The organism is Methylobacterium sp. E-046 (assembly GCF_022829625.1).
In the GTDB taxonomy this organism is placed as follows: domain Bacteria; phylum Pseudomonadota; class Alphaproteobacteria; order Rhizobiales; family Beijerinckiaceae; genus Methylobacterium; species Methylobacterium longum.
This window is the reverse complement of the sequence record NZ_JAKSYP010000130.1, coordinates 1-55076: the sequence shown is the minus strand read 5'-3', so window position 1 is coordinate 55076 and position 55076 is coordinate 1. Positions and strand designations below refer to the sequence as shown.

Here is a 55076-nt window from a genome sequence, read left to right as displayed (position 1 = left end):
GGAACAACGGGACACGCTTCCGTGTAGGGCGATCAGTGTTGGGAGGATGCCTATGAAAGCCGAGATCCTCGAGATTCGCTTCATCCACGAGGGCTGGAGCCGGTTCGGCATTGCGCGGGTGCGCCTCGCCAACGGCGCCGTCGTCGAACGGGAGATCGAGGACCACGGCAACGCGGTGGGGATCCTGCCCTACGATCCCGTGCGCAAGGTCGCCGCGCTCGTGCGCGAGCTTCGGGTACCGCCCCTGTTCGCGGCCGGCGAGCAGGTCCAGCTCGAGGCCCCGGCAGGCCTGATCGATGATGGGAGCCCGGAGCAGAATGCCCGCCGGGAGGTGCTGGAGGAGGTCGGCCTCCGCCTGACCGATCTCGAATCCGTCGGTGCCACCTATTCCTGCGCAGGCGTGACCACCGAGAAGCTGCACCTCTACCTCGGCTCCTACGGCCAGGCGGACCGGATCGAGGACGGCGGCGGCGCTGCGGGCGAGCACGAGAACATCCGCGTTGTCGAGATGCCGCTTGCGGAACTCGCCGCCCGGGCCGACGAGGCGGCGATCACCGACCTGAAGACGCTCACCCTCGTCCTTGCACTGCGGGCGCGCCATCCGGAGCTGTTCCGCGCGTGAGAATCCGCTATCGCGTACTCGCTCGGGGGTTGCTGACCGCCGTAGTGCTGGCCGGGGTCGCGTGGATCGCCTTCCACCTGCGCTGACCGCATGTGGCGCAGACGTTTCAGGGATCGATGTCATGAGCGAAGACGCCGGACACGGGGAGCCGCACGGGCTCGACCGGGGCCTGACCAATTACGGCGACCGCGACTTCGCGCGCTACCTACGCCGTTCCTTCGCCCGCTCGATGGGCATCTCGCCGGGCCTGCTGGACAAGCCGGTGGTCGGCATCGCCATGACGCCGTCCGGCTTCAACAACTGCCACCGCGGCATGCCCGAGCTGGTGGAGGCGGTCTCCCGCGGCGTACTGGCGGCCGGCGCCCTGCCGCGGCCCTTCCCGACCGTGTCGCTGGGTGAGGTTTTCCTCAATCCGACCAGCATGATGTATCGCAACCTCATGGCCATGGACACGGAGGAGATGATCCAGGCCCAGCCGATGGACGCCGTCGTGCTGATCGGTGGATGCGACAAGACCGTGCCGGCCCAGCTCATGGGGGCGGCCTCCGCCGACCTGCCGGCGATCCAGCTGGTCACCGGCCCGATGTCCACCGGCCGTCACCGGGGCCAGCGGCTCGGCGCCTGCACCGACTGCCGCGGCTTCTGGGCGAAGTACCGGGCCGGCACGGTCGACGCGGAGGAGATCGCCGAGGTGGAGGGACGGCTCTCCGTCACCGCCGGCACCTGCGCGGTGATGGGCACGGCCTCGACCATGGCGTGCATCGCGGAGGCGCTCGGCCTGTCGCTGCCCGGCACGGCGGCGATCCCGGCGGTGCATTCCGACCGGCTGGTGGCCGCCGAAGAGACCGGGCGGGCCGCAGTGCGGCTGATCCAGTCGAAGATCCGGCCCTCTCAGGTCATCACGGAGAAGTCGGTCGAGAACGCCATTCGCGTGTTGATGGCCGTATCGGGCTCGACCAACGCCATCGTGCACCTCACGGCGGTGGCGGGGCGGCTCGGCATCCGCATCCCCTACGCGCGCTTCAACCAGATCTCCGACGAGACCCCCGTCCTGGTCGACCTCAAGCCCGTGGGCGAGGGCTACATGGAGGATTTCCACGCGGCCGGCGGCATGGGCGCTCTGCTGCGCGAGCTGCGGCCGCTGCTGCATCTCGACACCGTGGATGTGGAGGGACGTACTCTCGCCGAGCGGCTGGACGAACCCGCCGGCTGGGTCGATCGCGCGGTGATCCGCGCGTTCGAGAATCCGGTCTCGCCGGTCGGAGGGCTGGTCGCCCTCACCGGAAACCTCGCGCCCGAGGGCGCGATCTTCAAGCGCGCGGCGGCGACCCCGGCGCTGTTCGAGTCCGAGGGGCGGGCGGTTGTGTTCACCGGCCTCGAAGACCTGAGCCGGCGGATCGACGATCCCGACCTCGACGTCGCGCCGGGCGACGTGCTGGTCCTGCAGAATGCCGGGCCGCACGCCGCCGGCATGCCGGAGGCCGGCTACCTGCCCATCCCGAAGAAGCTCGCCCGGGCAGGGGTGAAGGACATGGTGCGCATCTCGGACGCGCGGATGTCCGGGACGGCCTTCGGATCGATCGTGCTTCACATCGCCCCCGAATCCGCCATCGGCGGGCCGCTGGCCGCGGTGCGCGACGGCGACCGGATCCGTCTGTCGATCCGCGACAAGCGGATCGACCTGCTGGTCGACGACGCGGAGATCGCCCGACGGATGGAGGGCTTCCAGCCGCCGCCGGCGCCGAAGCGCGGCTACAAGGCGCTCTACCGCCGCACCGTCACGCAGGCGCCGGAAGGCTGCGACTTCGACTTCCTGATGGGGGAGAGCGATCGCGACGGGTGACCGGACCGCGCCGGATCGGCCGCGCGAGCGCGCCGCCGCAATCGGCGCGCGCTACGATTCGCCGGGTGCGGATGCCGGATCGTGCGCCGACGCCCCGGCGCAGGCCGACCTCCGGGTCAGCGGTCCCAGATCGTCCTGCGCCCGTCCTAAGACGTGGACCGGCTCCGCTCCGGCCTCTGCGGCCCGGCGGCGCCGGACCAGGATGCCGGCGCAGTCTCGGGTCCCGTCGGGCCCGAGGCGCGGAGCGACGTGCGGAGCCGGCGCGACGGCGGGTCCCGGCCGACACGCTGGCCGACACAGGGGCCGCCACGCTGGCCCCCGGACAGGCTTGCGCGCGGGAGCGGCGTCGCAGGCCTTCGCGTCCGACGCCGCTTGATCGCGGACGGCGGCGGGCCCATCGTCACGACGCGACTAGGGAGAGGACCGGATGACGCGCGCCTGCATCGTGGGCTGGGCCCACACGCCCTTCGGCAAGCTTGAGGAACCGGATGTCGAGGGGCTGATCGCCCGCGTCTCCGGCGAGGCGCTGGCCCATGCCGGCGTCGAGGACTCCCAGGTCGACGGCATCTACGTGGGCTCGATGAACACCGGCTTCTCGAAGCAGGGCTTCGAGGGCTCGCTCGTGGCGGTGAACCGGCCGGGCCTCGCCCACGCGCCCGCCACGCACGTGGAGAACGCCTGCGCCACCGGCTCGGCGGCCCTCTACGCCGCCCTCGACTTCGTCGACAGCGGCCGGGGCCGGATCGCCCTGGTGGTCGGCGCCGAGAAGATGACGGCCAAGTCCGTGGCCGAGACCGGCGACATCCTCCTCGGCGCCTCCTACCGCAAGGAGGAGGCCGACATCGAGGGCGGTTTCGCCGGCGTGTTCGGCCGGATCGCGGCGGGCTACTTCCAGCGCTTCGGCGACCGCAGCGAGGAGCTGGCCCGGATCGCCGCCAAGAACCACCGCAACGGCGTCGCCAACCCCTACGCGCAACTGCGCAAGGACCTCGGCTTCGAGTTCTGCAACCGGGTCTCGGAAAAGAACCCCTATGTCGCGGCGCCCCTGCGGCGCACGGACTGCTCGTTGATCTCGGACGGCGCGGCCGCGCTGGTCGTGGCCGATGCCGAGACCGCCGAAACCCTGGAGCGGGCGGTCGGCTTCCGCGCCCGGGCCCATGTCAACGACATCCTGCCCCTGTCGCGCCGCGATCCGGCCGCGTTCGAGGGGGCCCGCCTCGCCTGGGAGAAGGCGCGGGCTCAGGCGGGGATCGGCAACGACGACCTCTCCTTCGTGGAGACCCACGACTGCTTCACCATCGCGGAATTGATCGAGTACGAGGCGATGGGCCTCGCCGCCCCGGGCGAGGGCTACCGCGTGGTGCGCGAGGGGCTGGCCGAGAAGGGGGGCCGGCTCCCGATCAACCCGTCCGGCGGCCTGAAGGCCAAGGGTCATCCGGTGGGCGCGACCGGCGTATCCATGCACGTGATGGCCTGCCTTCAGCTCATGAGCGAGGCGGGCGAGATGCAGGTGCCGGGAGCGGAGCTCGCCGGGATCTTCAACATGGGCGGGGCGGCGGTTGCCAATTACGTCTCGATTCTGGAGCGGCGGCGGTGAGACAGGCCGGTCGGGTCATGGGAGCGCGGCACGTCCCGCGCCCCGTCCGGTCCCGAACGTGCCCGCTCCCCTCCGCGCCTGCAGCCTGAGGTGCGGGCGCACAGCCTCGGGGGAGACCTCCGGGGATCGCGCGCCGGCGGGAGGGTTCGTTCGAGGCCGCCCCATGCCTCACCGCCATCGGGTTCGGGCGCGAGAAGCGATCGGCGGACCGTCACCGGCCGGAGATCGGCATGCGCGCCGCCGCCGGCGGCGATCCGGCGGCCTCACCGACGGGCCGATCCTCAGCCCAGGCTGTCCAGCGCCTGCCGGAGGTCGGCGATCAGGTCGGCCTCGTTCTCCAGGCCGATCGACAGCCGGACGGTCTCGGGCCCGACCTGCGCGGCGGCCTTCTCGTGCTCCGGCAACTGCCGGTGCGTGGTCGAGGACGGGTGGATCACCAGCGACTTGATCTCGCCGATGTTCACGAGGTGCGAGATCAGCTCCAGGGCGGCGATGCATCGGAGCGCCGCCGCCTCGCCGCCCTTCAGCGCGACAGTGAAGATCGAGCCCGGCCCGGCCGGCGTGTAGCGCCGGGCGAGCTCTTCCCCGGGCTGGCCCGGCAGAAGCGGGTAGCTCACCCGGGCCACCGCGGGATGATCCTTCAGGAAGGCCGCCACCGCCCGGGCGTTGGCGCAGTGCCGCTCCATGCGCAGCGGCAGGGTCTCGATGCCCGTGAGCGTCAGGAACGCGTTCATCGGCGACAGGCCGGGCCCGAGGTCGCGCAGGCCGAAGAACCGGCAGGCCGCCGCGAACGGGGTCTCCGGAAAAGCCTGGGTCAGAACCAGCCCGTCGTAATCCGGCCAGGGCTCGGTGATCAGGTTGTAGCCCCCCGTCCTCGCCCAGTCGAAGCGGCCGGCATCGCAGATCACGCCCCCGATGGTCTGGCCGGAGCCGCCCAGGAACTTCGATGTCGAGTGCACGACGATGTCGGCGCCGTGCTCGATCGGCCGGATCAGGGCCGGGGACGCGAGGGTGTTGTCCACCACCAGCGGCAGCCCGTGGCGGCGGGCGACAGCGGCGATCCCCGCGAGGTCCATCACGGACGCGCAGGGATTCACGATCGATTCGCAGACGATCGCCCGGCATTCCGGCGTGATCGCCGCCTCGAACTCCTCCGGCGTCATGCCGGCGGCGAAGCGGGGCTTCAAGTCGTAGCGCCCGTCGAGGCGGCGCATCAGGCCGAGCGACCCGCCGAACAGGCGCGGGGAGGCGACGTAGGCGTCGCCGCTCCTCATCAGGGTCATCAGGACGAGCAGCATGGCCGACTGCCCCGAGGAGACCGCCACCGCGGCCTTCGCACCCTCGAGATCGGCGATGCGGCGCTCCAGTGCGGCGACCGTCGGGTTCGAGCCGCGGGAATACGAGAAGCCGGTGCGGCGACCGGCGAAGATGTCGGCCGCCTGCTCGGTTGAGTCGAAGACGAAGCCGTTGGTGAAGTAGATCGGCTGGACCCGCGCGCCGGTGGCGGGATCCGGCGCCGCGCCGGCATGGATCGCCCGGGTCGCGAAACGGTGCGGTCGGTTCTCGTCCGTCATGATCCCCGGTCGGGTGTTCGGTGCCGGGACCGCGGGTGAACCCGCGCCGATCGGCGCGTCAAGCCGCGCGGCTGATGAAGGCCTGAAGGGTCCGGACCAGGGTCGTCGGCTCGTAGGGCTTCGGGATGAAGCGCGCGCCCTCCGGCATGTCGTTGGGACCCGGCGTGCCCATGCCGGACACCACCAGGACCGGAATCGACGGCCAGCGGTGCGCGACGAGGCGGGCGAGGGCGAACCCGTCCATCGAGCCCTGCGGCATGTCGACATCCGTCATCAGGACGCCGACATCGTCGCGGTTCTCGAGGACCTTCAGCGCCTTGTCGGCGTGGCTGGCCTCCACGACGGTGAAGCCGGCATCCGCCAGCGTGTCCGAGGCCTCCATCAGCAGGAGGCCGTCGTCTTCCACGAGGAGCACGACGGGTTGGTCGGACGGGCTATCTGACATCAGACCTGCGGAGGTGTGTCTCAATTCCGAAACCCGCGCCGTATTCCTCTGGGGCTCCCCGCGTCAAGGCGCGGGGGCCGGCTGCGTCAGGCTGCCTCTTCGCGCTTGCCGAGGCGCTTGTCGAGGTACGTGTCCACCGTCTGGGTGAGTTCGTCGACGCGCCCGTCGAAGAAATGGTTCGCGCCCTCGACCATCTGATGCTCGATGATGACTCCCTTCTGGGTCTTCACCTTCTCGATCACCGGCATGACCTCGCGCGCCGGCGCCACCCGGTCCTCGGAGCCGTGGACGAACAGGCCGGACGACGGGCAGGGGGCCAGGAAGGTGAAGTCGTAGCGGTTCGCCATCGCGGCGATGGAGATGAAGCCCTCGATCTCGGGGCGGCGCATCAGCAGCTGCATGCCGATCCACGAGCCGAACGACACGCCGGCGATCCAGCAGGACTTCGCTTCGGGATTGACCGACTGCACCCAGTCGAGCGCGGCCGCCGCGTCGGACAGCTCACCCGAGCCGTGGTCGAAGGCGCCCTGGCTGCGGCCGACGCCGCGGAAGTTGAAGCGCAGGGCCGCGAAGCCGCGATTGGCGAACGTGTAGAAGAGGTTATACACGATCTGGTTGTTCATCGTGCCCCCGAATTGCGGATGCGGGTGCAGGATGATGGCGATCGGCGCGCCGCGCTTCTTGGGGGCTTGGTATCGACCTTCCAGGCGGCCGGCAGGGCCGGTGAAGATGACTTCGGGCATCGCTCGTCTCTCACGCTCGGGATCGTCCAACAGCGACCGGCGCGACAGCCTTGACTCATCGCGCCCGCACCATAAAAGCGGTCTTAGAACAGTTCTAGTCGATTAGAACAGTTCTAAAGAAGCAGCTCGATGCATCGTGTCGGCTGTCGCGCCGGCCACTCTCGGTCGGCAGGATCTCATTCTCTCGGCGCGCCTTAGCACGGCGAGCGGGTGCGCGGGCAAGGAATTGTGACGCGCCGCAGCAGAGGCTTCGACGGAACACGGATGAGCCGGGCACGCGCCTATCTCGACTACAACGCAACCGCCCCGGTTCGTCCGGCCGTCGCGGCGGCGGTCGCGCGCGCGCTCACGCTCCCCGGAAATCCCTCCTCGATCCACGCGGAGGGTCGCGCCGCCAGGGCCGCGCTGGAGGAAGCCCGTGCGCGGGTGGCCGAGCTCGTGAACGTCCGCCCCGAGCAGGTGATCTTCACCAGCGGGGGGACCGAAGCGGCGAATGCCGTCCTGTCGGGCGATCTGCGGCGGCGCGGTCTGCCGCCCCCCGCGCGGCTCCTCCACACGGCGACGGAGCACCCCTGCGTCGCGGCGGGCCATCGGTTCCCGGACGGGGCCGTGGAGGAGGTGCCAGTCACCGCGGACGGCGTGATCGACTGCGCCTCGCTGGAGACGCGCCTCGCGGCACTGGCGGACCAGCCCCTCCTCCTCTCGGTCCACGCCGCCAACAACGAGACCGGCGCGGTTCAGCCGCTGGCCGACGTGGCCGCCCTGGCGCGGGCGCACGGCCGGACGCTGATCCACAGCGACGCCGTGCAGGCGGCCGGCAAAATCCCCCTCGACATGCCGGCGCTCGGCCTCGACGCGCTGACCCTGTCGGGGCACAAGTTCGCGGCGCCGAAGGGCGTCGGCGCCCTGGTGCTCGCGGAGGGCGTCACCCTGGAGACCGCCTTCCTGCGCGGCGGCGGCCAGGAGCGCCGGCAGCGCTGCGGCACCGAGTGCCTGCCGGCGATCGTCGGCATGGGCGAGGCGGCCCGGATCGCCCGCGCGACCCTCGATCGGGAGGCCGCCCGCCTGTCGGACCTGCGCGACCGGATCGAGGCCGGCGTGCGGGCCCTCGCGCCCGACGCCGTGGTGTTCGCCGCCGGCGCCCCGCGCCTGCCCAACACGCTCAGCGTCGCGGTCCCGGGGCTGGACGGCCCCGCGGCCCTGATCGTTCTGGACCTCGCCGGCGTGGCGGTGTCGTCGGGCTCGGCCTGCTCGTCCGGCAAGGTCGCGCGGTCGGCCACGCTCGCCGCGATGGGCGTCGCGGCGGACCTCGCAGGAGGAGCACTGCGCGTCAGCCTCGGCTGGAACACGGTGGACGCGGATGCGGCATGCTTCCTCGACGCCTTCGAACGGGCCTTGCAGCCCCTATATAAACGGCGAGGACAGGCGGCCTGAGGGCCGCTACCCCCGCTTTCCGAGAGACGCTTCCCGGTCCTTGACGCCGGAGATGCCTAGGAGACGCTGATGCCTGCTGTGCAGGAAACCATTGACCGGGTCCGCTCGATCGACCTCGACCAGTACAAGTACGGGTTCGAGACCACCATCGAGATGGAGAAGTCCGAGAAGGGCATCTCCGAGGACGTCGTCCGCTTCATCTCGGCCAAGAAGAACGAGCCCGCTTGGCTGCTGGAGTGGCGCCTCGACGCCTATCGGCGTTGGCTGACCATGCAGGAGCCGGAATGGGCGCGCGTCTCCTACGACAAGGTCAACTACAACGACATCTACTACTATGCGGCGCCCAAGCGCCCGGCGGCGATGTCCCTCGATGAGATCGACCCCGAGATCCTGAAGACCTACGAGAAGCTGGGCATTCCCCTGCGCGAGGTCGAGGTGCTGGAAGGCATCGCGCCGGAGCGCCGGGTCGCGGTCGACGCAGTGTTCGATTCGGTCTCGGTGGCCACCACCTTCAAGAAGGAACTGTCGAAGGCCGGCGTGATCTTCATGCCGATCTCCGAGGCCGTGCAGGAATATCCCGAGCTCGTGCAGAAGTATCTCGGCTCCGTCGTGCCGGCGACCGACAACTTCTTCGCGACGCTGAACTCGGCCGTGTTCTCGGACGGTTCGTTCGTCTACATCCCGCCGGGCGTCCGCTGCCCGATGGAATTGTCGACCTATTTCCGCATCAACGAGCGCGACACCGGCCAGTTCGAGCGCACGCTGATCATCGCCGACAAGGGCTCCTACGTCTCGTACCTGGAGGGCTGCACCGCCCCGAAGCGCGACGACAACCAGCTCCACGCCGCGGTGGTCGAGCTGGTCGCCCTGGATGACGCCGAGATCAAGTACTCGACCGTCCAGAACTGGTACCCGGGCGACAACGACGGCAAGGGTGGCATCTACAACTTCGTGACCAAGCGCGGCGATTGCCGCGGGGCCCGCTCGAAGATCTCGTGGACGCAGGTCGAGACCGGCTCGGCGATCACGTGGAAGTATCCGTCCTGCATCCTGCGCGGTGACGATTCCCGCGGCGAGTTCTACTCGATCGCGGTGTCGAACGGCATGCAGCAGGTGGATTCCGGCACCAAGATGATCCATCTCGGCAAGAACACGACGAGCCGGATCATCTCGAAGGGTATCTCGGCCGGCCGCTCGCAGAACACCTATCGCGGCCTCGTCTCGGCCCACCGGAAGGCCTCCAACGCCCGCAACTTCACGAACTGCGATTCCCTGCTGATCGGCGACCAGTGCGGGGCGCACACCGTGCCCTACATCGAGTCGAAGAACGCTTCGGCGGTGTTCGAGCACGAGGCGACCACCTCGAAAATCTCCGAGGACCAGAAGTTCTACTGCCAGCAGCGCGGCCTCTCCGAGGAGGAGGCGACCGCGCTCATCGTCAACGGCTTCGTCCGGGACGTGCTGCAGCAGTTGCCGATGGAGTTCGCCGTGGAGGCCCAGAAGCTGATCTCGATCAGCCTGGAAGGCTCGGTGGGCTGACCGCCTGGGCCGATACGACGACGACCTGCTGCGCGCGGCCCATCGGCACGGCGCGCGGCACGCCGACGAGGTCGGGAGCAGCGTCCTGTGCGGATGCTTCTTCTGCCTCGCGGTCTTCGCGCCGGACGAGATCGCGGGCTGGATCGCCGATGACGGCACCGCCCTCTGTCCCCGGTGCGGCATCGACGCGGTGATCGGCGACCTCTCCGGCTATCCGGTCGGGACCGCCGCGCTCCTGCGGGCGATGCGGGACGAATGGTTTTGAAGGACTTGGACTGACATGCTGGAAATCAAGAACCTCGTCGTGCAGATCGAGGACAACCGCATCCTGAACGGCCTGAACCTGACCGTGAACGACGGCGAGGTCGCCGCCATCATGGGGCCGAACGGCTCGGGCAAGTCGACCCTCTCCTACGTGATCGCCGGCAAGGAGGACTACGAGGTCCTCGACGGCGAGATCCTGCTCGACGGGCAGAACGTGCTGGAGATGGCCGCCGACGAGCGCGCCGCGGCCGGCATCTTCCTCGCCTTCCAGTACCCGCTGGAGATCCCCGGCGTCGGCACCATGACGTTCCTGAAGGCTTGCCTCAACGCTCAGCGCAAGGCGCGCGGCGAGGCGGAGCTGTCGACCCCGGACTTCATCCGCGCGGTGAACGGCGCGGCCGACAAGCTTGAGATCAACAAGGAGATGCTCAAGCGCGCCCTCAACGTCGGCTTCTCCGGCGGCGAGAAGAAGCGCATGGAGATCCTTCAGATGGCGCTGCTCCAGCCGAAGTTCTGCGTGCTCGACGAGACCGATTCCGGCCTCGACATCGACGCCCTGCGCATCGTCTCGGAGGGGGTGAATGCGCTCCGGGACCAGGGCCGTTCCTTCCTGGTCATCACCCACTACCAGCGGCTGCTCAACCACATCGTGCCCGACACCGTGCACGTCATGTCGAAGGGCCAGATCGTGAAGACCGGCGGCAAGGATCTCGCCCTCGAGCTTGAGGCGTCCGGCTACGCCGAGTACCGCACCGGCGAGGCGGCCTGAGCCATGGCCGACGTCACAAACCTCCGCTCCCCCGCCGAGGCCGGCCTGTCGAAGCTGTTCGAGACGGCGCGCCGGAGCTTCGCCAGCGACACGACGATCGCCCGCGAGGAGGCGTTCCGCTTCTTCGAGGCGACCGGCCTGCCGAGCCGCCGGGTGGAGGCGTTCAAGTACACCGATCTGCGCGCCGCGATCACCGACGTCGCCCCGCCCGCCGAGGCACCGAGCCTCGACGCCGCCAGGGCCGCCGTGGCGCGGGCCGTGGGGTTCGACGGGATCGAGGCCGCGCGCCTGACCTTCGTCAACGGTCATCTGGTCCGCGAACTGTCCGACCTCGCCGCGATACCCGACGGGGTCCGCGTGACGCCGCTGAACGAGGCGCTGACCAACGGTGACGTGGTCCTGGCGCAGCTCGCGCCCGTGCCGCAGGCCCGGGAGAACCCGGTCTATCAGCTGAACACGGCGTTCCTGGCGGATGGCGCGGTCATCTCGGTGGCCGCCGGCGCGAAGCCCGCGCGGCCGATCCATCTCCGCTTCGTCGGCTCGGGCGATGCGCCGTTCTCCACGGCGACCCGCGTGCTCGTCCAGCTCGGCGAAGGCGCGGAGTTCAGCCTGCTGGAGAGCCACGAGGGTCCGGACCAGCTCACCTGCCAGCCGAACGACGCCCTCGACGTCGTGGTCGGCCCGCAGGCGGTCTTCCGCCACACCCGCCTGAACAAGGAGGGCGATGCCACCATCGCCCTGTCGACCCTGTCGCTGAAGGTCGACACCGAAGCGCAGGTCGAGACCGTGAACCTCGTCACCGGGGCGGTGCTGTCGCGCCACCAGATCTACGTCCACGTCGCGGGCGACGACACCAACGTGGTGGTGAACGGCGCGGCCATGCTGCGCAACGGCCAGCTCGCCGACTCGACGCTGCTCGCCGACCACGCCGCGGTCGGCGGCGTCGGCCGCGAACAGTTCAAGTGGATCATCGACGGGGATGCCACCGGGGTGTTCCAGGGCAAGATCATCGTCCGTCAGGTCGCGCAGAAGACCGACGGCAAGATGAAGTCCGACTGCCTCCTCCTCACCGACGAGGGGCAGATGATGAACAAGCCGGAGTTGGAGATCTTCGCCGACGACGTCGCCTGCGGCCACGGAGCCACCTGCGGCGCGCCGGATCCTGACCTCCTGTTCTACCTGATGGCCCGCGGCCTGCCGCGCGCGATCGCCGAGAGCCTGCTGGTCCAGGCCTTCGTGGGCGAGGCTGTCGAGTCGGTCACGCACGAGGGCGCCCGCGCGGCGCTGATCGGCGAGATCGAGGCTTGGCTGCGGGCGCGCGGCTGACGACCCGGCCGGCCTCGCCAGGGACCGGCCGACACGCCGAACCCCACCCGTATCCTCGGATGCCCGCGCCTGCGGGCCTCGCAGGAGGGCCGGGGGATCGCAGCGCCAGTCAAAGGCCTCTTCGAGGCCCCCGCCTCACCCCGGCCCCTCGGGATGAGGCGGTCTTACGGGATCGGCGAACTCATCTGAAGGTCGCGACCATGAACGCACCCGTCCTCACCCCGGCCTACGACGTCGAGGCGATCCGCAGGGATTTCCCGATTTTGTCGCAGCAGGTCTACGGCAAGAAGCTGGTCTATCTCGACAACGCCGCCTCCGCGCAGAAGCCGAGGCAGGTGATCGACGCGATGGTCTCCTGCATGGAGACCGGCTACGCCAACGTCCATCGCGGCCTGCACTACATGGCGAATGCCGCGACCGAAGGGTTCGAGGGCGCGCGCGAGACCACCCGCCAGTTCCTCAACGCGGCCTCGACCGACGAGATCATCTTCACCCGCAACGCCACCGAGGCGTACAATCTCGTCGCCTCCACGATGGGTTGGGCCGGGCTGATCGGGGAGGGGGACGAGATCATCCTCTCGATCATGGAGCACCACTCCAACATCGTGCCCTGGCACTTCCTGCGCGAGCGCCGCGGCGCGGTGATCAAGTGGGCCCCGGTGGACGATGACGGCAACTTCCTGATCGAGGAATACGAGAAGCTGTTCTCGCCCCGCACCAAGATGGTGGCGATCACCCACATGTCGAACGTGCTGGGCACGGTGACGCCGGCCGCCGAGATCGTGCGCATCGCCCACGACCACGGCGTTCCGGTCCTGCTCGACGGGGCGCAGAGCTCCGTCCACCAGCCCGTCGACGTGCGGGCGCTGGACTGCGATTTCTTCGTCTTCACCGGTCACAAGGTCTACGGCCCGACCGGGATCGGCGTGCTGTACGGCAAGAAGAAATGGCTGGAGCGCCTGCCACCCTACCAGGGCGGCGGCGAGATGATCCGGACGGTGAGCGAGGACGCGATCACCTACAACGATCCGCCGCACCGGTTCGAGGCCGGAACACCGGCGATCATCGAGGCGGTGGGTCTCGGCGCCGCCCTCGAGTACATGATGTCGGTGGGGCGCGAGGCCATCGCGGCCCACGAGGCCAAGCTCACCGCGTACGCGCAGGAGCGGCTCGGGGCGATGAACGCGTTGCGGCTGATCGGGACCGCGCCCGGTAAGGGCGGCGTCATCGCCTTCGAGATGAAGGGGGCTCACGCCCACGACATCGCCACGGTGATCGACCGGCAGGGCGTCGCCGTGCGCGCCGGCACGCATTGCGCCATGCCCCTGCTGAACCGCTTCGGCGTGACCTCCACCTGCCGGGCCTCGTTCGGCCTCTACAACACGACGGCGGAGATCGACACCCTTGCCGAGGCCCTCGGCAAGGCAGAAATGCTGTTCACCTGATAGTCTGGTTGAAGCTGGTCCCGCCCGCGCGGGACCGGGGAGAGTGAAGCGATGACCACCGACGCCACCATCACGGGCGGCATGAACGCCCCCGCCGTCGCGGGCACCTCCGCGATCCCGCAGGCGGAGATGGACCGCCTGACGGACGACATCGTCGCGGCGCTCAAGAGCGTCTACGATCCCGAGATACCGGCCGACATCTACGAGCTCGGCCTCATCTACAAGGTCGACATCGACGACGACCGGAAGGTCGCCATCGACATGACGCTCACGGCCCCCGGCTGCCCGGTGGCGGGCGAGATGCCGGGCTGGGTCGAGAACGCCGTCGGCGCGGTGGCGGGCGTGCAGGCCTGCACGGTGACGATGGTGTTCGATCCGCCGTGGGATCAGAGCCGCATGTCCGACGAGGCCCGCGTCGCCCTCGACATGTGGTGAGCGGCATCGGCTGAGCGTGCGGCCGGCCCGTTCCGCGGGCGGCGGCGTCGACGCCATTGGGGCGAGCCGCGCAGGGGTCTCGAACCGGTCGATGACGGCCGTCGCCGGCTCGCCGGTTCAAGCCTGGCACGCCTCGTCCACGTGGAGGAGGGCACCAGGGTTTCGCGTCGCCGTCGGGATCGGGCGCGGGGCGGGTTGATGGCGGTCGTGATGCCGCTTGTGCTGCCGATCGATGCCGCTGGTCGAGGGTGCTTGGACGTCGACCGCGCCCATGCATCGGGTCCCATTCGCGCCGTCGCCCGAAGAATTCGTCCAGCGCGGTGCCGCGCATCGCGGGTTCGACCGCGGTGACTCGCCCGGGTACATCGGGATCTCGGGGCTGAGGCTGGAAAGACTTGACCGACGTCTCTGAAGACAAAGGATCGATGCGGCCTATAACAGCGTGGCTCAAAGGGTGCTGTCTTGAGGATGCAGCGATTGCGAGCTGCGGCTCTCTACGTAGCCGTTAAGGCCGCGCTAACCATGACGGCGCAGATCAGGTCTTGCCGCAGCGCTGCGGCGCCCTCCTGACGCAGTTGGTGAATTCGCATGGCTTCGGGCTACGTGCTGGCGGCGTTCCTCGAAACGACTGGGCTGATCGGTCTCGTGATCGCCACCCTCAAGATCCGCGCGGAGCGGCGGGCGAAGGCCGCCGAGCTCCGGTACTTCCTGCGCTCCGGTCAGATGCCGTCAGCGAGCGCCGCATCGATCGGATCGCATCGGGCACCCGGACGGCGCATCGCCGCGGTGACCGTCGCCCCGGTCCGGAGCCGGAACGCCGAGGCGCGTCAATCGAGCGCGCGCTCTGCCCTCAGCCGCGCCATCGCGCAGAGCGGGACAGCGTTGCGGACCGAATTCGGCACGCGTGTCAGCGCAGGATGACGTCGAGCCCACTGCCGAACAGCACCACGGCGCTGAGCGTGAGCATGAACTTCAGATCTTCGAGACGAGCGCTCACGATCAGATCCTCGTATTGGGCAGCGAGATCGCCGCTCCGATCACCCAAGAACATCGCATTAACGGAATTTCCGCGAGTCCTTTCAGCTTCTGTTAGGGATTTACCGACCGTTTCCGTTTGTTAAGGTTGCCGAAGGGTTAAGGACGCCGCAACGGCCTCCACCTCCGTCGAGAGAGTTCCAGACCATGGATCAAGGGCGGACCGGAACGATCCGACGCGGCTTCGACTGGATCTTCCGTGACAGGACCACGGGCGTCATCACCATCGCCCAATGGCCGAACCTGCCGCTCTGGCTGTTCGGCGGCCTCACCGTGGCCGCCTGGTTGGCCCGGGAAGCCGGGTCGCTCGCAACGTGGCTGACCATCGGAGCCGACCTGGCCCTGGCGTGGTGGGCACTCGACGAGGTGCTGCGCGGCGTGAATCCCTGGCGCCGGTTCCTCGGCGCTGCGACGCTCGCCGGACTGATCGCGCTCGTCGCTCTCCGTCGGTCAGCATAAAACGGGCGACGCGGATCGCACTACCCGCGATTGCATATTCCCGGACCAGAACGTCCGAGTACGGGCGCCATCCACCTCAAGACTGCTTTCGGACGGGCGCCTGGGCTTGATCCCGGATGTGCAGACTACTGGCGCGCCCCTGCGGCGCCGGGTCGAAACATAACGGTAGGTTGCACCATCCAAGAATTTGTGAATGGTCGCGCTTGGCATTGCGCTCGGCATCGGGCTGCGCGAAGCCGGCCAGCCGGACGCGCATGCGGGCGCCCGGCCGAAGGACTGGTGTTGAAGGCATCATGACCGACGTGGGAGGACCCGAGCCGAACACCGCCGCGGACGAGCGGGAGCGGCTGCTCGGACAGATCGCCGACGCGCTGAACATTCCCGTCGTGGCGTTCCGGAGCCGCGTATCCTGGGCGGACGGCGCATCGGGGCCGAGCGCTTCGGAATGCGCGGCGCTGCTCGCGGCGTTCTCCCGGATCGCCGACCCGGATCGCCGCAAGGCGTGCTTGGCGCTGGTGGAGCAGTTCGGAGACGGGTGACATCCAGGCGCTCGGCGGTGCGCTCGCACACACGGGACCCCTGAGCACCGCAGCGCGACATGCTATAGGGCCGCTCGCGACCGACGCGGCATGCGCCGTCCGAGCGACGGCGGCCCAGGCCGCGCTTGCCACCGCTGATCCCAGGCCCTGATGCCGATCATCTCCATCTCGAAGCTGTCGAAGACCTACACGTCGGGCTTCACCGCCCTGCGGGATATCGACCTCGCCATCGAGCGTGGCGAGATCTTCGCGTTGCTGGGTCCGAACGGCGCCGGCAAGTCGACCCTGATCAACATCGTCTGCGGCATCGTCACGCCGAGTTCCGGAACGGTGCTGGTCGACGGCCACGACATTGCGAGCGCGTACCGCGCGGCGCGGCGAGCCATCGGTCTCGTGCCGCAGGAACTGACCACCGACGCCTTCGAGACGGTGGTGAACACGGTCAGTTTCTCCCGCGGGCTGTTCGGGCTGACCCCGAACCCCGCCCATATCGAGCGGATCCTGCGGGCGCTGTCCCTCTGGGACAAGCGCAACAGCCGGCTGATGACCCTGTCGGGCGGCATGAAGCGCCGCGTGCTGATCGCCAAGGCGCTCTCCCACGAGCCGCGGGTGCTGTTCCTCGACGAGCCGACCGCGGGCGTCGACGTCGAGTTGCGCCAGGACATGTGGCGCCTCGTGCGCGACCTGCGCCAGCAGGGCGTCACCGTGATCCTCACCACCCACTACATCGAAGAAGCCGAGGAGATGGCCGACCGCATCGGCGTCATCCGCCGGGGCGAGATCATCCTGGTGGAGGAGAAGGCCGCGCTGATGCGCAAGCTCGGGCGCAAGCAGCTGACGCTGCATCTCCAGAAGCCGATCACGGCCGTCCCGCCGGATCTGTCGGATTACGAACTGGCGGTCGCCGGCGACGGCAGCGAGCTGGTCTACACCTACGACACGCGTGCCGAGCGCACCGGCATCACCGGCCTGCTCACCGGGCTGGCCGCGGCCGGCATCCGTTTCAACGATCTCCACACCGAGCAGAGTTCGCTGGAGGACATCTTCGTCGGCTTGGTCCGCGAGGAGAGGGCACAGGCATGAGTGCGGGCTTCAGCATGAACTGGCCCGCGGTCCGGGCCATCTACCTGTTCGAGATGGGCCGCTTCTGGCGGACGGCCGGGCAGAGCATCCTCGCGCCGGTGATCTCCACCACCCTGTACTTCGTGGTGTTCGGCGCGGCGATCGGCTCGCGGGTCTCGGCGGTCGACGGCGTGCCCTATGGGCTGTTCATCGTGCCCGGCCTGATCATGCTCTCGCTGCTCACCCAGAGCATCTCGAACGCCTCGTTCGGCATCTACTTCCCGCGGTTCGCGGGGACGATCTACGAGATCCTGTCGGCCCCGATCTCGCCGCTGGAGGTGGTGCTGGGCTTCGTCGGCGCGGCGGCCTCCAAGTCGATCCTGATCGGCCTGATCATCCTGGCGACGTCGGCCCTGTTCGTGCCGCTGCGGATCGACCACCCGCTGTGGATGATCGGCTTCCTGCTGCTCACCGCGGTGACCTTCAGCCTGTTCGGCTTCGTCATCGGCCTCTGGGCGGACGGCTTCGAGAAGCTGCAATTGGTGCCGCTCCTCGTCGTGACGCCCCTGACGTTCCTGGGCGGCAGCTTCTACGCCATCGGCATGCTGCCGCCGTTCTGGCACGCGGTCAGCCTGCTCAACCCGGTCGTGTACCTGATCAGCGGCTTCCGGTGGGCCTTCTTCGGCACCGCCGACGTCAGCATCGCGGTCAGCCTGGGCATGACCGCGCTGTTCCTGGTGATCTGCCTCGGCCTCGTCACCTACATCTTCCGAACGGGCTACCGGCTGAAGAGCTGACCGCTCAGGGCTGCGCGGCGAGGAAGGCCAGGACTCCGTCCCGGTGGGGCTTGGCGCCGACCGCCGTGGAGTGGTCCTTGCCCTCGATCTCCAGGGCACGCGCGTCCGGGATCAGGGCGGCGAGCGCCGGACCGGAACCCGCCACGGTGTCGAGGGTCCCGACCGAGACGAGGACCGGCACCTCGATCTGCCCGAGTTCGGCGCGGCTCAGGGTCTGGCGCGAGCCGCGCATGCAGGCCGCCAGCGCCCGCAGGTCGCTGCGGGTCTGCTCGGCGAACATGCGGAAGGCGGCGGCCGTGGGGTTCGGGGCCGGGGTCCCGGCGGGCGCCTCCAGGGCCTCGGCGATGCCGGAGGGCAGACCCTTTCCCTCGACGAGGTGCATCCCGAGACCGCCGATCAGGGCCGAGCGGACCCGGTCGGCGTGGTCCAGGGCGATGTGGGCGGTGATCCGGCCCCCCATGGAATAGCCCATGACATGGGCGCGCGCGATGCCGAGATGGTCGAGCAGCCGCACCGCGTCGCCCGCCATCGCCTCGGAGCTGTAGGCGGCCGGATCGTAGAGCTTCTCGCTCTCCCCGTGACCACGATTGTCCAGGGCGATCGCCCGGTATCCGGCCTGGGTCAGGGCCCGCACCCACTGCGTATTGACCCAGTTGACCGCGTGGTTCGACGCGAAGCCGTGGATCAGCAGGATCGGCGTGCCGGTTCCGTCCGTCGGCGGGACATCGATATAGGCGATCCGCACGCCGTCGGACTTGAAGGTCTCCATGCCGCGCAATCCATGCTCCGTAAGCTCGGTCACCCGCTTAGACCACGCGGACGCGCCGGGGCAACGCGGATCGATCCGCTTGCAGGGCGGGGCGCCGGCTGGCACACCGCGCCGGTCATGACGGACACGCAGCCCTACGGCACCTACGAACCGGCCGGCCTCGTGGCGGCGATCACCCGCCGCACGAACCGGATCCCGGCCGAATCCTGGTACGGGCGGCGCCTCGCGCTGTTCCTGCGCCGAATCGCGATCGCACGGCTCGGCGGCAAGCCCCTCGACGTGACCCGCTACGGCGCGCGGATGCGGCTGCATCCGTACAACAACAACTGCGAGAAGAAGGTGCTGTTCACCCCGCAGTTCTTCGATCCGGAGGAGCGCGCCCTTCTCGAAGCGCGCCTGCCGAAGGACTGCGTCTTCCTAGACATCGGCGCGAATATCGGCGCCTACGCCCTGTGCGTGGCCGCGTTCTCGGGCCCCGAGGCCCGGATCGTCGCCGTCGAGCCGCAGCCGGACGTGTTCGACCGCCTGACCTACAACATAGCCCAGAACCCGTTCCACACGGTCAAGGCGGTTGCCTGCGCGGTGGCCGACAAGGCGGGCGAGCTGACCCTGTTCATCGATCCCCGCAACCGCGGCGAGTCGAGCCTGCGCATCGTCGGCACCAACGAGGGCGCCCGGATCACCGTGCCCGCGGTGACGCTCCTCGACCTTCTCCACCGGGAAGGGCTCACCCGCGTCGATGCCGTCAAGCTCGACGTGGAGGGGGCCGAGGACCTGATCCTAGAGCCGTTCCTCCGGGAGGCGCCGGCCACGCTGCTGCCGCGCATCCTGTTGATCGAGAACGGCACCGGCCAGTGGCAGCTCGATCTGCCGCAGCACCTCGAAGGCTTCGGATACCGCGAGATCTCGCGCTCCCGGCTGAACCTGATGTTCGAGCGTGCGGCCGTCAGGCCGGCGTGATCACCGGGATCTCGTCCGCGACGGCGACCCCCTCCGGCCCGACGGCGCAGCGATAGGCGCGGACCTCCACGCCGGCCGCGCGGGCGTCTCGGAACGCCCGGTCGAAGACCGGGTCGATGTCGCGGGCGACGTCGAAGGCCTCCGCGCGCATCTGAACGACGATGACCACGAGCGCGCGGCCACCCTCGGCCACGACCTGGGCCAGATCCCGCATGTGACGGGCGCTGCGGGCGGCCTTGCAGTCCGGAAACTCCGCGAGGCCCGGCCGCCGCATCAGGTGGCAATTCTTGACCTCGACGTGGCAGGGGCCGGACGCGGCGCCGCTCGCCAGGAAATCGACCCGGCTCGCCTGCGCGTAGCGGACCTCCGGCCTCAGCGCGTCGTGACCGGCGAGCGCCGCGATGGCGCCGGCGTGGAAGGCTTCGGCCACCAGCGCGTTCGGGCGCAGGGTGTTGATGCCGACCCATTGCGGGCCACCCGGCAGCTCGGCCTGCACCAGCTCCCAGGTCATCGGCAGCTTGCGCGCCGGATTGGTCGCGCGGGACAGGAGCACCCGCGCGCCGGGCTCCTTCAGACCCAGCATCGCCCCGGGATTGGGGCAATGCGCGGTCACGCGGCCGTCATCGGTGTCGATGTCGGCCAGGAAGCGCTTGTAGCGCTGCACGAGCCGTCCCGGCACCAGAGGCGCGGCGAACTGCATCGGATCCTCGGGGTTCACGTAGTCGCGGGCTACGGTCGCGCTATCTGCCTGCCCGACCCGCCCGACACCAGAGTCCCATGAGCCAGCCCTCCGATTCCGTCACCGCCGCCATCCTCGTCATCGGCGATGAGATCCTCTCGGGTCGCACCAAGGACAAGAACATCGGTACGATCGCCGACTTCCTGACGGCCGCCGGGATCGACCTGCGCGAGGTGCGGATCGTGCCGGACGAAGCCGCCATGATCGTCGAGGCGGTCAACGTCCTGCGCGCCCGCTACACTCACCTGTTCACGACGGGCGGCATCGGCCCGACCCACGACGACATCACCGCCGATTGCGTGGCCCAGGCTTTCGGTGTCGGCGTCGACGTCGACGAGCGGGCGCGGGCCATGCTGCTGGAACGGCACAAGCCCGAGGACCTGAACGCGGCGCGCCTGCGCATGGCCCGGATCCCGTTCGGGGCCGACCTGATCGCCAACCCGGTCTCGAAGGCACCGGGCTTCCGCATCGGCAACGTTCACGTCATGGCCGGCGTGCCGAGCATCATGCAGGCGATGCTCGACTCGATCGCCCCGACCCTGAAGGGCGGTACCGCGATGATGTCCGAGACGATCGAAGCGGCGGGCCTGCCGGAGGGCAACTACGCCGGCGGTCTCGGCGAGATCGCCAAGGCGCGGCCCGCGGTCTCCATCGGCTCGTACCCGGCGATGACGCCGGAGGGGTTCCGCAACCGGATCGTCGTGCGCAGCCGGGATCCGCAGGCGCTCGCCGAGGCGTGCGACGCGGTCCGGGCCTTGCTGGCGCGCCTCTCCGCCTGAGGTTCGGACGTTGGGTCGCGGAGCGGAGTCAATGGTTCGGGACAAGGACAAGCGCGCCGACCCCATGGCTCGGCGCGATGCGCGCCTGAAGGAAGTGTCGGACGTCGGCCGGCCGGACGCCTACGTGCTCCACGAGGTCATCCGCCTGGGGGGCGACGAGGAACTGCGTCGACACGGTCTGGCTCTGTTCCTCTCGGCCTTCGCGGCCGGCCTCAGCATCGCCCTCTCGCTGATCGTGCCGGGGGTCCTCAGGAGTCACTTGCCCGAGGCCGAGTGGGCGAAGATCGTGAGTTCGATGGGCTACGCGGTCGGGTTCCTCGTGGTGGTGCTCGGACGCCAGCAACTCTTCACCGAGAACACCATCACGCCGGTCCTGCCGCTGCTGCACGACCGCTCGGTCAAGACCGCCCTGCGCGTCGTGCGACTGTGGGGGATCGTGCTGGCCGGAAACATCCTGGGGACGCTGGCCATCGCGGCGCTGCTGGCCCATTCCGGCGCCTTCGAGCCGCCGGTCCTCAAGGCCTTCGCGGATATCAGCCACGACGCCATCGCGCATGAATTCTGGGCGACGCTCATCAAGGCGGTCTTCGCCGGCTGGATGATCGCCCTCATGGTCTGGTTCCTGCCCGCCACGGCCAGCGCGGCGCCGTTCGTGATCCTGCTGATGACGTGGCTGGTCTCGCTCTGCAGCCTCGCCCACGTCGTGGCCGGCTCGGTGGAAGCCTTCTACCTGGTGGTCACCGGCGCGGCCTCGCTGCACGATTACGCGTGGAAGTTCTTCCTGCCGACCCTCCTGGGCAACACCTTCGGCGGCGTCGCACTGGTGGCGGTGCTCAATTACGGTCAAGTCGCCCCCGAGGTGGAGGAGACCAAGGCCGTGGAGGGTGATCGCACCGACTGACGCCGCGACCCCTCGCCAGAACCGGCCGCGCCGGTGCCGCGCGCCGCCGTCGATGCGGCAGGCCGGAAGGCGTCGCCTCAGTCGAGCCGCACCGCCGGACTGATCAGGTGATCGAGGTCGTCGAGCACCCACGTCATCGTCCCGCGCAGCGGACCGTACAGGCCGAGCTGGTGCTGCCGGTAGAGGAGGTCATGGGTGAGGCGGGCCGACAGGCCGTTGAGGCGCCCGCCGCCGAAGGTGTAGCGGCCGAGCGTGCCCCAGCCGTTGAAATCCGCGAGGGAGACGATGGCGCCCTTCTCGACATAGCGGAACGGCGGCAGCGTCGATCCGACGGCGTCGCCGCGGGCGAGGGCGCGGCCGAGGTGGCGCGCGAGGTGCTGGGCCATCTGTCGGGCCGCCTGAGCCGTGGCCGGAACGGACCGCCCGGTTTCCGGCTCCGTCAGGCTGGCACAATCGCCGAGGGCGACGATGGCCGGATCGCGGGTGGTGCGCAGGTCACGGCCGACCACGAGTTGCCCGGTCCGCGAGCGATCCAGACCGTCGAGGTCGGCGAGCACGTCGGGCGCCTTCACGCCGGCCGCCCAGACCTTGAGTCCGGCCGAGATGTGGCTGCCGTCCTTCAGCGCGAAGCCACCGGCATCCGCGCCGGTCACCATCGCGTCCGTCCGGACCTCGACCGCGAGGTCGGACAGGGTGCGGCCGGCAGCCCGCGACACCCTCTCGGGAAAGGCGGGCAGAAGGCGCGGACCGCTCTCGATCAGGGTCAGGCGCAGGCGCTGCGGCAGATCCGGCGATCCGTAGGCCGACAGCAGGTTGATGGCGTGCTTCAGCTCGGCGGCCAGCTCGACGCCCGTTGCGCCACCGCCCACGATGGCGATCTCCAGCACCCCCCCGTGGTCGAGCCGCGCCAGCAGATGACAGCGGAGCTGACAGTGGAAATGCTCGGCCTCGGTCAGGTCATCGATGGTGAGGCAATGTTCGGCCACGCCCGGCGTGCCGAAATCGTTGGCGCGGCTGCCGATGGCGAGGACGAGCAGGTCGTACGGGAGATCGACGACCGGCCGTCCCTCCGCCGCCTCGACGGCGAGGCGGACGCGCTTCGCCCGCCGGTCGATCCCGACCAGGGCGCCGGGCTGGAAGCGGAAACCGTTGCGGCGCGCCTGCGCGAAGAAATCCACCTTCTGCCGGTCGGCCCGGGCGGTACCGGCCGCGAAGGTGTGAAGCATCGGCTTCCAGACATGGGACAGGCTGCGATCCGCGAGGATCACGTCGGCCCGGCCCCCGCGTCCCAGGCTGGTGGCCACCTCGATCCCGGCGACGCCGCCGCCGACGATCACGATCCGCGCCCTGTCCGCCGTATCCGCCATGCCGTCTCCGCATCCCCACGGGTCGGGAACGCCGCTCGGGGCACCGATGTTCGCCCGGGCGATCACGGAGCGGCTCCGGCATGGCGCGGGGAGCCGAAAAGGACATCCCGTCATGAAAAAAGCCGCCCGGGGGCGGCTTTCTCGAACCTCGCGGCGTCGCCAGGAGAAATCAGGACCGCAGGCGGGTCCGGACCTCACCGAGGCTGGCGCGGATCAGGCCTTGGGCGGCGTCACCCTGCATCCGCTCGCGCAGGATCGTCTCCGACACCTTCACGGCCGCCTCCGCGGCAGCGGCACGGACCTGCGCCTCGGCCTGGGCCTCGGCCTGGGCGATCTTGGTCTCGGCGGCTTTGGTGCGCCGGGCCAGGAAATCGTCGAGCTTGCGATGACCCTCCTCGGCGGCCCGATGGGCCTCCTCGCGGGCGCTGGCGACGATCGACTCGGCCTCCTTCTCGGCCTCGGCGCGGCGGCGCTTGTAATCGGCCAGCACGGCGGCCGCTTCCTCGCGCAGGCGCTTCGCCTCGTCGAGTTCGTGGCGGACGCGCTTGGCGCGCCCGTCCAGACCATTGGTCATCGCCGAGAAGCCGCCGACCTTCCAGGCGATGCCCATGAAGATGACGAACGCGACGGCGACCCAGAATTCGGCTTCGAGCAGCATCGGGGTTCCCGTCTAGTGTGCGGTGGCGTCGAGGGCGCGATCGAGGCTGGCCCGGTCAGGAGCCTGACCGGTGAGCCGCTCGACGATCGCCGTGGCGGCCTCGCCCGCGATGGAGCGGACGTTGCCCATGGCGCTCTCCGTGCGCGTGCGGATCGTCGCCTCGGAAGCGGAGAGCTTGGCGTTCAGCTCCTCCTCGAGCGCCTTGCGCTTGACCTCGGCCTCGGCGGCCAGCTCGTTGCGGGTGGTCTGCGCGATGTCGCGCGCCTTGCCCTGGGCTGTCCGGAGGGCGGTCTCGAAGGCAACGCCGGCGGCATCCGCCTCGGCCTTCATCGCCTGCGCCTGATCCAGGTCGGCACGCAGGCGCTCGGCGCGGGCATGCAGGATCGACTGGATCCGCGGCAGCGCGATCTTGTCCATCAGGTAGTAGAGGAGCCCGAAGGCCAGCGCGAGCCAGATCAGCTGCGCGAGAAAGCCCGAAGTCTCGAAGGGCGGAAAGGCGCCGGAATGCGCTTCCGCGTGCTCGGTATGGCCCGGCACGATCTTCGTGTCGGCGCCCGAGGGCGGCGTGGTGAGGGGATTGGGCTGCGCCATGAGACCGCTACACTGACACCGTTCGCTGAGGTCACCGCCGGCGCGGCGACCGAAGAAGGCGGACGCTCCTCGCGGGAGCGCCCACCCGTTCGTCGGGCGAAGGCCCGGGGAGACCGCGGGTCCGCGGTCTCCGACGCCGATCAGACGGCGAAGAGCAGCAGCAGCGCGATCAGCAGCGAGAAGATGCCGAGCGCCTCGGTGAGGGCGAAGCCCAGGAGGAGGGTGGCGCGCTGGCCGTCGGCCGCGGACGGGTTGCGAAGGGCGCCGGCGAGGAACTGACCGAACAGGTTGCCGAGGCCGATGCCCGCACCCGCCATGCCGAGGCAAGCGAGGCCGGCGCCGATGTACTTCGCAGCGACGGGATCCATGATAACTCCTGAGGTCTCTTCAGATCGAAACGTGCGGTGACGTTTGCGGCGGGTGGAGCCGGCCGGGATTAATGGCCGGGGTGAAGGGCATCGTTGAGGTAGATCGCCGTCAGCGTCGCGAAGACGTAGGCCTGAAGCGCCGCGACGAGGAACTCGAGAGCGGTCAGCGCGATCGTCAGGAACAGCGGAAGCGGCGATAGCACGCTCCAGGCACCCGCGAGAAGAAGCTGAACCACGAAGAACGCGAAGATCTTCATCGCGATATGGCCGGCCAGCATGTTGGCGAACAGACGGACCGACAGGCTGATCGGGCGCGAGATGAAGGAGATGACCTCGATCGGCACCAGGATCGCGAGCAGCGGCTTCGGCACGCCTGACGGCACGAACAGGCCGAAGAAGTGGATGCCGTGCTTCATCACGCCGAAGATCACCACCGTGGAGATCACCAGGGCCGCGAGGCCGAAGGTGACGATCAGGTGGCTGGTCACCGCGAAGGCGTAGGGGATCATCCCGAACAGGTTCAGGACGAGCACGAACATGAACAGCGAGAAGACCAGCGGCAGGAACCGCCTGCCGCCGTCGCCGGTGGCCTGGTGCACGGTGTCGGCGATGAATTCGTAGAAGATCTCGGCCAGCGACTGCATGCGGCCCGGCACCACGGAGCGGGACGCGGTCGCCACGATGGTGATCAGCGCGATCACCCCGACGGCCGCGAACATGTAGAGGGCCGACTGCGTGAACGCGAGCTGCTGATGGCCGATATGGCCGAGCGACACGAGCGGCTTCAGCTCGAATTGATGGATCGGGTCGATCGTGACCGCCATTCCCGCTTCCGCCCTTCTTGTTCGGCGCACCGGCATCGCCGGCCGCCCAGATCCCTCTGGACCGGCGTGCCTTACGGCTCCTGCCGGTCGCGTCGTTCCGGACGCGCGCCGGAGAAACCCGACACCCGCATCACGTTGTAGACCCCCGCGACGAACCCCAGCATGAGGAGGACGATCAGGCCCCAGGGCTTCGTCCCGAAGACATGGTCGACGATCCAGCCGAGTATGCCCCCCGCGATCACGCCCGCGACGAACTCCGTGGAGAGCGTCATGGCCTGGCCCAGCGAGGATGGCCCGCCGTTCCGAGCGCGCGTGGAAGGATCGGGAGCGGCCTGCGGCCGCTTCCGTTCGATCTGCGTCTCGAGACGTCTGAGCCTCGCGGAGAGTTCGCTGTCCGTCGGCGTCTGCTCGGTCCCTTTCCCGTCCCTTGGGTCGTCGCCGTTCACGGCTCAAAACTCATCGGGCAGGAGGATCTGGAACCGGCTGGACACCCCCAGCAAGCGCGGCGCACCATAGTTTCGCCTATCTTGAGTGTCAAGGCGAACTCCATACACGATAAGTCTTTGATTTTGAGTTGGTATTTCAGGTTGGAGCGCCACGCTGGACCGGTGCTCCGCGCATGTCTCCGAACAGTCGCTCAGGCGCCCAGAATGGGCTTGATCACCTTCTCCATGCCCTCGACCGTCATCTCGCCGGTGTAACGCTCACCGTTGATGAAGAAGGTCGGGGTGGAGTCGACCTTGAACACGTCGAGCCCGCGCTGCTTCACGGCGTTGACCGCGCTGTAGACCTTCTGGTCCTTCAGGCACGCCTCGAAGGTCTGCTTGTTGTAGCCGGCCTGACGGAGCATCTGCTCCAGCGCGTCCACAGGCTTCGGGGTGAAGGCCCAGGCCGGCTGCTGGTCGAACAGCAGGTCGGTGATCGGATAATACTTGGACTCGCCCTCGCAGCGCGCCAGCATGAAGGCCGCGGTCGCCAGCGGGTCGAGGGGGAATTCGCGCAGGGTGAACCGCACCTTTCCCGTATCGATGTAGCGCTCCTTCAGGGTCGGCCACGTGTTCTTGTGGAAGGCCGCGCAGTGCGAGCAGGTCATCGAGGCGTACTCGATGATGGTGCATTTGGCATCCGCCGGTCCGAGCCAGACGTCACCGAGGGGACCCGGCTGGAGCAGCGCGGCGGTGTCGATGCCCTCGGCGCGGGCGCCGCGAACGAGGGCCGGCAGGGCGATGCCGGCGCCGATGGCAAGGCCGGAGAACTTGAGAGCGTCGCGTCGCGTCGTCATCGGGCAGGCTCCGCCGGAATGGACCGTCATGGCGTTTCGATGCCGGTACTCGGGCGCGGGCTTCCTGGCAAGGTGACCGAATCGTCCCGTTCACCGGTCCGGGCGCGAGGCCACGGCCGCGGTGCCGAGGCGGTCGAGGGCGGCGCGCAGATTGTCGTCAGCGATGCCCGCCACGGCGCGCTGGACCTCGACGGCGCGCGCCGGATCGATCCGGGCGGGCGCGGCAGCACGGCCGCCCCGCCCGACCCGGTCCTGCTGCAGCACGATGCGGGACACGCAGGCCCAGCCGTAATGGGCGTTGATCCGCTGGATCACCACCGGTGCGAGGTGCTGCAGCTCGATGGCGAAGACGCCTTCGACCCGCACCACCAGGGTGCCGGATTCGGGGGTGCCGGCGTCCTTCCGCCGTCGCTTCGGCCATTCGAGCTTCGACGGACGGCAGTAGCGGGCGAGCCGCTCGCCGACGATCTCCGGCCAAGCGGCCAGGATGTCGGTCGAGGCGAAGCCCTGCGCCGCGAAGGCCGGCCCGATGCAACCCTCGATCAGTTCGGCCAGCGGTTTGACGCGCGCCATGATGGTTCCGGCCCAGTGGATCCGCGGAGGTTAGCGCAGGATGGTTGACGAAGGGAGGACGCGCCGGCGGTTTCGTCGCCCTATGATCGCCGCCGCCCTCCGGCTATGCAGCGGCAGCCCGGTCGACCAGCCCATGCCGCCCCTCACAGCCACGGATTCCAAGCCCGGTCCCGGACCGTGCGCCGACGACCTGCTCGCCTGGTACGACCGGCATCGGCGGGTGCTGCCCTGGCGGGCGCTGGCCGGAGAGGTGCCCGACCCCTACCGGGTCTGGCTCTCCGAGGTGATGCTGCAGCAGACCACGATCGCCGCGGTGCGCCCGTATTTCGAGCGCTTCCTGACGCGTTTCCCCGACGTGTTCACCCTCGCCGCAGCCCCCGAGGAGGCGGTGATGTCGGCTTGGGCCGGACTCGGCTACTATTCCCGCGCCCGCAATCTCCACGCCTGCGCGCGGGCCGTCGCGGCTTCGGGCGGTCGCTTCCCCGACACCGCCGACGGCCTGCGCAAGCTGCCGGGGATCGGCGCCTACACGGCCGGGGCCATCGCGGCGATCGCCTTCGAGCGACCGGAGGCCGCCGTCGACGGCAACGTCGAGCGGGTGCTGAGCCGGGCCTACGCGGTCGATGCCCCCCTGCCGGGCAGTCGCCCGGAGATCCGCAGGCTGACGCAGGCCCTCGTCCCGGAAAGCCGACCGGGCGACTTCGCGCAGGCGCTGATGGACCTCGGCGCGACGATCTGCACGCCGAAGCGCCCCGCCTGCGCGCTCTGCCCGTGGATGCGGCCGTGCCGCGCCCGGTCGCTCGGCACGCAGGAGACGTTCCCGCGCAAGATCCGGGTGGCGAAGGGCGCGCTGCGCCGCGGTGCCGCCTTCGTGGCGATCCGCAGCGGCGACGAGGCGGTGCTGCTGCGGACGCGCCCACCGGAGGGACTACTCGGCAACATGGCGGAGCCGCCGGGCAGCGCCTGGGAGCCGGATTATGACGTCGCCGCAGCCCTGCTGGACGCGCCGCTCGACGCGCGCTGGAAGCGCCTGCCGGGCATGGTCCGCCACGGCTTCACGCATTTCCCCCTGGAACTGACCGTGTTTGCGGCGCGGGTGGCGCTCTCGACGCCCGCACCGGCCGGCATGCGCTTCACGCCCCGCTCCGGCCTCGCCGAGGAGCCGCTGCCCGGCCTGATGCGGAAGGTTCTGGCCCACGCCTTCGATCCCAAGGTGGAGCCCGAGAAGAAGCCGCGCGGTCGCCCGAAGAAGGAGCCGCCGCCGATGCCGCTGCTGGCGGCCCTGGAGGCGCAGGTGTCGATACCGGATCCCGATCCGCGGCCGAGCGTGCGGGCCGTCCCGAAGCCTCGGCCGAGGCCGGCGCCGGCGCCGCCGCCGGAGGTGGACGATGTGCTGGATGAGGAGGCCGCCCCCCCCATGACGGCACGGCCGGGACCGCCTGTGCGCCGATCCGGGGCGGCGCGGAAACGGTAGAGCCGTCCCGCACCGCACGCACGCTGGCTGCAGACGGAGGACGTCGTCGCCCTCGCAGCAAGATCGTGATCGGTGTTCCGGAGCGCGGCGGAGGCCGCGGCTGGCACTCCCGTGGGATCTGCCGGCGTCGGCGCCTCGGGACGGATTCAGGGTGAACCGATGGCGTCCGGGACCCTGGGGCCCGGAGCGCGGCGACGGATCGCGGGCTCAGCCGTTCGCCATCGCCTGCCGCAGGCCGGCCCGGTAGGAGTCGATCACCACCGGCTTGCCGCCGCGTTCCACGTGCCAGAACGTCCAGCCGTTGCAGGCCGGCAGGCCCTGAACCAGGGCACCGATCTTGTGGATCGAGCCGATGACGAGGCCGTTGTCGAGCTGTCCGTCCGGACGCACCGTGGCGCGGTACCGGCGGCGCTCGTCGGTCACGGTCTCGCCGGGCCGGATGTGCCCCGCCTCGATGACCGACAGGAACGGCACCCGCGGCTCGGCGCGCTTGGTCGGCGCCACCATGAGGGCCGCCTTCGACAGGGTCTCCACCGCCGCGATCCGCTCGCGCGCAGCTTCCGCGTAGAGCGTCTCCCGCTCGATGCCGATGAAGCGGCGGCCGAGGCGCTTGGCCACGGCTCCGGTCGTGCCGGTACCGAAGAAAGGATCGAGGACGACGTCGCCGGGATTGGTCGCGGCCAGCAGGGTCCGGGCGAGCAGCGCCTCGGGCTTCTGGGTCGGGTGAACCTTCCGGCCTGCGGCATCCTTCAGCCGCTCTTCGCCGGTGCAGAGGGGGATGAACCAGTCGGAGCGCATCTGGAGGTCCTCGTTGCCTCCTTTCAGCGCCTCGTAATGGAAGGTGTAACCCTTCGACTCCGCCGAGCGCGAAGCCCAGATCAGGGTTTCATGGGCATTGGTAAACCGCTTGCCGCGGAAATTCGGCATCGGGTTGGCCTTGCGCCAGACGATGTCGTTCAGGATCCAGTAACCGAGATCCTGCAACGCGCTCCCGACCCGGAAGATGTTGTGGTAAGACCCGATCACCCAGAGGGTCGCGTTCGGCTTCATCACGCGGCGGCAGGCCGCGAGCCAGTCCCGCGTGAAGGTGTCGTAGGCTTCGAAGGTCGCGAATTTGTCCCAGTCGTCGTCGACGGCGTCGACGCGGCTCTGGTCGGGACGCAGCAGGCCGGCTTCGCCGAGCTGAAGGTTGTACGGCGGGTCGGCGAACACACAGTCGACGCTCGACGCCGGAAGGGCGTTCATGGCGGCGATGCAATCCCCGACCAGCACTTGGTCGAGGGGCAGGGAACGCTGGGCGGGTACGAGACCCATCCGTGGCGCCGACGCGGGCCGCCCGGCACGCGAGACCTGATTCCGGGCGACGGCGTCGGCAGCCACGGTACGCGGGGAAGCCATGGCAAACACCGGTTACGCGACTGACCGGCAGACCATGCCCCCGGTACGGTAAAGGTCGCGTTGTCGGATTTCAGCGCCGGGCGTCCCGTTCTGGGGCTGCAGTTTTTGCCGGGCCGGGAACCGATGATCCACCCATCGATTAATCGACCCTGTCGCCGAGCCGGGTGAGTGGCGGCGCGGGTCGATGCGGCGGGCCACCCCGCAGCGCCGCGAGACGCCAAGGCGGCCGACCCGCAACGAATGCCGGAAACCAATCCCCGATCCCCGCAATCCGAGCGTTCCGCGTCCACCTGAGCGGGAAGCAGGGTCACACCCAGCGCAAGGCTTGGGAATTTCAGCCTATAACCTGTCTTCCTCGGCTGAGACGCCGAAAAGCTTTGAAATGACGCGCCTCGACTTGCAGGCAAGTATTTACGAGATCTGACAGAAATTTTCCGCAACAATTGCGCATGTAATCAGCACGCGTCGAAAAATCGCGCCTTTAATGCGACCTCGACCGTACGCCAAGACCGGCCTTATTCCGGCCGATTTCGGAAACGACTGGCGCCGTCCCGAAAAAACAAGGGAATGCGTTCAGAATGTCGTTTGGTTTCGGAAAGCTCGTCGTTTCGCTCGGAATGCTGACCACCGTCCTCGGGACCTCCCTCCCAGCCTTCGCACAGAGCGGGGCGGCCTCCTGGTACGGCAGCGGCCACCGCACCGCGAACGGCGAACATTTCAACCCCAACGGAATGACCGCCGCCCATCGGAGCCTGCCCTTCGGCACCCGGGTCCGCGTCGAGAACCAGCGGACCGGCCGCTCCGTGATCGTGCGCATCAACGACCGGGGTCCGTTCGTGCGCGGCCGCATCATCGACCTGTCCCGCGGCTCGGCTCGCGCCCTCGGCATGGGCGGCACGACCTACGTTTCCCTGCACGTCCTGAACTGACGCCACGGCACGCGGACGGCCCTGCTCCCGACGGACAGGGCCGTCACGAGGCGTTGTCTGCGGCATCCGGAGGCACCATCTGCTGCCAGGTTCAGCCCGGATCAACCGCATGCCCAAGCCTCTCATCGTCGACATCCCGCACGACCTCGGCCGCGACGAGGCCAAGCGGCGCCTCGAGCACGGGACCGATCAGGCGCGGGCCTTCCTGGCCAAGAGCGGGATCACGGTGGACCAGCTCGCCTGGACGGGCGATCGCCTCGATTTCGGCGTGTCGGCGGTGGCCCAGAAGATCGCCGGCACGATCGACGTGGGAGCCGAGAGCGTTCGCCTGGAGGTGAAGCTGCCGTTCCTGCTCGCCCTGTTCGCCGAGAAGATCCAGAAAGTGGCGAGCAAGGAGGGCAACCTCCTGCTGACCAAGAAGTAGCGGTTCGGAACCGGAACGCGGGGACCTTGTTTCCGCCGGACCGGTGCGGCCGCGCACCGTCGGTCTCGCGGAGGATAACGGTGTTCCAGTTCACGCTCGCCGATCCGGGGCAGGTCCCCGAGGTGCCGCCGCAGCCGGTCCCGGCACCGGACCGGCCCTACGAACCCCCGCAGGCGCCGACGCAGCCCCCGGGACCCGAGATCCCCGGGAACACCCCCTCCGAGTCCCCCGGCATCCAACCGCCGGAGATCCCGGTGAACGACCCGGGTGCGCCGGAGATCAGCCCCCCGACCGGGCCGGCCAACCCGATCGCCTGAGCCGGTACGACCTGACCGGGGCGGTGCCGTTTGAACAGCCCGCCCCGCACTGCCATAAGCCGGCCCATGGCCGCTCCCCCGATCCTCACCCTTCAGGACGTCTTACTCACCTTCGGCGGCACGCCGCTCATCACCGGCGCCGACCTCGCCATCGCTCCGGGCGAGCGCACGTGCTTGGTCGGTCGCAACGGCTCGGGCAAGTCCACGCTGATGAAGATCGCCGCGGGCCTGGTCGAGCTCGACAAGGGGCGCCGGTTCATCCAGCCCGGCACCACGATCCGCTACCTCGCCCAGGAGCCCGACTTCTCGGGCTTCGCCACCACGCTCGACTTCGTCGAGGCCGGCCTGCCGCCGGGCGAGTCCACCCACCGCGCCCATTATCTGCTGGAGAGCCTCGGCCTCACCGGCGCGGAGGACCCGCAGACGCTCTCGGGCGGCGAGGGGCGGCGCACCGCGCTGGCGCAGGCGCTTGCCCCGGAGCCCGACGTCCTGCTCCTCGACGAACCCACCAACCACCTCGACCTTCCGGCGATCGAGTGGCTCGAATCGGAGTTGAAGGGCACCCGCGCGGCGCTCGTCCTGATCAGCCACGACCGGCGCTTCCTCTCGGCGCTGTCCCGGGCCACGATCTGGCTGGACCGCGGCGAGACCCGGCGGATCGACCAGGGCTTCTCCAGCTTCGAGGCCTGGCGCGACGCCTTCTTCGAGGAGGAGGAACGCGATCAGCACAAGCTCGACCGGAAGATCGCCGCGGAAGAGCATTGGCTGCGCTACGGCGTCACCGCCCGGCGCAAGCGCAACGTCCGCCGTCTCGGTAACCTGCACGAGCTGCGCAAGGACCGCCGCGAGGTCCGTCGCCCCGTGGGCAGCGTCAGCATGCAGGCGTCCGACGCGGAATCCTCCGGCAGCCTCGTGGTCGAGGCGCGCGACATCGCGAAATCCTACGGCGAGCGGACGATCGTCGCGGGCCTGTCGCTCCGGGTGATGCGGGGCGACCGGCTCGGCATCGTCGGGGCCAACGGCGCGGGCAAGAGCACCCTGATCAACCTGCTGATGGGGCGCCTCGCGCCGGATTCCGGCCAGGTCGTGCTGGGCACCAACCTGCTGCCGGTGGTCCTCGATCAGGCCCGGGCCGTGCTGGAGCCCGGCATGACCGTCACCGACGTGCTCACCGGCGGGCGCGGCGACAGCGTGACCGTGAACGGCCAGAGCCGCCACGTGATCGGCTACCTCAAGGACTTCCTGTTCACCCCCGAGCAGGCCCGGACGCCGGTCTCGGTGCTCTCCGGCGGCGAGCGCAACCGGCTGCTGATCGCCCGTGCCCTGGCCCAACCCGCCAACCTTCTCGTCCTCGACGAGCCGACGAACGACCTCGACCTCGAGACCCTCGACCTCCTCCAGGAGATGCTCGGCGACTACCAGGGCACGCTGATCCTGGTGAGCCACGACCGCGACTTCCTCGACCGCGTGGCCGGCAGCGTCCTCGTCTCCGAGGGGGCGGGCCGCTGGGTCGAGTATGCCGGCGGCTACAGCGACATGCTGGTCCAACGCGGGCAGGGCGTCGAGGCCCGGGCCGCCGCGCCGAAAGCCAGGGAGCCGCGGGAGCGGTCTGCCGCGCCGACGCCTCAGCCGGCGGGCAAGCCCAAGCTCGGCTTCAAGGACCAGCACGAGTTGAAGACGCTGCCGGCCCGCATCGGGAAGCTGGAAGCGGCGATCGGGCAGCTCAAGACGATCCTGGCCGATCCCGATCTGTATGCCCGCGACCCGGCCCGCTTCGACAAAGCCTCGTCCATGCTGGCGCAGGCCGAGACCGAGCTGTCGCAGGCGGAGGATCGCTGGCTGGAGCTAGAGATGCTGCAGGCCGGCTAGGAACGGCCGGCATCTCCGATGCGACGAGATCCCATCTGCAGGGCGTTCGGCCGGTCGTTCACGGCCACGCCTTGCCGAGATAACTCGCGACGTCCCTCGTCTGAACACCGACGCGTCTGACGGCGTCCACGATCTGCTCCCGCGTCACACCGAATCTCCGCGCCCAGTAGCGAAGCTCCCATTCCTCGTGAACGTTGATCTTGAATTTGTCCTCCGGCTCCCGCCGATCGAGATCGTCAGCCATCTTGGGTTTACTCCAGGTGAAAAACAAACCTAAGCGATATTTTTAGGGCGGCAAGGGGCGGTGGTGGGCGTAGTCCACAGATTGCTGCTACGAACCCGATCACCCTGCGGCACGCATCGGTGCGACGATCGTGCGTGAGACGCCGAAGGCGCGGGCAAACGTTATTTTCCCCGTTCCGTCAGTCACATCGAAGAAGGCTTGCCCGGCATGACCGCCTACCAGACCCTGGAGCAGCGCTTCGCCCGTCTAGCGGCCCTTGAGGGCGCGGCCGGGATCCTCGGCTGGGACGCGCAGACGCTGATGCCCGACGGCGCTGCCGAGGCACGGGGCGATCAGCTCGCGATCCTTCGCGGGCTCGCCCACGAGATGCTGACCGCCCCCGGGGCCGCCGAGGATCTGCTCGCCGCCGAGCAGGCGGGACACCCCGATCCCTGGCCCGCGGCCAACCTGCGCGAGATGCGCCGCGCTCAGGCGCACGCCACGGCCGTCCCGCGCGACCTCGTGGAAGCGAGTTCCCGCGCGGTTTCCCGGTCGGAGATGGTCTGGCGCGAGGCGCGACGCGACGCGGACTTCGCCCGGCTGGAGCCACACCTCGCCGAGGTGCTTCGGCTTCAGCGCGAGATCGGTGAGGCCAAGGGTGATGCCCTCGGGCTCGATCCCTACGACGCGCTGCTCGACAGCTACGATCCCGGCATGCGCCGCGCGACGATCGATCCGCTCTTCGCGGACCTCACGAGCTGGCTGCCAGCGCTCATCGCGCGCGCCCGGGAGATCCAGGCGTCCCGAGCGGCGCCGCTGCCGCTCGCCGGCCCGTTCGACGTGGACGTGCAGCGCGCGCTCGGCCTCAAGCTCATGGCGGCGGTCGGCTTCGACTTCACCCGCGGCCGGCTCGACATCAGCCTGCATCCGTTCTGCGGGGGCGCCACGGACGACGTGCGCATCACCACCCGGTACGACGTGGCCGATTTCGGCCGCGCCCTGATGGGCGTGCTGCACGAGACCGGCCACGCCCTCTACGAGCAGGGCCGTCCGGCGGCGTGGCGGCACCAGCCAGTGGGCGCGGCGCGAGGCATGAGCCTTCACGAGAGCCAGTCGCTCATTGTCGAGATGCAGGCCTGCCGGAGCCGGGCGTTCTTCACGTTCCTGGCGCCGTTGCTGCGGGAGGCATTCGGGCGGTCCGGGCCGGAATGGTCACCGGAGAACCTGCACGCGCTGAACACCCGCGTCGCGCCGGGCTTCATCCGCGTCGACGCCGACGAGGCGACCTATCCGGCCCACATCCTCCTGCGCTACCGGCTGGAGACCGCGATGATCGCGGGCGACCTCGCGGTGCGCGACCTGCCGGGGGCCTTCAATGACGGATTGCGGGAGCTTCTGGGGCTGGCCGTACCGGACGACCGGGTCGGATGCCTTCAGGACATCCACTGGCCGAGCGGCGCCTTCGGCTATTTCCCGACCTACACGCTGGGTGCGCTGGCGGCGGCGCAGCTGTTCCGGGCCGCCCGGTCGGCCGAGCCCGCGCTTCCGGATTGCCTGGCGCAGGGGGATTTCGGGCCGCTGAGAGACTGGCTGCGCGCCAAGGTCCACGCGGTGGGGAGCCTGCATGGCACCGACGAACTCCTCGCCCGCGCGACCGGCGCGCCGCTCGGCACGGAGGCGTTCCGGGCGCACTTGGAGGCGCGGTATCTCGCCGGCGCGAGCTGACCGGCGGGCGACCCGATCCGGGAGGCTGTCCCGCGTCAGCGGCCGCAGGGAGACGGGGCAAGCGATCGCCGGTGAGGTCGGTCGGCTCGCAGCGTCGGCGCGCGGGGGGCAACGGGTGCCGCGGCAACGTGGCGTCGCCGATCGGGGCGCCCACTGGATCGCCGCCCGGCAGGCGCGGCTCTGAGACCGGCGGCGGAAAGCCCGGCGAACCCCCGCGCGCGACGCGGGCGGATGGCAGGACCTACAGCGCCACCACGTCCACCGCCGCGCCCAGACGCTCGCGAGCCAAGTCGGCGACGTGGCGGTGGTGGGTGAATAGGATCGGCTGGACGCGCGCGCCGATCTCCGCCAGCGCGTCGAGGCCGTAGCCGGTCCGGGTCTCGTCGAAGGTCGAGAAGAGGTCGTCGCCGATGAACGGCGCCGGCTCGGCCCGGCCGGCATAATCCTCCAGGTAGGCGAGCCGCAGGGCGAGGTAGAGCTGGTCGCGAGTGCCCTCGCTCATGCCCTCGATCGCCACCGTACCGCCGCCCGCGCGCTGGCCGGCGAGCCGCGGCGTGTCGGCATCGTCATAGGTCTGGGCGAGGCCCGAGAAGGCTCCGCCGGTGAGCGCCCGGAACAGCGCACCGGCCCGCGCGACCAGGGGATCCTGCTGCCCCGCCCGGTGCCGGGCCATCGCCTGACCCAGCATCAGCCCCGCGAAGCGCAGGACCGCCCAGGACCGGGCCGTCGACTGAAGATCGGCCTCGGCGGCCTTGCGCTCCGCGAGTGCCGGTTCGGCCCCGGTCCCGCCCTCCAGCTCCGCCCGGCGGCGCTCGGCCCGGTCCCGGTCGGCAAACACGATCTGGCCGCGTTCCCCCAGAGCTTCGGCCTCCAGGGCGAGCCGGGCCAGCTCCGCCTCGATCGCCTCCGGCGGCAGCGCGGCGAGATCACCGCGCAGGTCGGCCTCCGGCAATCCGTCGCCGGCGCCGGCGAGGCTGCCGCGGAGCCGCAGCAGCTCGGCCCTCAGCCGCTCCCGGGCACTCAGCCGGTCGAACAGGATCTCGACTTCCACCATCGATGCCGTCTCGAGGTTCGGCAAGGCCTCGGCGACCTGCCGGCTCAGAGCCGCGAGCGCGGCGTCCCGGCGTTCACCGGCGGCCCGGTCGGCGCCCTCCGCCTCCTCACGGCGACGATCGAGTTCGGCGCGCCGGGCCTCGCGCGCCTGCGCGGCGACGAGGCGCGCGTGCAGCGTCCGGACGGCGCCGGTCGGCGGCGTGCCAGCGAGGTCGGGGGCCAACGCCTCGATCAGGGCGGCCGCGCCGCATCGGAACGCCTCCATGTCGCGCCGGAGGCCGGCCGACCGGCGATCGAGGGCGGCGCGCTCCGCCAGCCGGTCGGGGACCGTGCGCCAAGCCTCCAGGGCACCTTCGGCCTCTTCGGGCCGCGCCGTCCCGCCGAGCGCGAGAGGCTGAAGCGCCTCGATCCACTCGGTCCGCCAGGCGGCCCGTTTGGCCTCCAGGCCGGTCCGGGCCGCGTCGAGCCGTTCGGCGGCGGCCCGCGCGGCGCGCAGCGCGCCGCCGGTCTGCAGGTTCGCCTCCCAGCGGCTCGCCAGGGTCGCGACCCGGGCTTCGAGACGTTCGAGGGCCTCACCGATCTCGAGGGCCGGCGCCGGCTCGAGGCCGGCACGGGCTCCGAGATCCGCGATCGGCGATCGGGCCGCTTCGATCCCGGCCCAAACCCGGCCGCGCCCGATCCGCTGATCCGCGAGCCGTTGCTCGGCCTCGATCAGGCCCTCGACCTCGGTCAGCCACGCCGCCATCTCGGCCGGCGAGGCGGGAACGATCCCGGCGGGCCGCCACGCCTCGCGCCAGGCGGCCTCGCCCTCGGCGATTTCGGCGCAGATCCCGGCAAGATCCTCCTCGGCGGCGGCCAGATCCGCCTCCTCGGCGGCGAGGCGTTCGAGGTCGGCCGCGTGGGCCGCGACCCGGGCGGCATCATCCCCGCGCGCGTCGGCCAGCCGGTCCGCGTCGCGGCGCGCCGCCTCGTAGGCCGCGATCTGGGCGGCCGCGACGGCTCGCCCCGACGCCAAGGCGTCGCGCAGCGGTGCGAAGGTCGCGTCACGGGTATCCCGGAGCGCCTCCAAGCGCTCGCGGGTGGCCACGGGCCGTCCGGCCTCGCGCTCCCGGACGCGGTCGCGGGTGACGGCGACTTGGCGGCGGGCCACGTCGCGCTGGTCGGCCGACCGCTCCCGCTCGCGGATCTTTCCGTCCAGCAAGCCGCGAAAGCGCGCCACCGTCTCCTGGGCAGGCAGGGGCATCCGGACGAGGGCGGCGAGATCGGGGATCGGAGGCGACAGCCGGGCAGCCCCGTTCCGCAGCAGGGCCGCCTCCCGCTGTATGGTCGCGTCCAGCGTCTCGAGAGCGGCGACCCGCTCGTGCAGGCGTGCGAGCGGCCTGAGGGCTTCGCGCAGCGGGGTCGGATCGTGGGTCGCGCCCGCCGCCTCGACCTCACGGGCAAGCCGATCGCGCTCGGCGCAGGTTGCGGCGAGGTCGTGGGCAAGCTGCTCTTCGGCCGCGCTCAGCGCCCGGTGATCCCGGATCAGCCGCTCGATCCGGGCGCGGGCGGCGTCGGTCGGCTGATCGGCTTCCAGCGCCGCCACGTCCGGCGCGCCGATGCGGGCGCGCAGCCGCTCCAGCTCCAAGCCGACCTTGTGGGCGTCCCCCTCGATCCGGGGCAGGTCGGCGCCACCCTTCTCGTACGCGTTGGTGCCGCTGAAGGCCGCCAGAATCTCGTCGGCCCGGAGCGTCAGTCCCGGCTCAACCGGCACCGCCTCGGCTTCGGCGCGGGCGCGGGCGAGGGCGGAGCCGGTGCCCTCCACCGCGGACTCCGCGCCGCGGCAACGCTCCAGGGCTGCGCCGAGGCGCTCGATCCAGGTGGGTTCAGCCTCGACCAGCCCGTTCTCGGCGGACATGCGCGCGTCCAGCGCATCGATCTCGGCGAGGATCGGTCGGACCCGCTTGAGCCGCTCCAGCCGGGCGCGCGCGACCGCCATGGCCTTCTGCTCCTCCCTGACGCCGTCGAGCTGCCCCGCCGCGGCGGCGATCTCGTCGTTCAGCGCCCGCCAGTCCCCGGTCCGCACGCCCTTGTCGCGAATCGCCTTGCGGGCGGTCTCGTGGCGCTCCAGGGCCTGGTAGAAGGTCCGGTGCTTGGCTTGCCGCGGCGCGAAGATGCCGTCGGCCTCCTGATCGAGGGCGGCCTGCAGGTCCGTGAGGCCGCGCAGGCCCGAGCCCGCCGCGAACAGGCTCGCGCCGACCTCGCCCTCGACATCGACCATCTCGCGACCGCCGGCCCGCAGGCTCGACGCGTCCAGGCCGAAGGCACGGCAGAACACCGTTCGGGAGATCCCGCCCAGGAACGGCGCCAGGACGTCGTCGGGAAGCGGCGCCTCGGCGGCGTCGATCAGGGTCCGGCTGTTGCCCTTCCGGCGGCGGAACGTGAGCCGACGCCCGTCGACGGCGGCGATGTCGGCGCCGAGTCGAAGCTGCGGCATGTCGTGCAGGAAGGCGTAGCGGGTGGATTTCTCGAAGCCGAACAGCAGATCCGTGACCGCGGCCAGTGCGGTGCTCTTGCCGGCCTCGTTGGCGCCGAGCACCACGTGCAGCCGCGCGTCCGGCCGGAATTCCACGACCCGGTCGGTGAAGGCGCCGTAGCGCTCGAGGGCGAGGCGGATCAGGCGCATCGTGTGTCCTTGCGCTGCCGGCTCAGCAATGCCGGCCGCCGAGGCGTCCGAGGATCAGCGCCTCGGCCTCGGCACAGAGGGCGTCGAACTCGGCCTCCAGATCGGCTTCCGCGGCGACCGCGGCGGGCATCCGGCTGCCGATCTCCGCGAGGATGGCGCGTGCCCGGGCCCGGAATTCCGGATCGCGGTCGAGGTCGGCCAGAAGCGCCGCCGGATCGATGGCCGGACCGGAGGGTTCCAGGGCGACGCGGGGCCGGTGGGTCTCGATCTTCAGCCGCTCCAGCCAGATGTCCTCGTGCAGGCGGTGGGCGGCGGCTTGGATCTCGGCCGTGACCGCGTCGCGGTCCGACGACAGCGCGTCGTGAGCCGGCGTCACGCCGGTGAGGTGGACGCGGACCAGGACGAGACGGGTCGCCGCCAGGGCGGCGAGCGGCCGCAGCGCGCCCTCGACGGCCTCCAACGCGGCGCGGAGGTCCGCCGCGTCGGCGAGATCCACCGAGATCTGTTCGAACCGGGCGCGGTCGAGGGCGAGCCGGGTGACCCCGGTCACCCGGCCGTCGGCGACCTCGACCACCACGGCGCCCTTCTCACCGCATTCGCGCACGCTGCGGCCCTGGAGGTTGCCCGGAAACACGATCCAGGGATCCCGGGACAGTTCGGCGTACTCGTGGATGTGGCCGAGGGCCCAGTAATCGTAGCCGCGGGCCGTGAGATCGGAGACCGAGCAGGGCGCGTAGGTCTCGTGGGCGGCATGGCCGGTGCAGGAGGTGTGGAGGATCCCGAGGTTGAACCAGCCCGGCAGGGCAGCCGGGTAGGTGAGGGACAGGTTCTCCTCGACGGCACGGCTCTGGAAGCTCCGGCCGTGCAGGGCGACCCGCAGACCGTCGAGCCGCAGGGTGCCGGCGCGGTTCGACGGGAAGATGTGGACCGACGGCGGCAACGTGATCGCCCGGCTGATCACGCTCTCGGCGTCGTGGTTGCCGCGGACCAGCACGGTGGAGATGCCGGCACGGTCGAGGCGCGCCACCTGCCGGGCGAAGAACAGGCCGATCGTCGTGTCGGTCCAATCGCCGTCGTAGACGTCGCCGGCCACCACCACGAAGGCGACCGCGCGCTCGATCGCCCGGCTCACCAGATCCTCGAAGGCCTGCCGCCCGGCCGAGGCCAGTCGACGGGCGAGGTCCGCGTCCCGGGCCGCGAGGCCGGATAGGGGGCTGCCGAGGTGCAGGTCCGCCGCGTGGATGAAGCTGAACGCCGTCATCGGCCTCCGGAAGGACTGGGTGAAGCGTCGAAGGGCGGTGCGATCGCACCGGCGACGGCGCCGTGATCGCGCTCTTAGGCTGTCCGCGGGGTGGGCCTCAAGCGGTGTCGGTGGACGGCGGTCCGACGGTGCCGAAGAATCCGGAAAGCACGCGCCCGCGGTGTGTCCTCCACTCGGCGTCGGGTCGCAAGCCGCTCTCGCCGCATGAACCCGCTGAGGGCGCGGTTCGACGCGGACTGCGGGACCGCTTTCCGGGCTGGGCCGGCGGAGCGGAACCCGATCCCGGATGCCGCGCGACACGTCGGCGCGGCGGCGCGCTCCATTCTCACGACGCGGTCGACACCGCGCGAATCCCGTCGAACGTCCCGGCGCCGGGCGCGTTAAAGCGTGGCGGTAGAGGCGAAGCCGCGCAGTGAGGTACGAGACCGGTTCGATGACCCCAGCTGCACGCCCGGTCCGCTCCATCGCCTTGCCATCGTCCGCCCAGCCGCACCGGCCGCACGGACCGTTCAAGATCGTGAGCTGGAACCTCCTGCGGCGCACCGGCGCGGCCGTCGACGACGTGGCTGCCCTGGTCGCGCAGGAACAGCCCGACCTGCTGCTGATGCAGGAGGCGACCCGGGCGATCGGCTTCCTGCTGGACCGGATCGGCGGCCACTACGCCTGGGCGCCACTGCCGGGCCGGATCCACGGGCTGGCCATGTGGAGCCCGAAGCCGTGGCCGGCACCGCCGCGCGTGATCACGCTGCCCTCCGGCGCCCTGGTGCATCGGGTCTGCCAGATTCTCGACCTCGGCGAGTTCGGCGTCGCCAACGTGCACCTGTCGCACGGGCAGATGCTGAACCGCCGACAGCTTCGCCGCATCGTCGGCGAGTTGCCGGCCCGTGCGGCGGTCCTGGGCGATTATAATATCGTCGGCCCGGCCCTGATCCCGGGCTTCCGCGACGTCGGACCCCGTCAGCCGACGCACGCGATGGTGGACGTGCTGCCGCTCCGGCTCGATCGCTGCCTCGCCCGCGGGCTGGTCTGCCACGAGCACGCGGTGCTGCCCCGGGGGCGCTCCGACCACCGGCCGATCGTCGTCCACCTGGGACCGGCCCCGGAGGCGCACGCCCCCGGCCGGCTCAAAGGTATGGCAGCAGCAGTCGCACGCCTGCGTCGCGCAGACGGATCGGCAGGGCGCGCGCGGCGAGATCCTCACGGCTGAGGCGCGCCTCCATCTTGCCGCGCATGAACCGGTCGAGCTCGGCGGCCAGGTCGGCGTCGATGATCTCGACGTTCAGCTCGAAATTGAGCCGGAAGCTGCGCATGTCCCAGTTGGCGCTGCCGACGAAGCACCAGACGTCGTCGACCACCATCGCCTTCGAGTGATCGAAGGGCGGCTCGTCGAGCCAGACCCGCACCCCGGCCCTGAGCAGCGGATCGAGATGTGCGCGGGTCGCCCAGTCGATGAACGGGTGGTCGCTCACCCGCGGGATGATCACGTCGACGGTGATGCCCCGGGTCGCGGCCTGGGCCAGGGCGCCGGTCACGAGTTCGTCGGGGAGGAAGTAGGGCGTCACGAACCGGACCGTCCGATGCGCGCAGGCGAGCGCCTGCAGGATCACCTGTTCGATCTTCTCGACGTCGGCGTCCGGACCGGAGGTGACCGCCCGCGCGACGCTGCGTCCGGATGGTTCCAGGTCGACGGACCAGGGCTCGCCGTCGAGCAGTTCCCCGTCGACGAAGGCCCAATCGGCCGCGAAGGCGACGGCGAGTTGCTCCACCACCGGGCCGCGCAGTCGGAAGTGGGTATCGCGGATCGGATGCTCCGGTTTGAGGGCGACGCGGTTCGCGTGCGCGATGTTGAGCCCCCCCGTGAACGCAGTGGAACCGTCGATGATCAGCAGCTTCTTGTGCGAGCGCAGGTTGAGAAACGGCATCCGCCAGGGCAGGGCCGAGTGCATGAACAGGGCGGCCGGAACCCCGGCGGCGGTCAGGCGGTGATAGACGGGCGCCCGGAAGTAGCCGCCGCCGATGCCGTCGATGATGACGCGGACCTTCACGCCCCGGGACTGCGCCTCCACCAGGGCGTCGCAGAACTCGCGGCCGGTGGGATCGTCCCGGAAGATGTAGCTCGACAGGCCAATGCTGGTCCGCGCCCCGCGGATGGCGTCCAGCATCACCGGATAGGCCGCGTCGCCGTTGCGGTACATCTGAACGGCGTTGCCCTCGAAGGCCGGCAGGGCGGTGATCCGCCGGATCGCGCGGTCGAGGGGCCAGAGGGCTTCCGGCACCACCGCGTCGTCGGTATCGGGCAGCCGCGTCGCGTCGGAGGGCTTGGTTCGCAGCCGACGGGCGCGGCGCGAGACGCGATTGATGCCGAAGGTCAGATAGAGCGCCGTGCCGAAGATCGGCGAGAGCCACGCCAGACCGATCCAGCCCACCGCCACGCTCACCCGCCGCTTGCGCAGCAGGGCGTGCAGGGTCACGCCGACCGCCAGCGTGATGCCGATGAGCGCCTCGACATCCGCCCGCATCAGGGCGGTCGACTGGACCCATCGAAGGAGCGCGTTTTCCAAGGCGTCGGCATCCGGTTCGCGTCAGGCGGCGCCGGATATACCCGACAACTCCGTTCCGTTGCGGATTAATCCGCCAGCTTGACCGATCGGGCGATCCCGCCGCCGGCGGGCCGCTCGCAGCGATACGGACCGCTCCCGTCCAGCGCCGCGTAGAGGACGCGGCCTCCGGACTCGATGCAGCGCGCCTTGGCCTCGGCGTAGGGCCGGTGGAAGCTCCAGATCGTGATCATGGGCCCCATCGTGGCGAGGCATACGCCGCCGAACACCAGGGCGGCCGCCCAGGTCGCGGCGTTGCGCTCCGGACGCCGCGGTCGGGGCGGCGGCATCGCGCCGTAGAAGGCCAGCGTCAGACCGAACAGGTCGATGGTGCTCATCTGCCGTCCCGCTTGGGGGCATCGGGCCCGACAGGACCCGACGCAGGCTCAATCCTAGGGCAGGGCCGCGCCATAGCCCACGCGTGCGGGCCTGCGTCGTATCGCGTCACGCCCCGCGGGTCTCATGGCTCCCAGCGCGGCGAACGCTTGCCGAGGAAAGCGTCGATGCCCTCCTGCGCGTCGGCCATCATCATGTTGCGGGTCATGACTTCGGCGGCGTAGCCGTAAGCCTCCTCCAGACCCATCTCGATCTGCCGGCCGAAGGCTTCCTTGCCGATCGCCAGGACGCGACGGGCCTTCGCGGCGATCCGCGCGGCCAGCGCGCCGACCGTGGCGTCCAGGTCCGCCTCCGGCACGACGCGGTTCACGAGGCCGATCCGGAGCGCCTCGGCCGCGTCGACCGGCTCTCCAACCAGCAGCATCTCCAGGGCGGCCTTGCGCGATACGGCCCGGGAGAGCGCGACCATCGGCGTCGAGCAGAACAGGCCGATCTGCACCCCCGGCGTCGCGAACCGGGCGCCTTCGGCGCAGACGGCGAGATCACAGGTCGCGACGAGCTGGCAGCCGGCGGCGGTCGCGATCCCGTGGACCCGGGCGATCACCGGTTGCGGCAGGCGCGCGATGCTGAGCATCAGCCGCGCGCAGGTGCGGAACACCGCGTCGGTCGCCTCCCGGGACGGATTTGCGCGCATCTCCTTGAGGTCGTGGCCGGCGCAGTAGGCGGGACCGGCCCCCTGCAGGATCACGACGCGCACCCCGGGATCCTCCCGGATCGCGTCGAGCTGCTGCTGGAGGGCACCCATCAGGGCCATCGACAGGGCGTTGCGCGCCTCCGGACGATTGAGCGTCAGGGTCGCGACACCGCCAGCATCGCTGCGCAGCAGGATCGGGTCCTTCGCGGGAACGGGGACGGACGGGACCGCCGCGCCGGCTGCAATCATGAAGCGTCTCCGGGTGTTGGCCGCTCGAGTTCGCAGGACCGATCTCGCCTGCGGGCTGTACCACGCGGAGCGAGCCCCCGGCGATGCCACGCACCGCCACGTCGGTTTCACGAAAGCTTAAACCTTGCTGCAGGGAAGCTCAGGCGGCGGCCCGAACGAGGCCGGCGCCGCAGGTCCGCGGGGTGCACGTCCATGATGGTTCTGCCGTTCGTCGGTTTGGCGGGGAGCGCGATCGCCGTGCTCACGGGGCGCCGCCGCGTTGCCGTCGGCCTCTGGTTCGTGTCGCTGATCGGCATCCTCGGATTGTTTGCCGCGCACGCCACGTCAACGCTCCAGCTCAGTTTCTGAGCGGGACGCGCATCATGACGGTCCGGCGCGCGCGCCTTCTGAACGCTCTCGGGCTCCTCGGCTGCAGCGCAGTCCTGCTCGTCGCGTTCGGGTACCAGTTCCATCTCGGCGAACTGCCATGCCCCCTCTGTCTCCTGCAGCGTGCCGCCTTCGCGGCGGCGGGCATCGGCTTCGCGCTCAGCGTCCGCTTCGGTCCGCGGGCGTCCCACTACGGCATCGTGATCCTGAGCGCCCTCGCCGGCATGGTCATCGCGGGTCGGCAGGTCGCCCTGCACGTCGTTCCCGGCACGGGGGGCTACGGCTCGACGCTGCTGGGGCTTCACTTCTACACGCTGGCCCTGATCGCCTTCTTGGCGCTGATCGGGGCGGTGGGCGTGGTTCTTCTCGCCGAGGGAGCGCGCCAGGCCGATCGGCAGGCCGGTATTCAGGCCGAGCGGGGCGCCGGCCTCTTCGGGACGGCCTGCCTCTCCCTGTTCCTCTGCGTCGTCCTCGCCAACGCCGTCTCCACGGTGGCGGAATGCGGCGGCGGCCTGTGCCCCGACGACCCTACGGGCTACGAGGCACTCGACGCCCTGCTGAAGCGCTAGCAATCATCGCTCGAATAGACCGGCAGGCCGACCGTGCCAGCACGGTCGGACGCGCCCGGCGAGATCCAGCAGCGCGCGCCTCGGCGAGCGCCGGGCACTGCGCGAACTCTGGTTGTGACCCTCAATCCTGCTCGGCGAGGGCGTGATCGAGGCTGGCGAAATCCGCGCCGGGGCCGTTCCACCAGACGGCCGGGTAGCGCACGAGCCGACCCATCACACCGGCATAGGCGTCGGCCAGCGTGGTATCGACGATGGCCACCGTCGCCCGCGACTGCGTGAGGTTGTCCGCCAGGACCTCGGCGCTTCGGTCGCCGTCGAGGCAGGACACGCGCAGGCCGAGGCGGGTCAATCCGAGACGGATCGCCTCGGCCTGGCCGAGGTCTCGCACCAGCAGCGCCGCGGAGGCGCCGGCCCCGAGGCCTTCGCCGCAGGCCCAGCGGGCGACGCGGTGCGGACAGATCGCCGGAACGAGCGCGGCCTGACCGATCCGACGGTCGGCACCGGCATTGGAGCCTTGGATGCGCCCGTGGATGTCCCGGGACACGGGCGCCGGAATGCCTTCGACAGAGGAATTGATGCCGTACATGCGATGCAGACCGCCTGGATCTGGACAAACCCTAGTCACTGGCGTGACGCGGGCGGGTTAACACTCTGTCTCCCGGGAGGCCCCTGGTGGACCGCGGGCGCGATTTCGCGGGTTCGGCGGCCCGGGACTTCGCCTATGGCCAACGGGTTGTGAACGAACGACGGCAATTCAGCTGCGAATTCGGTCGCATTGGCGCAGGGTCTGCTTCGACCTATGTCCCGCCCGCCCGAGGCGGTCCGACAGTGGCCGCCCGATACCGAGGAAACCGCCGCGCATGCGCCACGTCGCTCTCCCCGCCGCCCTGATGCTCGCTAGCCTGCCGGCGCAGGCGCAGATCCGCAACGCTCCGGCCCCGCGCGCCCTGGAATTCGCCGCCTACATCTTCGCCGCTTCGAACGTCTGCGGATATCGAATCGGCAACGAGCAGTTCGAGGCGCTGCTGGCCAAGCAGAGCGTCCAGGTGGCGGACGTCCAGCCGCGCGGCCCCTTCGGCAACCGCGTGCAGACCATGTTCACGCTGATGTCGAATCAGATGGCGCAGAACCGCGATCAAGCGTGCATCGCGGTGGCCGGCGAGTACGGGCCGGAGGGCACGGTCGCCAAGAACGTGCTCCTGCCGGCGGGATCGGATTCGGCCCAGCCCGCCAAGCCGGTCGAGCCCACGAAGCCGGTCGAGCCCGCCAAGCCGCAGTGACGGGCGCCTCGGATCAGCCGAGGCTCCACGCGATCGGCCGGACACCCCGCTCGGCGAGCCATCGGTTGGCCCGTCCGAACGGGTCCGAACCGGGATAATCCCGGGCGCGGTTGAGTGGCGAGGGATGCCCGCTCTCGAACACCCCGTGGCGGTCCGCGTCGATCAGCGCCGCCCGGGCGCGGGCCTGGGCGCCCCAGAGCAGGAACACCGCCGGCTCCGGCCGCGCGGAGACGGCCGCCACGGCGTCGTCGGTCAGCGCCGACCAGCCGTACCGCAGGTGCGCCCCAGCCTTCCCGGCCTCCACGGTGAGCGCGCTGTTGAGCAGGAGGACACCCTGCCGGGCCCAGGGCGTGAGGTCGCCGCCCGCCGTCCGGTCCGAGCCCGCCTCCGCCAGGATCACCTTCAGGGAGGCGGGGAGGCGGCCGGTGCCCACGTAGGAGAAGGCGAGACCGTTCGCGTCGCCCGGCGTCGGATAGGGATCCTGGCCGAGGATCACCGCGCGCACGGCGGGCAGCGGCGTCTCGGCGAGGGCGCGGAAGATCCGGTCCGGCGCCGGCAGCACGCGGGCGCCCGCCGCGATCCGCGCATCGACCCGGGCCGCCACCGCGTCGGCCTTCCCATCCGCGAAGAACGGCAGCGCGAGCCAGGGCGATCCGGAGGCGCGGAACGCGGCGAGGGCGTCGGCGACGGGGGAAGCGGTCATCGTGTCTCGTGGTCCGGTCGGGGTGGAAATAGGCGCCCTGGCGCCTCCATCACGGGCGGCGCGGTTGCGGCCCGGGGCCGCCCGTGTGTAGGGACAGAGGTCGAGCGTGCGGCAGACCGCGGTGCGGCATGTCGCGTCCGGCCTTCGCCGGGCGGGATCGCACCCTACATGGAAGTGCACCGACAGGGGTAAGCCTCCGGTCCAGGCCCAAGCGCGCGCGCCGGCCCCCGGATATCTGAAGCCAGAAGAAGGACTCGGCGCGCGGCGCCGGAACGCTGCCATGAACGAACGCGTCGAACCCGCCGCGCTGGCGAATGGCCGGCCCCTCGCCCCGCGCGAGCCCGCCGCGAGTGCTCTTCCGGCCGACCATCCGAAGGTCGCCTGGGGCCGCGTCGGCGTGCTGCTGATGAATCTGGGCACGCCGGAGGCGACAACCTACTGGCCCATGCGCCGGTACCTCAAGGAGTTCCTGTCGGACCGGCGGGTGATCGAGGTGCCGCGGCTGATCTGGTGGCCGCTGCTCAACCTGATCATCCTGACCAAGCGCCCGGGCCCCAAGGGCCGCGATTATGCCAGCGTGTGGAACAACGCGCTGAACGAGGGTCCGCTCAAGACCATCACTCGCGGCCAGAGCGAGCGCCTCCAAGCGGCCATGGGTGATTCGGTCGTGGTCGACTGGGCGATGCGCTACGGCAAGCCCGAGGTCGCCGGCCGGATCCAGGCGCTGCTCGATCAGGGGTGCGACCGGATCCTGCTGGTGCCGCTCTATCCGCAATACGCCGCGGCCACGTCGGCCACGGCCTGCGACCAGGCGTTCCGCGCCCTGATGGACATGCGCTGGCAGCCGACCGTGCGAGTCTCGCCGCCTTACCACGACGATCCCGTCTACATCGCCGCCATGGCCGATTCGATCCGCGAGGGTCTGGCGAAGCTCGATTTCGAGCCGGAGGTGATCCTCACCTCGTTCCACGGTGTGCCGCGGAGCTACCTGCTCAAGGGCGACCCCTACCACTGCCAGTGCCACAAGACCGGGCGGCTGATCCGCGAGGCGCTGGGCCTCTCGCCCGACACGATGCGCGTGACCTTCCAGTCGCGCTTCGGCAACGAGGAATGGCTGAAGCCCTACACGGACGAGACCGTGATGGAACTGGCCAAGTCCGGGGTGAAGCGGATGGCGATCGTCGCCCCCGGCTTTACGGCGGATTGCCTGGAAACCCTCGAGGAACTGGACGGCGAGAACCGCCACTATTTCGAGGAGAACGGCGGCGAGCGCTTCGCCTACATCCCCTGCCTGAACGATTCCGATCTCGGGATGAAGGTGATCGAGAACGTGGTGCGCCGGGAGCTTCAGGGCTGGGTCTGATCTCCGCGGCGCGACGCTGCTTGCGGAGCGGCCCCGCCCGCCTATTCTCTTCCCGAGCCGGACGGCTTCATTGATCCGGCACGGGAGGATGATCACATGGCGTTCTTCATCGGCATCGCGTGTCCGTGGCTGCTGATCGCGGTGCTCGACTGGATCGCGGAAGGACGCCGCAGCGCGGAACTCGCCGCCCTCGGCGTCACGCCGCAATCCGCGCCGGCGCAGTCCAGCTACCTCGTTCCGGATCGACCCTACTGAGGAAGCAGCGGCACGGCGGCTTCGCTGGCTGAGGGCGCAATGCTTCGGCCCGTGCCGGCTTCGGGCGGAGCGACGTGATACGGGGCAGCGCGACGCCGGGGAGCCCGCATCGATCGCGCCGCTTCATCCCACATGCGATCACGGCCGCCCGCCCGGTTCATCCGGCGGGACGTACCGCGCGCCGCGGGCTCGGTCCCGTCAAGAACAGCGGGTCGCATGTCGGCGCTCAAGCAGGCCTGGGCCGGATCCAGCCCAGGCCCTTCACACCCGAATCAGGGCTTCTTCGGCTCGGGCGCGGTCTCGGCGGCCGGCGGCGCGTCGGTGCGCTCGATCTTCGCCTCGGAGCGCAGCTTCAGGATCATGTCCTGCTGCGACTTGCGGATCAGGTGCTGGTCGATCTGCTCCTTGAGTTCGTCGAAGGTCGGCTGGGGCTTCGTCCGCTTCTCCTCGACCTTGATCACGTGCCAACCGAACTGGGTCTTGATCGGGTCTGAGACCTGCCCGGCCTTCATGGCGAAGGCGGCGGTGGCGAAATCCGGGACCATCCGCTCCTTGGTGAACCAGCCGAGGTCACCGCCCTCGGCCTTCGAGCCGGGATCTTTGGAGGTTTCGGCCGCGACCTTGGCGAAATCCTCCCCGCCCTTGATGCGCGCCGCGATCTTCTTGGCCTCGGCCTCGTTGTCCACGAGGATGTGGCGGGCATGCACCTCCTCCTCGGGCTTCATCAGCTTGACGGTCTGATCGTAGATCGCGTGCTCGGCCTCGGGCGTGACGGCGCGCTTGGCCTCCTGTTCGAGGTAGTCGTCCAGCAGGAGCTTGTCGCGGAAGTAGGCGAGCTTGCGCTTGAACTCCGGCGTGTCGCCGACCTTGGCGGCCTCGGCGGCCTGCGCGCCCACGCGCAGGTCGACCATGTAGTCGACGAGCAGGTTCTTCTTCTGCGCCTCGTCGACACCGGGCAGCGACAGGGCCGGGTCGTCCGCCGCGTTGGCGAGGTCGCCCTGCGTGATCGGCTTTCCGTTGACGGTCGCGACCACCGTATCCGGGGCGGGTTCGGCCGGCGCCGTGGCAGCCGGCGTGCTGGCGGCGGGGGTCGGGGCCGGCGTCTTCTGCGGGGCCTGAGCCAGCGCAAAGCCCGGCATCGCGATCATGACGGCGAGCGCGCTGGCGCGCCGGAGGAGGGCGGTGTTCGGCATGCGGGCGAAGTCCTCGACTGACATCTCGGCGCCGCTCCGAACGGGCCGGGCGGCATGCCGCGGCACAGGTGGCCCGCGTCGCACAAGAAGGCAAGCGCGGCCGTTCCGACGATCCCGGAACCGTGACCGCACTGAACCGCGTTGAGGGTTGCCCCTTCTAGGTGCGCAGGCCGATGTTTACCTCTATAAGCCCGGCCAACTCCGCCCAGGCCGGCCCGCCACGCTCACCCGTGGGCGGGCTCGCGCGTCCGCAGGTCAATGATGCTCGGCTCGATCGCCAAGAAGATTTTCGGCTCCTCCAACGACCGTCGCGTCAAGGGCTATCGCCCGCGCGTGGCGCAGATCAACGCGCTGGAACCCGAGATCCAGGCCCTGTCGGACGAGGCCCTGCGGGCCCGCACCGATATGCTGAAGGCCGAACTCGCCAACGGCAAGAGCCTCGACGACATCCTCGTGCCGGCCTTCGCGACCGTGCGCGAGGCGGCCAAGCGCGTTTTCGGCCAGCGTCACTTCGACGTGCAGCTGATCGGCGGGATGGTGCTGCACGAGGGCGGCATCGCCGAGATGAAGACCGGCGAGGGCAAGACCCTGGTCGCGACGCTGCCGGTCTACCTCAATGCCCTGGAGGGGAAGGGCGTCCACGTCGTCACGGTGAACGACTATCTCGCCGCGCGCGACGCGGAGTGGATGGGCCAGCTCTACCGCTTCCTGGGGCTCTCGGTCGGCACCATCGTCCACGGCCTGGACGACGCGCAGCGCAAGGACGCCTATGCCTGCGACATCACGTACGGGACCAACAACGAGTACGGGTTCGACTACCTGCGCGACAACATGAAGTATGAGATGTCCCAGCTTGCGCAGCGGGGGCACAACTTCGCCATCGTCGACGAAGTCGATTCGATCCTGATCGACGAGGCGCGCACGCCGCTGATCATCTCGGGCCCGGTGGACGACCGCTCCGAACTGTACGTGTCGGTCGACGCGATCATGCCCCGGCTGGTGCCGGAGCATTACGACCTCGACGAGAAGCAGCGCACGGTCTCGCTCACGGAAGCCGGCAACGAGTTCGTGGAGGAGACCCTGCGCGAGGTCAGCCTGCTCAAGGACGGCGACCTCTACGACGCGCACAATGTCAGCCTGGTCCATCACGTGAACCAGGCGCTGCGGGCTCACACGCTGTTCACCCGCGACAAGGACTACATCGTCAAGAACGACGAGGTGGTGATCATCGACGAGTTCACCGGCCGCATGATGCAGGGCCGGCGCTACTCCGAGGGTCTTCACCAGGCCCTCGAGGCCAAGGAGCGGGTGACGATCCAGCCCGAGAACCAGACGCTCGCCTCGATCACGTTCCAGAACTACTTCCGCCTCTACAAGAAGCTCGCCGGCATGACCGGCACGGCCTCCACGGAAGCCGACGAGTTCGCCGAGATCTACAAGCTCGACGTGGTCGACATCCCGACCAACAAGGAGGTCGAGCGCGTCGATGAGGACGACGAGGTCTACCGGACCGTCGGCGAGAAGTACGAGGGCATCATCGCCGAAATCGACAAGGCGCATGCCCGCCACCAGCCGATCCTGGTGGGCACCGGCTCGATCGAGAAGTCGGAACACCTTGCCGAGATGCTCAAGAAGGCCGGCTACAGCCTGCTCGACTATTCCGACCCGAGCGCGTTGACCGACGTCTACGCCGCCGCCCGCGAAGGCCGGGTGACCAAGCGCTTCGCCGTGCTGAACGCCCGCTTCCACGAGCAGGAAGCCTACATCGTGGCCGAGGCGGGCGTCCCCGGCGCGATCACCATCGCCACCAACATGGCCGGCCGCGGCACCGACATCAAACTCGGCGGCAATCTCGAGATGCGCATCGAGAAGGAGCTGGGCCACCTCGTGGACGGTCCGGAGCGCGCCGCCGCCATCGAGGCCATCAAGGCCGAGATCGCGGAGAATCGCGCCAAGGTGCTGGCCTCCGGCGAGCCGGCCGATCCCGAGGCGGGCCGGAAGAAGGCGCTGCCCGGCGGGCTCTACATCATCGGCACCGAGCGTCACGAATCCCGGCGCATCGACAACCAGCTCCGCGGTCGCTCCGGCCGCCAGGGCGATCCCGGCCGCTCGAAGTTCTACCTGTCGCTGCAGGACGACCTGATGCGGATCTTCGGTTCCGACCGCATGGACGGCATGTTGCAGAAGCTCGGCCTGGAGCAGGGTGAGGCCATCATTCACCCCTGGATCAACAAGGCGATCGAGAAGGCGCAGCAGAAGGTCGAGGCGCGCAACTTCGACATGCGCAAGAACGTGCTCAAGTACGACAACGTCATGAACGACCAGCGCAAGGTCGTGTTCGAGCAGCGCCGCGACTTCATGGGCCAGGACAGCGTCCGCGACACCGTGGACGAGATGCGCGAGGGCGTCATCGATGACCTCGTCGGCCGTCACATTCCGGAAAACGCCTACGCCGAGCAGTGGGACGTCGCCGGGCTGCGCGAGCAGGTGACGGACGTGCTCAACCTCGACGTGCCGGTCGAGGATTGGGCGAAGGAGGAGGGCATCGCCGACGAGGAGATGCGCGAGCGCCTGCTCAAGGCGGCCGAGACCGCCTATGCCGAGCGGACCGAGAAGAACGGCGCCGAGGTGACGGCCTATATCGAGAAGCAGGTGCTGCTCCAGACCCTGGATCACCTGTGGCGCGAGCACCTCGTGACCCTCGACCATCTGCGACAGGTGATCGGCTGGCGCGGCTTCGCCCAGCGCGACCCGCTGAACGAGTACAAGTCGGAGGCCTTCGACCTGTTCAGCGGTCTCGTCACGTCCCTGCGCGAGCAGGTCACCGCGCAGCTCTCGCGGGTCGAGATTATGATGCAGGAGCCGCAGGAGGCGTATCCGGCCGGTGGGCCGCCGCTGCCGCCGATGTTCGCGCAGCACCTCGACCCGGTGACTGGTGAAAACGAGATGGATTACGCCGGTGTCGGCTCCGGCAGCGACGGCGGCGGTGGCGCGGCCTACGGCTTCGCCGCACAGGGCCTCGCCGTGGACGGCGCCGTGCTGGAGCGCGACCCGAACGACGTCGGCACCTGGGGTCGCGTCGGCCGCAACGAGCCGTGCCCGTGCGGGTCGGGCAAGAAGTACAAGCACTGCCACGGCACCCTCCAGGGCTGAGATCGGCATGCCGCCACGGGCCGTCTTCGTCGCTGGGGCCGGCACGGAGATCGGCAAGACCTACGTGACCGCCGCCCTGACCCGCCGCCTGCGGGAACGCGGCCTGCCGGTCGAGACCGTGAAACCCCTCGCGAGCGGCGTCCCGCCGCTCCACGATCCGGGCTTTGCGGAGAGCGACACCGCCCGCCTGCTGGACGCGCAGGACATCGCCCTCGATGCCGAGGCCGTGGAGACCTGCTCACCCTGGCGGTTCTCGGCCCCGCTCTCGCCCGATCAGGCCGCGATCCTGGAGGGCCGGTCCCTGGATCTGGCCGACCTCGTCGAGTGGTGCCGGGCGCGGATCGCCGGCACGCCGGGAACGCTGCTGATCGAGGGCGTCGGGGGCCTCATGAGCCCGGTCACCGCGACGGCCACGGGCCTCGACTGGCTGCGGGCGCTCGACATCCCGGCGCTCCTCGTCTCCGGCAGCTACCTCGGCGCGATCAGCCATGCGCTGACCGCGTGCGAGACCCTGCGCCGCTACAGCGTGCCGTTGCGCGCCGTGGTGGTGAGCGAGAGCCCGGGCGCGCCGGCGCCGGCCGGCACCGTCGCGGCGTCGATCGCGCGGCATGCCGGAGCACCGGTCGTCTGCCTGCGCCGCGGCGAGGCCTGCCCCGGGAGCTTGGCGGATCTGATCGTCACCTGATCCGGGCGAGCACATCCGGCGGCCCGGCGGGGATGACCGACCGATGACCCGGCCGCGAACCGGATCGCGGGGTGCCGATTGTGGGACCGGGGTCTTCGGGTTGTGAACGGCGTCCTCGCTGGACGGCAGAGCGCGAGATGCTAAGTGCCGAACCGCGTCGATCCGCCCAGTTTCGGGTCGGTTCAGCGGGAGCCGTGCGTTGAGCCAGTCCAAAGCCCGAGCGGCGGGGTCCCCATCGGGAACCGAGGCGGCGGACACCGTACCGGGTCACGGCCGCCTACGGCCTGCCGTCATCCTGGGTGCGCTGGGCGTCGTGTACGGCGACATCGGCACGAGCCCGCTCTACGCGTTCAAGGAGGCGGTGAAGGCGGCGACGGCGGGCGGCGCCGCGGTGTCGGCGGCGGCCACCGGCGCAGTGTCGCTGATCCTGTGGTCGCTGATCCTGATCGTGTCGCTGAAATACGCGGTGCTGATCCTGCGCGCCGACAACCGCGGCGAGGGCGGCATCGTGGCCATGCTGGCGCTGCTCGGGGCGCGGCATGCCCGGCCCGGGACG

At 70.1% G+C, this 55076-nt stretch carries 55 protein-coding genes; 32 read left to right on the top strand and 23 right to left on the bottom strand.

Features of this window, described 5'->3' with window-relative positions:
- The first annotated feature begins 52 nt into the window (after positions 1-52).
- The 3 genes from MKK82_RS12010 (at position 53) to MKK82_RS12000 (ending at position 4062) form a co-directional block, all read left to right on the top strand.
- Positions 53-622: an NUDIX domain-containing protein gene (locus MKK82_RS12010; RefSeq protein WP_243985836.1), complete on the top strand. Its 570-nt coding sequence runs from the start codon at positions 53-55 to the stop codon at positions 620-622.
- Between the two features lie 121 nt (positions 623-743).
- Positions 744-2465 (top strand): IlvD/Edd family dehydratase, encoded by a 1722-nt coding sequence (locus tag MKK82_RS12005; protein WP_238289998.1) that lies wholly within the window; start codon positions 744-746, stop codon positions 2463-2465.
- 427 nt (positions 2466-2892) lie between these two features.
- Complete coding sequence (locus tag MKK82_RS12000) at positions 2893-4062, top strand: acetyl-CoA acetyltransferase (protein WP_238289996.1); 1170 nt, start codon at positions 2893-2895, stop codon at positions 4060-4062.
- A gap of 281 nt (positions 4063-4343) precedes the next feature.
- Here the strand turns inward: MKK82_RS12000 and MKK82_RS11995 are convergent, their stop codons facing one another.
- The 3 genes from MKK82_RS11995 to MKK82_RS11985 all read right to left on the bottom strand — a co-directional run bounded on the left by MKK82_RS11995 (position 4344) and on the right by MKK82_RS11985 (position 6824).
- Entirely contained in the window at positions 4344-5636 is a 1293-nt protein-coding gene (locus MKK82_RS11995) for an O-acetylhomoserine aminocarboxypropyltransferase/cysteine synthase family protein (RefSeq protein ID WP_238289995.1), read from the bottom strand.
- Positions 5637-5694: 58 nt separating this feature from the next.
- The gene (locus MKK82_RS11990; protein ID WP_238289994.1) at positions 5695-6081 is read right to left on the bottom strand and encodes a response regulator; all 387 of its coding nucleotides are present in this window, start codon (positions 6079-6081) and stop codon (positions 5695-5697) included.
- A gap of 86 nt (positions 6082-6167) precedes the next feature.
- Positions 6168-6824: an alpha/beta hydrolase gene (locus tag MKK82_RS11985; RefSeq protein ID WP_238289993.1), complete on the bottom strand. Its 657-nt coding sequence runs from the start codon at positions 6822-6824 to the stop codon at positions 6168-6170.
- A gap of 264 nt (positions 6825-7088) precedes the next feature.
- Between MKK82_RS11985 and MKK82_RS11980 the strand changes: the two genes are divergently transcribed.
- From MKK82_RS11980 to MKK82_RS11930, 11 genes are all read left to right on the top strand, one after another.
- Entirely contained in the window at positions 7089-8258 is a 1170-nt protein-coding gene (locus MKK82_RS11980) for a cysteine desulfurase family protein (RefSeq protein WP_243985835.1), read from the top strand.
- Between the two features lie 69 nt (positions 8259-8327).
- On the top strand, positions 8328-9797 hold the full coding sequence (sufB, locus tag MKK82_RS11975) for a Fe-S cluster assembly protein SufB (protein ID WP_238289991.1): 1470 nt from the start codon (positions 8328-8330) through the stop codon (positions 9795-9797).
- Between the two features lie 280 nt (positions 9798-10077).
- Complete coding sequence (gene sufC, locus MKK82_RS11970; RefSeq protein WP_149310456.1) at positions 10078-10830, top strand: Fe-S cluster assembly ATPase SufC; 753 nt, start codon at positions 10078-10080, stop codon at positions 10828-10830.
- 3 nt (positions 10831-10833) lie between these two features.
- A complete protein-coding gene (locus MKK82_RS11965) occupies positions 10834-12156 on the top strand; it encodes a SufB/SufD family protein (RefSeq protein ID WP_238289990.1) in 1323 nt (440 codons plus the stop codon).
- A 200-nt stretch (positions 12157-12356) separates the two neighbouring features.
- Positions 12357-13601, top strand: coding sequence for a cysteine desulfurase (locus MKK82_RS11960; protein ID WP_238289989.1), 1245 nt, complete (start codon positions 12357-12359; stop codon positions 13599-13601).
- A 51-nt stretch (positions 13602-13652) separates the two neighbouring features.
- Positions 13653-14036 carry an SUF system Fe-S cluster assembly protein gene (locus MKK82_RS11955; protein ID WP_238289988.1) on the top strand — a complete coding sequence of 128 codons (384 nt, stop codon included), beginning with the start codon at positions 13653-13655 and terminating at the stop codon, positions 14034-14036.
- Between the two features lie 588 nt (positions 14037-14624).
- Positions 14625-14957 (top strand): hypothetical protein, encoded by a 333-nt coding sequence (locus MKK82_RS11950; protein WP_238289986.1) that lies wholly within the window; start codon positions 14625-14627, stop codon positions 14955-14957.
- A gap of 261 nt (positions 14958-15218) precedes the next feature.
- Positions 15219-15530: a hypothetical protein gene (locus tag MKK82_RS11945; protein WP_238289985.1), complete on the top strand. Its 312-nt coding sequence runs from the start codon at positions 15219-15221 to the stop codon at positions 15528-15530.
- A gap of 293 nt (positions 15531-15823) precedes the next feature.
- A complete protein-coding gene (locus MKK82_RS11940; protein WP_238289984.1) occupies positions 15824-16069 on the top strand; it encodes a hypothetical protein in 246 nt (81 codons plus the stop codon).
- Positions 16070-16216: 147 nt separating this feature from the next.
- The gene (locus MKK82_RS11935; protein ID WP_238290056.1) at positions 16217-17152 is read left to right on the top strand and encodes an ABC transporter ATP-binding protein; all 936 of its coding nucleotides are present in this window, start codon (positions 16217-16219) and stop codon (positions 17150-17152) included.
- 14 nt (positions 17153-17166) lie between these two features.
- A complete protein-coding gene (locus MKK82_RS11930) occupies positions 17167-17928 on the top strand; it encodes an ABC transporter permease (RefSeq protein ID WP_238290055.1) in 762 nt (253 codons plus the stop codon).
- A 4-nt stretch (positions 17929-17932) separates the two neighbouring features.
- Here the strand turns inward: MKK82_RS11930 and MKK82_RS11925 are convergent, their stop codons facing one another.
- Positions 17933-18697, bottom strand: a complete 765-nt coding sequence (locus MKK82_RS11925; protein ID WP_243985838.1) for an alpha/beta fold hydrolase — start codon at positions 18695-18697, stop codon at positions 17933-17935.
- Between the two features lie 117 nt (positions 18698-18814).
- On the opposite strand from MKK82_RS11925, the gene MKK82_RS11920 reads away from it, so the two are divergent.
- Entirely contained in the window at positions 18815-19657 is an 843-nt protein-coding gene (locus MKK82_RS11920) for an FkbM family methyltransferase (RefSeq protein ID WP_243985833.1), read from the top strand.
- Here the strand turns inward: MKK82_RS11920 and sfsA are convergent.
- Complete coding sequence (gene sfsA / locus MKK82_RS11915; RefSeq protein WP_238289982.1) at positions 19644-20357, bottom strand: DNA/RNA nuclease SfsA; 714 nt, start codon at positions 20355-20357, stop codon at positions 19644-19646. The genes MKK82_RS11920 and sfsA overlap by 14 nt on opposite strands.
- A 77-nt stretch (positions 20358-20434) precedes the next feature.
- On the opposite strand from sfsA, the gene MKK82_RS11910 reads away from it, so the two are divergent.
- Together MKK82_RS11910 and MKK82_RS11905 are read left to right on the top strand one after the other, a co-directional pair.
- The gene (locus tag MKK82_RS11910) at positions 20435-21175 is read left to right on the top strand and encodes a competence/damage-inducible protein A (protein WP_238289981.1); all 741 of its coding nucleotides are present in this window, start codon (positions 20435-20437) and stop codon (positions 21173-21175) included.
- Positions 21176-21206: 31 nt separating this feature from the next.
- Positions 21207-22076, top strand: a complete 870-nt coding sequence (locus MKK82_RS11905) for a formate/nitrite transporter family protein (protein ID WP_238289980.1) — start codon at positions 21207-21209, stop codon at positions 22074-22076.
- Positions 22077-22153: 77 nt separating this feature from the next.
- On the opposite strand, the gene MKK82_RS11900 is transcribed toward MKK82_RS11905, so the two are convergent.
- The 8 genes from MKK82_RS11900 to MKK82_RS11865 form a co-directional block, all read right to left on the bottom strand.
- The gene (locus MKK82_RS11900) at positions 22154-23443 is read right to left on the bottom strand and encodes an NAD(P)/FAD-dependent oxidoreductase (RefSeq protein ID WP_238289979.1); all 1290 of its coding nucleotides are present in this window, start codon (positions 23441-23443) and stop codon (positions 22154-22156) included.
- 169 nt (positions 23444-23612) lie between these two features.
- Positions 23613-24098 (bottom strand): ATP F0F1 synthase subunit B, encoded by a 486-nt coding sequence (locus MKK82_RS11895; RefSeq protein WP_238290052.1) that lies wholly within the window; start codon positions 24096-24098, stop codon positions 23613-23615.
- A gap of 15 nt (positions 24099-24113) precedes the next feature.
- Positions 24114-24692, bottom strand: a complete 579-nt coding sequence (locus MKK82_RS11890; protein ID WP_238289978.1) for a F0F1 ATP synthase subunit B' — start codon at positions 24690-24692, stop codon at positions 24114-24116.
- Between the two features lie 140 nt (positions 24693-24832).
- Positions 24833-25060, bottom strand: a complete 228-nt coding sequence (locus tag MKK82_RS11885) for a F0F1 ATP synthase subunit C (protein WP_007566773.1) — start codon at positions 25058-25060, stop codon at positions 24833-24835.
- 68 nt (positions 25061-25128) lie between these two features.
- On the bottom strand, positions 25129-25884 hold the full coding sequence (locus tag MKK82_RS11880; protein ID WP_243985831.1) for a F0F1 ATP synthase subunit A: 756 nt from the start codon (positions 25882-25884) through the stop codon (positions 25129-25131).
- A gap of 71 nt (positions 25885-25955) precedes the next feature.
- Entirely contained in the window at positions 25956-26330 is a 375-nt protein-coding gene (locus tag MKK82_RS11875; protein ID WP_243985830.1) for an AtpZ/AtpI family protein, read from the bottom strand.
- A gap of 191 nt (positions 26331-26521) precedes the next feature.
- Positions 26522-27166, bottom strand: a complete 645-nt coding sequence (locus MKK82_RS11870) for a DsbA family protein (protein WP_238289974.1) — start codon at positions 27164-27166, stop codon at positions 26522-26524.
- Between the two features lie 90 nt (positions 27167-27256).
- On the bottom strand, positions 27257-27739 hold the full coding sequence (locus MKK82_RS11865; RefSeq protein WP_238289972.1) for a DUF721 domain-containing protein: 483 nt from the start codon (positions 27737-27739) through the stop codon (positions 27257-27259).
- A 133-nt stretch (positions 27740-27872) separates the two neighbouring features.
- Between MKK82_RS11865 and mutY the strand changes: the two genes are divergently transcribed.
- On the top strand, positions 27873-29213 hold the full coding sequence (gene mutY, locus MKK82_RS11860; protein ID WP_238289971.1) for an A/G-specific adenine glycosylase: 1341 nt from the start codon (positions 27873-27875) through the stop codon (positions 29211-29213).
- 207 nt (positions 29214-29420) lie between these two features.
- Here mutY and MKK82_RS11855 read toward each other — a convergent pair whose 3' ends face one another.
- On the bottom strand, positions 29421-30611 hold the full coding sequence (locus tag MKK82_RS11855) for a site-specific DNA-methyltransferase (RefSeq protein WP_279602948.1): 1191 nt from the start codon (positions 30609-30611) through the stop codon (positions 29421-29423).
- A 617-nt stretch (positions 30612-31228) separates the two neighbouring features.
- Between MKK82_RS11855 and MKK82_RS11850 the strand changes: the two genes are divergently transcribed.
- From MKK82_RS11850 to MKK82_RS11835, 4 genes are all read left to right on the top strand, one after another.
- Positions 31229-31540, top strand: coding sequence for a septal ring lytic transglycosylase RlpA family protein (locus MKK82_RS11850; RefSeq protein WP_373323352.1), 312 nt, complete (start codon positions 31229-31231; stop codon positions 31538-31540).
- A 109-nt stretch (positions 31541-31649) separates the two neighbouring features.
- A complete protein-coding gene (locus MKK82_RS11845) occupies positions 31650-31964 on the top strand; it encodes a polyhydroxyalkanoic acid system family protein (RefSeq protein WP_012317725.1) in 315 nt (104 codons plus the stop codon).
- Between the two features lie 80 nt (positions 31965-32044).
- Complete coding sequence (locus MKK82_RS11840; RefSeq protein WP_238289967.1) at positions 32045-32281, top strand: hypothetical protein; 237 nt, start codon at positions 32045-32047, stop codon at positions 32279-32281.
- 66 nt (positions 32282-32347) lie between these two features.
- Positions 32348-34150 carry an ATP-binding cassette domain-containing protein gene (locus MKK82_RS11835; protein ID WP_243985828.1) on the top strand — a complete coding sequence of 601 codons (1803 nt, stop codon included), beginning with the start codon at positions 32348-32350 and terminating at the stop codon, positions 34148-34150.
- A 58-nt stretch (positions 34151-34208) separates the two neighbouring features.
- Here MKK82_RS11835 and MKK82_RS11830 read toward each other — a convergent pair whose 3' ends face one another.
- On the bottom strand, positions 34209-34394 hold the full coding sequence (locus MKK82_RS11830; protein ID WP_243985826.1) for a DUF3606 domain-containing protein: 186 nt from the start codon (positions 34392-34394) through the stop codon (positions 34209-34211).
- Between the two features lie 207 nt (positions 34395-34601).
- On the opposite strand from MKK82_RS11830, the gene MKK82_RS11825 reads away from it, so the two are divergent.
- A complete protein-coding gene (locus tag MKK82_RS11825; RefSeq protein ID WP_238289964.1) occupies positions 34602-36098 on the top strand; it encodes a carboxypeptidase M32 in 1497 nt (498 codons plus the stop codon).
- 241 nt (positions 36099-36339) lie between these two features.
- Here MKK82_RS11825 and MKK82_RS11820 read toward each other — a convergent pair whose 3' ends face one another.
- Entirely contained in the window at positions 36340-39816 is a 3477-nt protein-coding gene (locus MKK82_RS11820; protein ID WP_243985824.1) for an ATP-binding protein, read from the bottom strand.
- A gap of 22 nt (positions 39817-39838) precedes the next feature.
- Positions 39839-41077 carry an exonuclease SbcCD subunit D gene (locus MKK82_RS11815; RefSeq protein ID WP_238289961.1) on the bottom strand — a complete coding sequence of 413 codons (1239 nt, stop codon included), beginning with the start codon at positions 41075-41077 and terminating at the stop codon, positions 39839-39841.
- Positions 41078-41510: 433 nt separating this feature from the next.
- Here MKK82_RS11815 and MKK82_RS11810 point away from each other — a divergent pair, with 433 nt between their 5' ends.
- Positions 41511-42284, top strand: coding sequence for an endonuclease/exonuclease/phosphatase family protein (locus MKK82_RS11810; RefSeq protein ID WP_238289959.1), 774 nt, complete (start codon positions 41511-41513; stop codon positions 42282-42284).
- Here the strand turns inward: MKK82_RS11810 and MKK82_RS11805 are convergent.
- The 3 genes from MKK82_RS11805 to MKK82_RS11795 form a co-directional block, all read right to left on the bottom strand.
- On the bottom strand, positions 42202-43638 hold the full coding sequence (locus tag MKK82_RS11805) for a phospholipase D-like domain-containing protein (RefSeq protein ID WP_243985822.1): 1437 nt from the start codon (positions 43636-43638) through the stop codon (positions 42202-42204). The two genes, MKK82_RS11810 and MKK82_RS11805, sit on opposite strands and share 83 nt — an antisense overlap.
- A gap of 65 nt (positions 43639-43703) precedes the next feature.
- The gene (locus MKK82_RS11800) at positions 43704-44012 is read right to left on the bottom strand and encodes a hypothetical protein (protein ID WP_243985820.1); all 309 of its coding nucleotides are present in this window, start codon (positions 44010-44012) and stop codon (positions 43704-43706) included.
- 122 nt (positions 44013-44134) lie between these two features.
- Positions 44135-44953, bottom strand: a complete 819-nt coding sequence (locus tag MKK82_RS11795; protein ID WP_243985818.1) for an enoyl-CoA hydratase — start codon at positions 44951-44953, stop codon at positions 44135-44137.
- A gap of 192 nt (positions 44954-45145) precedes the next feature.
- Between MKK82_RS11795 and MKK82_RS11790 the strand changes: the two genes are divergently transcribed.
- Together MKK82_RS11790 and MKK82_RS11785 are read left to right on the top strand one after the other, a co-directional pair.
- Positions 45146-45301 carry a DUF5993 family protein gene (locus MKK82_RS11790; RefSeq protein ID WP_243985816.1) on the top strand — a complete coding sequence of 52 codons (156 nt, stop codon included), beginning with the start codon at positions 45146-45148 and terminating at the stop codon, positions 45299-45301.
- Positions 45302-45315: 14 nt separating this feature from the next.
- Complete coding sequence (locus MKK82_RS11785; protein ID WP_238289954.1) at positions 45316-45888, top strand: disulfide bond formation protein B; 573 nt, start codon at positions 45316-45318, stop codon at positions 45886-45888.
- 121 nt (positions 45889-46009) lie between these two features.
- Here the strand turns inward: MKK82_RS11785 and MKK82_RS11780 are convergent, their stop codons facing one another.
- Positions 46010-46474 (bottom strand): AMP-dependent synthetase, encoded by a 465-nt coding sequence (locus tag MKK82_RS11780; protein ID WP_243985815.1) that lies wholly within the window; start codon positions 46472-46474, stop codon positions 46010-46012.
- A 274-nt stretch (positions 46475-46748) separates the two neighbouring features.
- Between MKK82_RS11780 and MKK82_RS11775 the strand changes: the two genes are divergently transcribed.
- Positions 46749-47168, top strand: a complete 420-nt coding sequence (locus tag MKK82_RS11775; protein ID WP_238289952.1) for a hypothetical protein — start codon at positions 46749-46751, stop codon at positions 47166-47168.
- Between the two features lie 13 nt (positions 47169-47181).
- Here the strand turns inward: MKK82_RS11775 and MKK82_RS11770 are convergent, their stop codons facing one another.
- Positions 47182-47871: a uracil-DNA glycosylase gene (locus MKK82_RS11770; RefSeq protein WP_238289951.1), complete on the bottom strand. Its 690-nt coding sequence runs from the start codon at positions 47869-47871 to the stop codon at positions 47182-47184.
- Positions 47872-48151: 280 nt separating this feature from the next.
- Here MKK82_RS11770 and hemH point away from each other — a divergent pair, with 280 nt between their 5' ends.
- Positions 48152-49234 (top strand): ferrochelatase, encoded by a 1083-nt coding sequence (gene hemH / locus MKK82_RS11765; RefSeq protein ID WP_238289949.1) that lies wholly within the window; start codon positions 48152-48154, stop codon positions 49232-49234.
- Between the two features lie 96 nt (positions 49235-49330).
- The gene (locus MKK82_RS11760; protein ID WP_238289947.1) at positions 49331-49489 is read left to right on the top strand and encodes a hypothetical protein; all 159 of its coding nucleotides are present in this window, start codon (positions 49331-49333) and stop codon (positions 49487-49489) included.
- 272 nt (positions 49490-49761) lie between these two features.
- Here MKK82_RS11760 and MKK82_RS11755 read toward each other — a convergent pair whose 3' ends face one another.
- The gene (locus MKK82_RS11755; protein ID WP_238290051.1) at positions 49762-50682 is read right to left on the bottom strand and encodes a peptidylprolyl isomerase; all 921 of its coding nucleotides are present in this window, start codon (positions 50680-50682) and stop codon (positions 49762-49764) included.
- Positions 50683-50943: 261 nt separating this feature from the next.
- Between MKK82_RS11755 and secA the strand changes: the two genes are divergently transcribed.
- From secA to MKK82_RS11740, 3 genes are all read left to right on the top strand, one after another.
- Positions 50944-53835: a preprotein translocase subunit SecA gene (gene secA / locus MKK82_RS11750; protein WP_238289946.1), complete on the top strand. Its 2892-nt coding sequence runs from the start codon at positions 50944-50946 to the stop codon at positions 53833-53835.
- Positions 53836-53842: 7 nt separating this feature from the next.
- Entirely contained in the window at positions 53843-54520 is a 678-nt protein-coding gene (gene bioD, locus MKK82_RS11745) for a dethiobiotin synthase (protein ID WP_238289943.1), read from the top strand.
- 199 nt (positions 54521-54719) lie between these two features.
- Positions 54720-55076, top strand: a 357-nt coding sequence (locus MKK82_RS11740) for a KUP/HAK/KT family potassium transporter (protein ID WP_409566793.1), incomplete at its 3' end; no start/stop codon positions are given.

What these genes read in the sequence shown, in the direction of transcription:
- MKK82_RS12010 (WP_243985836.1), top strand. Translation starts at nt 53, where the DNA reads ATGAAAGCCGAGATCCTCGAGATTCGCTTCATCCACGAGGGCTGGAGC.
- MKK82_RS12005 (WP_238289998.1), top strand. Translation starts at nt 744, where the DNA reads ATGAGCGAAGACGCCGGACACGGGGAGCCGCACGGGCTCGACCGGGGC.
- MKK82_RS12000 (WP_238289996.1), top strand. Translation starts at nt 2,893, where the DNA reads ATGACGCGCGCCTGCATCGTGGGCTGGGCCCACACGCCCTTCGGCAAG.
- MKK82_RS11995 (WP_238289995.1), bottom strand. Translation starts at nt 5,636, where the DNA reads ATGACGGACGAGAACCGACCGCACCGTTTCGCGACCCGGGCGATCCAT.
- MKK82_RS11990 (WP_238289994.1), bottom strand. Translation starts at nt 6,081, where the DNA reads ATGTCAGATAGCCCGTCCGACCAACCCGTCGTGCTCCTCGTGGAAGAC.
- MKK82_RS11985 (WP_238289993.1), bottom strand. Translation starts at nt 6,824, where the DNA reads ATGCCCGAAGTCATCTTCACCGGCCCTGCCGGCCGCCTGGAAGGTCGA.
- MKK82_RS11980 (WP_243985835.1), top strand. Translation starts at nt 7,089, where the DNA reads ATGAGCCGGGCACGCGCCTATCTCGACTACAACGCAACCGCCCCGGTT.
- sufB (WP_238289991.1), top strand. Translation starts at nt 8,328, where the DNA reads ATGCCTGCTGTGCAGGAAACCATTGACCGGGTCCGCTCGATCGACCTC.
- sufC (WP_149310456.1), top strand. Translation starts at nt 10,078, where the DNA reads ATGCTGGAAATCAAGAACCTCGTCGTGCAGATCGAGGACAACCGCATC.
- MKK82_RS11965 (WP_238289990.1), top strand. Translation starts at nt 10,834, where the DNA reads ATGGCCGACGTCACAAACCTCCGCTCCCCCGCCGAGGCCGGCCTGTCG.
- MKK82_RS11960 (WP_238289989.1), top strand. Translation starts at nt 12,357, where the DNA reads ATGAACGCACCCGTCCTCACCCCGGCCTACGACGTCGAGGCGATCCGC.
- MKK82_RS11955 (WP_238289988.1), top strand. Translation starts at nt 13,653, where the DNA reads ATGACCACCGACGCCACCATCACGGGCGGCATGAACGCCCCCGCCGTC.
- MKK82_RS11950 (WP_238289986.1), top strand. Translation starts at nt 14,625, where the DNA reads ATGGCTTCGGGCTACGTGCTGGCGGCGTTCCTCGAAACGACTGGGCTG.
- MKK82_RS11945 (WP_238289985.1), top strand. Translation starts at nt 15,219, where the DNA reads ATGGATCAAGGGCGGACCGGAACGATCCGACGCGGCTTCGACTGGATC.
- MKK82_RS11940 (WP_238289984.1), top strand. Translation starts at nt 15,824, where the DNA reads ATGACCGACGTGGGAGGACCCGAGCCGAACACCGCCGCGGACGAGCGG.
- MKK82_RS11930 (WP_238290055.1), top strand. Translation starts at nt 17,167, where the DNA reads ATGAACTGGCCCGCGGTCCGGGCCATCTACCTGTTCGAGATGGGCCGC.
- MKK82_RS11925 (WP_243985838.1), bottom strand. Translation starts at nt 18,697, where the DNA reads ATGGAGACCTTCAAGTCCGACGGCGTGCGGATCGCCTATATCGATGTC.
- MKK82_RS11920 (WP_243985833.1), top strand. Translation starts at nt 18,815, where the DNA reads ATGACGGACACGCAGCCCTACGGCACCTACGAACCGGCCGGCCTCGTG.
- sfsA (WP_238289982.1), bottom strand. Translation starts at nt 20,357, where the DNA reads ATGCAGTTCGCCGCGCCTCTGGTGCCGGGACGGCTCGTGCAGCGCTAC.
- MKK82_RS11910 (WP_238289981.1), top strand. Translation starts at nt 20,435, where the DNA reads ATGAGCCAGCCCTCCGATTCCGTCACCGCCGCCATCCTCGTCATCGGC.
- MKK82_RS11905 (WP_238289980.1), top strand. Translation starts at nt 21,207, where the DNA reads ATGGTTCGGGACAAGGACAAGCGCGCCGACCCCATGGCTCGGCGCGAT.
- MKK82_RS11900 (WP_238289979.1), bottom strand. Translation starts at nt 23,443, where the DNA reads ATGGCGGATACGGCGGACAGGGCGCGGATCGTGATCGTCGGCGGCGGC.
- MKK82_RS11890 (WP_238289978.1), bottom strand. Translation starts at nt 24,692, where the DNA reads ATGGCGCAGCCCAATCCCCTCACCACGCCGCCCTCGGGCGCCGACACG.
- MKK82_RS11885 (WP_007566773.1), bottom strand. Translation starts at nt 25,060, where the DNA reads ATGGATCCCGTCGCTGCGAAGTACATCGGCGCCGGCCTCGCTTGCCTC.
- MKK82_RS11880 (WP_243985831.1), bottom strand. Translation starts at nt 25,884, where the DNA reads ATGGCGGTCACGATCGACCCGATCCATCAATTCGAGCTGAAGCCGCTC.
- MKK82_RS11870 (WP_238289974.1), bottom strand. Translation starts at nt 27,166, where the DNA reads ATGACGACGCGACGCGACGCTCTCAAGTTCTCCGGCCTTGCCATCGGC.
- MKK82_RS11865 (WP_238289972.1), bottom strand. Translation starts at nt 27,739, where the DNA reads ATGGCGCGCGTCAAACCGCTGGCCGAACTGATCGAGGGTTGCATCGGG.
- mutY (WP_238289971.1), top strand. Translation starts at nt 27,873, where the DNA reads ATGCCGCCCCTCACAGCCACGGATTCCAAGCCCGGTCCCGGACCGTGC.
- MKK82_RS11855 (WP_279602948.1), bottom strand. Translation starts at nt 30,611, where the DNA reads ATGGCTTCCCCGCGTACCGTGGCTGCCGACGCCGTCGCCCGGAATCAG.
- MKK82_RS11850 (WP_373323352.1), top strand. Translation starts at nt 31,229, where the DNA reads ATGCTGACCACCGTCCTCGGGACCTCCCTCCCAGCCTTCGCACAGAGC.
- MKK82_RS11845 (WP_012317725.1), top strand. Translation starts at nt 31,650, where the DNA reads ATGCCCAAGCCTCTCATCGTCGACATCCCGCACGACCTCGGCCGCGAC.
- MKK82_RS11835 (WP_243985828.1), top strand. Translation starts at nt 32,348, where the DNA reads ATGGCCGCTCCCCCGATCCTCACCCTTCAGGACGTCTTACTCACCTTC.
- MKK82_RS11830 (WP_243985826.1), bottom strand. Translation starts at nt 34,394, where the DNA reads ATGGCTGACGATCTCGATCGGCGGGAGCCGGAGGACAAATTCAAGATC.
- MKK82_RS11825 (WP_238289964.1), top strand. Translation starts at nt 34,602, where the DNA reads ATGACCGCCTACCAGACCCTGGAGCAGCGCTTCGCCCGTCTAGCGGCC.
- MKK82_RS11820 (WP_243985824.1), bottom strand. Translation starts at nt 39,816, where the DNA reads ATGCGCCTGATCCGCCTCGCCCTCGAGCGCTACGGCGCCTTCACCGAC.
- MKK82_RS11815 (WP_238289961.1), bottom strand. Translation starts at nt 41,077, where the DNA reads ATGACGGCGTTCAGCTTCATCCACGCGGCGGACCTGCACCTCGGCAGC.
- MKK82_RS11810 (WP_238289959.1), top strand. Translation starts at nt 41,511, where the DNA reads ATGACCCCAGCTGCACGCCCGGTCCGCTCCATCGCCTTGCCATCGTCC.
- MKK82_RS11800 (WP_243985820.1), bottom strand. Translation starts at nt 44,012, where the DNA reads ATGAGCACCATCGACCTGTTCGGTCTGACGCTGGCCTTCTACGGCGCG.
- MKK82_RS11795 (WP_243985818.1), bottom strand. Translation starts at nt 44,953, where the DNA reads ATGATTGCAGCCGGCGCGGCGGTCCCGTCCGTCCCCGTTCCCGCGAAG.
- MKK82_RS11790 (WP_243985816.1), top strand. Translation starts at nt 45,146, where the DNA reads ATGATGGTTCTGCCGTTCGTCGGTTTGGCGGGGAGCGCGATCGCCGTG.
- MKK82_RS11785 (WP_238289954.1), top strand. Translation starts at nt 45,316, where the DNA reads ATGACGGTCCGGCGCGCGCGCCTTCTGAACGCTCTCGGGCTCCTCGGC.
- MKK82_RS11780 (WP_243985815.1), bottom strand. Translation starts at nt 46,474, where the DNA reads ATGTACGGCATCAATTCCTCTGTCGAAGGCATTCCGGCGCCCGTGTCC.
- MKK82_RS11775 (WP_238289952.1), top strand. Translation starts at nt 46,749, where the DNA reads ATGCGCCACGTCGCTCTCCCCGCCGCCCTGATGCTCGCTAGCCTGCCG.
- MKK82_RS11770 (WP_238289951.1), bottom strand. Translation starts at nt 47,871, where the DNA reads ATGACCGCTTCCCCCGTCGCCGACGCCCTCGCCGCGTTCCGCGCCTCC.
- hemH (WP_238289949.1), top strand. Translation starts at nt 48,152, where the DNA reads ATGAACGAACGCGTCGAACCCGCCGCGCTGGCGAATGGCCGGCCCCTC.
- MKK82_RS11760 (WP_238289947.1), top strand. Translation starts at nt 49,331, where the DNA reads ATGGCGTTCTTCATCGGCATCGCGTGTCCGTGGCTGCTGATCGCGGTG.
- MKK82_RS11755 (WP_238290051.1), bottom strand. Translation starts at nt 50,682, where the DNA reads ATGCCGAACACCGCCCTCCTCCGGCGCGCCAGCGCGCTCGCCGTCATG.
- secA (WP_238289946.1), top strand. Translation starts at nt 50,944, where the DNA reads ATGCTCGGCTCGATCGCCAAGAAGATTTTCGGCTCCTCCAACGACCGT.
- bioD (WP_238289943.1), top strand. Translation starts at nt 53,843, where the DNA reads ATGCCGCCACGGGCCGTCTTCGTCGCTGGGGCCGGCACGGAGATCGGC.